Origin of the sequence: Thalassobacillus sp. CUG 92003 (assembly GCF_013618635.1) — a bacterium.
Lineage (GTDB): Bacteria > Bacillota > Bacilli > Bacillales > Halobacillaceae > CUG-92003.
In genome coordinates this window covers 288,358-346,028 of sequence record NZ_JABLSJ010000004.1, presented here as the reverse complement: position 1 = coordinate 346,028, position 57,671 = coordinate 288,358, and the positions used below count along the sequence as shown (strand labels likewise).

The following is a 57,671-nucleotide window of genomic DNA, read 5'->3' as shown; positions in this document are numbered from 1 at the left end:
ACGATAGTGGAATGAAGTGAACCTGAATCTAACTTGAATTCCGATTCGTCTGATAAAAACGCAAGCAAATCAAGTTGGTGGATGGCATTGGATGCTAAATTCCATCGGCTGCCACTGATGGTATAGGTGATCGTATCTTCAAGGTATGGTGATTGTGCTATTAATGATTTTAAGTTTTTAAAAAAAGGGTAGGTTCTCATCGGGCAGTTTACCCATGCTTGCACGTTTTTGGCTGTCATGTGATCAGATGCGTTTTGGAAGGCATCAGCATGCTGAAACACGACTTTCTCCATAATGAGAGAAGCCGCTGATTTTTCCTGAAGCAGCGTATGCAGGACTGTTTCTCTGACGCGAGAAGTCGTAGCAATAATGACTAAACTTAAGTCCTGAGGGAGTGCGGATAGATCAGAGACGTACTTCACCTCCTGTTTGTAACGGGGCGGAGGACTTTGATCATACAGTTGTTTAGCTAAGTGCAAAGATGCGTCGCTTGTATCCACGACATGCAAACGAATCGGGCGATCGATCAATTTTAAAGCTTGCATATGGCGCCTGCCGATCTGGCCTGCCCCGATGATTGCGATATTATCAACCGCCATGATACCAGCTCCTTTCTTAGATGAATGCATCAATATTATAAGTACCTAATACAGGTGAGAGGTGATCGTTTAACGTCATCGGCTGTAATACCAACCCAGGTGTGCTGATGAGCTTCATAAACAGGCGCTTTGTATTCTGCTGATTGTTTATGAATTGAGGCTGACTTTTTAAGTAATAAATCGGTTTCGGTTTGGAATAGTAATAGACAGGTTTGTTGGATAATAATGCTTCGTAAGCTGCTGCAGATGAATGGGTGATCATGAAGTCACTTAAGGTTATCAACTGTTGGAGAGAGGTACTTCCATGTTGATGAATGCGAGAGTGAATGGAGGATAAGAGAGGTTTATAGGTGCTAGCGTTTTGATCCGGATGAAGTTTGTAATGGATTCTTATGTTAGGTGCATAGGGGCGGACTGCAGTTTCGATATCTCGTATCATTTTTGTGTTGAATGCCTCACCTAAAGGTTGTAGTGCTACGAGGACATGGTAAGGGGCTGAAGTGCTATGTTTATTAGGAGGCGTTGAAATGCGTCGGGATGGAGGAGGGGAGGACTTCTGATGGATGTGACTTTTTGGGAAGTAGGGAGGAACAATTTTGATTTTTTCTTTTGGGGCCCCGTGAAATTCCAGGAATTTCTGATGTGATTTTCCCCATACGAGGTTCATATCAGCATTGAGCGGCAGGTGCCCGATATCTCCTAAAATACCGTGCTGAAAGTTTATCGTACAAATGTGCCGGCTTTGGGCGAAGGTGGTGACAAGGACGCCGTGTCGATTGATGGTAGAGCCGTATAACGTTTTAGAAATGGGATATTTCTCAAATAAAGTGTGTAGTTTCCGTATGGACACTAATAACTTCTTTACTGTTTTTCGCATCCATGTACAAAAATATTTTTTTCGGTAGAGTGCAGGTGTTTGCCGGTTCTTGAATATCCGGTTCAATTCCTGCATCACGCGTTTCGCTTCGCTGACAGGCAGTTTTTTTTCTGGCAGGCTCGACAGGTTGTATAATGGACGACACTGTTTGTGACGTAACATTCGTTTGTATTCATTTTTATGATGCGCTAAATAAATATAGGACTGTTTCGAGTTTTTAGTCAGGGGGTAGAGATCGGCTCGAGCTAATATATACCCGCCAGCATTCTGCTTTGGCCGCGATTTCAATAAATATGGCTCACACGCTTTTTGGATTGAGGACTCAGGTTGTCGCTTGATGAAACGCGTGTCGATTTTTGATAAGTTCTTTTCAGTGAATTTTTGAAAATCCCGTAAGAGCAGGAGGGAAATTGGCAGTCTGTCATAATATATATGTGCAAATGTCTGCAAAAATTCAATGGTGAAACACCAGATTGTTTTAGTTTTTAGTTGCACCAGTGTCCCCCCTCCCTTCCTCATCAATAACAGTTAATATACTTATGATGTCGCTTTCTTGCAAAAGCTCCACTTGATCTGAACGAAATTTTGGGGCGGTGTTTCGTTTAAAATGAAGAAACGAATCAACAGAATCCGGAAGAATGACATAAAGTTCAGGATCTTCGACCACGCGCTCGAATTCATGCGCATAAATAAGCTCTTCGTACAGTTTCTCGCCAGCTCTTTTACCAATCTGTTTAACAGAGGGGAGTGATTTTCCTTTATCTTTATAAAAGGTTCGAATCGCTTCAGCGAGCATGAGGATATTCAAAGATTTCATTTTAAATATGAAAGTTTCACCGCCATTGGCATAATAGGCTGATTTCAACGTCAATTCCGCTGCTTCCGTTATCGTCATGATGAATCTGGTCATACTGGATTCAGTTACGGTTAATGACTCACCCGACTGAGCTTGTTTCAAAAATAACGGAATAACAGACCCCCTTGAGTTCAACACGTTGCCGAATCGGACAGAGCAAAACTGAGTCTGGTCATTATTCAATTTAGTATTCGCATTCAAAAATAATTTTTCTGAAAGCAGTTTCGTCGCCCCCATGGTATTTGACGGGTTGACGGCTTTATCCGTACTGATATTGACAACTTTTTTCACCTTATTCAAAATACACGACTTTATGACATTTTCACTGCCCATAACATTGGTTTTAATTGCTTCAAAAGGATGCTCCTCGCACACAGGGACTTGTTTGAGTGCTGCCACGTGAAAGACCATGTCGATGCCTCTCGTTATATACTCCACAGCCTCATACTCACGAATATCCCCTAAATGGAAAAAGACATTAGGATGATGCATATATTTTTGTTTCATTAAATATTGATTGCTGTCGTCTTTACTAAAAATGATCAGTTTCTTCGGTTCATAGTTTAGTAATGACGAAACGATACACTGTCCGATGGAGCCAGTGCCGCCGGTTACTAATATATTTTGATTTTTAAAGTATTTTTTTAAATCGTTGTGATTGACCATCAGACTTACACCTCTATTCTTATGAGAGTTCTAATAGTTAATTTATGACGATAGACAGAGCGTTGAATCAGTAAGCGGCCTATAATACAGGGATTTAACGTAAAAAGGGCATAGGTTTGTGATAAATGTCCAGATGGATGTGGCATTTAACCCATAGTTGATAGGGCAGTAAGTGTTATGCAGTAAACGACCTTCACGATACAACCGACGGATGACGTCTTGTATCGTGAAGGTCGTTTGTCCTTCTCTTCTTCACTGCATCCATGGGATGGGGCAAGAAAGGCTTTCTAGATAGAAAACCTATTCTATTACATGCATTATCCAGCTCCCGTGTTTTAGCGGCTAGGATATTTCCCTCAACCTCCAATTCCCGTCTTCCCACAATCCTCTCCTTATGGCTGAATCACCTGCTTAACGAAAAAAAACGCTGATGCAGCTTCTAAGACGACCAGTGCCTGTCATAGATTATTTATAGTGGATGTTGGCGTACTCCAGGACATTTCATCAGCCACAAGGGAGGACGATTATGATGATCCCTTTGTCAAAACCTGATATAACCTCGCTCGAAAAACAGTATGTGCAGGACGTTCTAGATTCTGGTCAGTTAAGCATGGGGAAGAAGACAGAGCAATTCGAACGTGCCTTCATAGATCGTTTCCACGCTCGTTTTGCTGTTGCGATGAACAGTGGAACCAGTGCATTGCATGTGGCGGTTAAATCGCTCGGGCTTACAGAAGGAGATGAAGTGATCACCACGCCATACAGCTTCATTGCTTCAGGTAATTGCCTCGTTTATGAAGGAGTGAAACCGGTATTCATCGATATTGACCCTCTGACACTCAATTTAGATCCTTCTCTGATTGAACGCTCTATCACATCCAAAACGAAAGCCCTATTAGTCGTACATATTTTTGGTCAGCCATGCAACATGGATGCCATTATGGCCATTGCTAAACAGCATCATTTAGTTGTGATCGAAGATGCTTGCGAAGCAATAGGAGCAGAATGGAAAGGAACCCCAGCTGGCTTGATTGGTGACGTGGGCGTTTATGCATTTTATCCAAATAAACAAATAACAACCGGAGAAGGCGGCGTGCTTGTAACCAACCGGGAGGATATTTATGAAATAGCTTCCGCCTTGCGTAATCAAGGGAGAAACGCCAGCAGTGCATGGCTTGAACATGACCATATCGGTTATAACTACCGGATGTCCGAATTACAGGCTGCAGTCGGAGTCGGCCAGATGGAACGGCTTGACAGTATTTTGCAAAGAAGAGAACGCGTGGCCCAGCATTATTTCACACTCCTCTCCCGATATAAGCTCGCTGTTACCACGCCACTGATTGATTCGAATTGTAAAATCAGTTGGTTTGTGTTCATTGTCATTCTGCCTGAATCGAAATCGAGGCAGGCAGTTATTCAGTATCTTTCTGACCATGATGTGCAAGCAAAGCCCTATTTTCCATCTATTCATCTGCAGCCAAGTTTTCAAAAAAAGTTCGGCTACCCGAAAGGCAGTTTTCCTCACAGTGAGGCCATGTCAGAACGGACATTAGCGATTCCATTCTATACGAATTTAACGCAGACAGACCAAGCGAAGGTTATTGACACATTAAGTCGCGCCCTTAAAACGTAGGCTTTAGTGATGGCGCATATATAACTAAGGAGGCAGAAAGGGGTGTACATCACTAATTCTTCATAAAAGGAGCTTAGGCATGACTTTTCAAATAGCAGATAACACAATCAGTGAGCATCACCCGGTTTTTATAATTGCAGAAATAGGGATTAATCATAATGGTTCGGTGTCCCTTGCCAAGCAACTGATAAAGCGGGCGAAAGACGCGGGTGCAAATGCCGTTAAATTCCAAACATATCAGGCAGAGAGTCTCGTGACAGCTGAGGGGGATGTTGCCGATTATCAAAAAGAAGCAGGTTTCACGAGTCAAAAGGAGATGCTCGAACACTATCAATTGACTGCTGCCCAGTTTGTTGAAGTGAAAGCTTATTGTGATAAGGTTGGGCTTATTTTTCTATCAACGCCGTTCGATATTGAGAGTGCGCAACGACTTGAGCAACTCGGGGTACCAGCCTACAAAGTAGGAAGTGGTGATTTGACGCATTACCCCTTGATCAAGCATCTTGCTTCCTATAAAAAGCCTCTCATCCTGTCAACGGGGATGGCCACTCTGGAGGAAATCAAAGCCATGGTTTCCATCCTCCCGACTGACACACCATTCGCTTTGCTTCATTGTACCTCAGCTTATCCCGCACCATATAAGGACCTCCATTTGCTAGTGCTCGAGAAATTAAAGAGCACATTCAATTGCATCGTCGGCTACTCGGACCATTCTCTTGGTTGTGACGTTCCTTTTGCTGCGACGGCACTTGGGGCCAAAATCATAGAAAAACACCTCACACTTGATCGGAACCTGGATGGTCCGGATCACGCAGCATCGTTGATTCCGGAAGAATTCACCCGAATGGTGAAAGGGATCAGGCGAATTGAAACCGCACTCGGAAGCGGGGTTAAACATGTCACGCCTTCCGAAATGAATACGAAAGCGGCTGTACGACGTGGCATTTATGCAGCTGCCGACTTGCCGGTCAATCATAGACTTACTGAAAAAGACGTCATGTACCTCCGCCCGAATAAAGGAATCGAAACAAGTGATTACCAAGCTGTACTCGGCTCTGCACTAAAGCGGAGCAAAGCACAGGGTGAACCGGTGTACTGGGAAGATCTTCACAGAAAGGATGACTGATGACAGCTAAACACATCATATGTTTTACGGGGACACGGGCTGATTATGGCATATACCGGCCGCTGTTATTAAAGTTGCAACAGGAGGAGAACATTCGATTACAGCTTGTTGTAACAGGGATGCATGTTTTGAAAGAATACGGATCTACTGTGGAGGGGATAAGAAAAGATGGCTTTGAAATCATTGCTAGCCCCTCGATATTATACAAAGGAGATTCAACGTGTGCCATGTCACAGTCGGTAGGTACGGCCCTATTGTACTTCTCCTCTATTCTGGAGCAGTTTACGCCGGATGGCATATTAGTGCTCGGTGACAGAGGAGAAATGCTTGCTGCGGCCATCTCTGCTCATTATCAAAACATCATGACCTTCCACCTGCACGGCGGGGAACAATCTGGATCGGCCGATGATGCGATTCGACATGCCATTTCGAAATTATCCCATGTTCATTTTGTAAGTACCCATCAATCAAAGCAACGCCTGATCGCCATGGGTATCGAAGGATCGTGTATTGTAACAACAGGCTCGTTACGAAAACACGATATCGTTAATGTCACCAGTGCAACGGCTGAAAAAATAAAGGGCTGGAAGCAAGCGTTTAAGATAGCTGAAGATAAACAAAGGGTTTTAGTCGTGATGCATCCAGATTCGAAAGAGTCGCTTCCCTTTGAAGAGCAGATTAATCATGTCCTGCAGGCGCTCATCCCATTCGATGGTCTCCAGTTATTCATTTTAGGAAGCAATAGTGACGCAGGCGGAGAGACGTTCACGTCGTGTATTCATGAAATGCTGTCGTATTATAAGGATGTAACGTATGTGGAGACACTATCTCCTGATGATTACTTGTTTTTATTGGCTAATGTTGATGTGCTGATCGGCAATAGCAGCAGTGGCATAATAGAAGCGCCGTTTTTCAATCTACCCTTCATCAATGTAGGGAACAGGCAGAAAAGCCGTGAACGAGGCACTCACGTCTGGGACGTTGATTATGACAAACGGCACATCCATCAGACATTAAAAATAGTCTTAAGCCAGTCTCCTGTTCAGTTTGCAAACCCGTATGATGTACTCGACTCTCCCCGTGACGTAATCGTCCAGGAAATAAAATCAAGGCTCTTTGGATAGGACGTTCACCAAGAAAGGTGCCTTCTAGACTAGATAAAGCATGATACAAAAAAATAGGCTTATCGAGAAAGTCTCGATAAGCCTGGATCATTCTGGCGTATTACATCTCATCTCTGTTTAGTCTCCAGTGCCGTTATTCGGGAAAAGGACCGGGCATTGTGGCGGCATAGTAGGAGTCGGACAAGCAGGAGTAGGAAGGATATCTCTTGGTTGACAGAAATCCGCTACTAATTCAAGTGTTACAGGGAACGTAGACTGAATGCTTTGGCACAATCGAACTGTAACTAGGGCGTCGAACGTGTCGTCAACTTCATCACAGTCAAACGTACAGATAAAGCAATCTAGATCCGTGTAAGAGACTTCAATCTCAGTACCTGTTGGCGCACACAAGATGAATTGTTCACAGCGGGAGAAGTCAAGAGGAAGCTCAACGACGCCATCTGCAGTTGGGAAAGAAAACGTAACGGTGAAGTTTTTACGGACTGTTACAAGTTGCAGTGTGATTTCGGCTCCATCAATAACGAATGGGCGATCTTCACGACTCAATACGTCGATTGGGTTATCTGGATCCGTTGGTGCTACTTCACATGTAACGGGCCCGATGATATCGTCACATGTTATGGTTTCCTCATCAACGGTTGGCAGATCTTCATCAACTAGCGTCAAATCAAATGACGCCTCGTTAAGAATCCAATCATAAACTTTAGATGTGTTAATACACAGGAGTTCTTGACCCCCGTTTAAATTGTTTGCTTGCATGTTTGCAAACACCTCCTAATTAGGGTTGATTTCTTACACTTGTAGCATATGATTAGAATGAATTATGGGTATAGTGAATCCGCATAATTTTTGAAATATTATGCTGTAAGAAATGCAACTGAATGTAAAATATGAGAAAGTTCTAAAATGACCAGAATCAAAAATTTTGAGTCATTTTCTTTATGTATATTTCAACAGGAGGGAAAGTGTACCTGTATCATGAAAAGCTAATTATCAAGCAGCTTGACTGCCAGGCTATAAAGTATGTTTTAAATATGGGCTACCTTTGAGGGGAGTGTTGTCATGTAAGCGAAGTGTTTTGACGGAGCGGTCATTGGACACCCCCCTAAAACACAAAAAATCCGAACGATTTCAGCGAAATGTTCGGATTTTTTGTGTTTTATTTAGGTTGGACCCAACCTCATTGATTGCTGTTGTAAATGAACAACGAGAGTTAACTTGACTCGTTTATTATTTCCATCCCTCAGGGAAGTTAGTTAATTCAATTCCCCACACAAGCGGCATTAAAAAGTATATAAAGAGTGCCAACACAATAATGGCTGTGAAATTCAACCATATTCCAACCTTAGCCATGTCCGGCATGCGTAAATAACCCGACCCGAAGACTACTGCGTTAGGCGGAGTGGCTACCGGAAGCATAAATGCACAGGATGCTGCAACCCCAGCCCCAATCATGACACTATAAGGATGCACATTGATCGCTGTTGCAAGCGACGCCATAATCGGGAAGATCATCGAGGCTGTTGCCGTATTGGAAGTGATTTCTGTCAGGAATATCACCAGACCTATAACCGCGAGTAAAATTATGAAGAAATTAACATTTTCCAGCACTGTTAATTGTTCACCGGCCCATTTTGCCAGTCCGGATTCCTCGAACCCTGCTGCAATCGCAAGGCCGCCGCCAAACAAGAGAAGAATGCCCCACGGCAGTCCCTTAGCTGTATCCCAATTCATGATCGCATCCCCTTTATATCGTTGAGAAGGTATGGCAAACAAGGTGATAGCAGCCGTAATAGCAATGACGGCATCATCGATTCCTTCATTAATCTCAGCTAAGAAAAACGAACGCGTAATCCAGGCAATAGACGTCAATGTGAAAATAGTGAGAACAACTTTTTCTTCAGGTGCCATTTTCCCAAGAGATTGTTTTTCTTCTTCTATTACCTTCTTTCCTCCAGGCAATTCTTTGACTTGCATCGTAAATGCGATTTTCACTAAGTAGAACCAGGCTATGGCTATAAATACGATCGCAATAGGAACACCGAACAACATCCATCTAGCAAATGAGATGTCGATATTGTAGATTTCGTCAACGGCGCCTGCGAAGAGTGTATTAGGAGGGGTCCCGATTAAGGTTCCCAATCCTCCAATGGAAGCGGAATAAGCGATACCTAGCATCAAAGCTTTGCCAAAGGGGAAATTTTCCGGTGAAGTGTCGATATGTTCATCGTTCTTTAAGCCTTCGGAAACTTGATAAATAATGGCGAGGCCGATGGGTACCATCATCATGGAGGTTGCGGTATTTGAAATCCACATGGATAGGAAGCCTGTTGCGACCATGAAACCTAAGACAATGCGTTCAGTACTTGTACCGATCCATGTGATGATGGTCAATGCGATACGTTTATGCAAATTCCAACGTTCCATGGCCAGGGCGATGATAAAGCCCCCCATAAATAAAAAGATGATGTCATTTCCATATGCCGAAGACGTCGGGCCGATTTCAAGTGCTCCCGTCAACGGAAACAAGACGATGGGTAATAATGAGGTTGCCGGAATCGGGATGGCCTCACTTATCCACCACGTGGCAATCCATAGCGTGGATGCTAATACGGCTTGCCCTTCCGGTGATAAATTTTCGGGCTGAAAAAAAAGTAACGCAAGTATAAATAATAGCGGTCCGAGTATGAGCCCGATCAATTGGCGCCTTCCATAGTGACGCGGTGTTTTTTGTCCCTCATCCTGTTGAACTGAAGTGTTCCGGTTCGCATCATCCTTCCAATTAGTGTTACCGTTTGCAAAAAAACGTAAGAGATCCAGTGCCTTATCATGCATCTCCCATAATGTGTTCCAAATCGACAATACGGATTGTTTCACGAATGTGCCTCCTCATCTAATAGGTTATAGTGACCGTTTTCCTTTTATTCAGCTCGTTAAACTCACCAAAAACTTCGTACTGCAAAGACTTCAGGAGGGAGACTCATGATTCAGCAGTGTGGGTTAGTGTGGGTTACACGTGGAAAGTCGGGCGTTCGTTCGCAGAGAACGTGTGGTAGTCACCTGCCCGTGCGCACAAAAAAAAATGTAGAGGAACACGAGGGTTCTCTACAAGCTTAAACCTTCCATAATGAGGGAGGTTTTTTTGTTTGCTATTCGTATCATTAAACGCTGATTAATAGCGCCAACATTTAATGGCCGATAGATCGCATGACGATTTCAAACAAAAACATCATCGCGATCAGCATCAAGGGAAGAGATACTTCCCGCTTTCTCCCCATCGCCGTTTTGACAATCGGATAGGCGATAAAACCAAACGCCATGCCATCCGCAATCGAATAAGTGAATGGAATCATTACGATGATAAGAAAGGCAGGCATAGATTCTGAAAGTTGTTCCATAGGGATTTCTTTAATCGATTGCACCATCAAAGCCCCCACAATAATTAATATCGGACTTATCGCTGATGCAGGAACCATAGAAATCCATGGAATAACAAATAAAGTCAACAGAAATAAACCAGCCATAACAAGTGCTGAACGCCCCGTTTTCCCGCCTGAAGCAATAACAGCAGCACTTTCTGCTGATGAAACAGTCGGAGAAGTGCCGAAGAAACCACTTGCAAGAGCTGAGAACGCAGTACTTTGGTAAGAACGCTTAAATTTATTTTCTTGATCAAGCATCGCTAGCTGGCCTTGGAGCAAGCCCATGTTTTCAAAAATCAGGACGAGCGCCAAAGGAAACATAGCCATCCAAAACGCAAAATCGCCTACTGCTGTGAAGGAAGGGAGCCATAACCATTGCTGGTTTGCCAGTGATATAGGAGCGCCTTTATCACCCAGCAACCCGAAGAATGATGCGATAACTGTTCCGCTTATCATGGTAAGCAAAAAGTTTCCGGGTACATTCCGGGTAAAGAGGAAGATCCCGATTGCTAGCGTCATGAGACTGGTGATGACTAAGCTTGATGATGGATCTCCTAAAGCAATCAGAGAATGCTCCCCTCTGACGACTATGCCGCCTTTTTCTAAGCCGATCAACGTTAAAAACAACCCTAAACCGACCGTGATGGCGTGTTTAAGCGAACTGGGGATGGCATTTTTTAACCATTCCCCTAATCGGGTGAAGGCAGTCACGAGGAAAATCATGGCTGAGATAAACACGACAGCCAATCCTTCTTGGTAGCTTAACGATGAGCCATTGACAATCGAATAAGCAAATAAAGCGTTGACGCCCATTCCTGGAATCAGAACCATCGGCGCTTTTGCGAACAAACCCAAAAGCAGGCAACCGATAGCACTGGCCATGATGGTTGCAACCATGCCGCTTTGCACAGGCATACCCGCATCATGAAGGATAGAACTGTTAACGGCAATGATATAGACTGTTGTAAAATAGCCAATAAGGCCGGCTAGCAGTTCTTTTTTCCATAATGGAGATATGGCTGATTGTTCCTTAAGCTTGTTCATGCCAAACTCCTTTATTAAATTGCATCCCTCTCCCACCCGATTACACGACGTAACCCACAACTCATTATTATAACGGCCCTAGAGTGCCTCCGCAAGATAAAACATCAAGTGAAAAGAACGGACACGTGCTACTTGTTATCGTAAGCGGTTTCTCGGTAGAATAGAAGTGTTGAGGAGGAGATACATATGAAGTTTCGATCTGTTTTTGACATTATCGGCCCTGTTATGATCGGGCCATCCAGTTCACATACAGCAGGTGCTGCTAGAATCGGCCGGGCTGCCCGTGATTTATTCGGCAGGGAACCAAAGTATGCTAACATCCATTTGTACGGCTCTTTTGCCAAAACATATAAAGGTCATGGAACCGATGTTGCGATTGTCGGTGGCATACTCGATTACGATACGTATGACCAACGTATCGGAAAATCATTGGAAACAGCTAAACAAAAAGGAATCCGGGTCCGGTTTCATGAAGAGGATGCCCATACAGACCACCCTAATACCGCACGTATCAAAATGGGTGACGATCAGGGAAGTATTGAATTGGTGGGCATATCGATCGGAGGCGGAAAAGCAGAAATAACAGAATTGAACGGGTTCGAACTACGCCTTTCAGGTAGTCACCCTGCCATTTTGTTGATCCATAATGACCGATACGGCGCCATTGCTTCCGTCACCTCCATTCTGGCGAAGCGCCAAATAAACATAGGACATATGGAGGTTTCCCGTAAAGAAGAGGGGCAAGAAGCGCTAATGGTAATCGAAGTCGATCAAAATGTTGACGATGACGTACTTGATGAATTGGAAAAAGCCGAACACATTGTCCAAGTTGCAAAAATATCTGAATAAAAAAGGGGATATCAATTATGTTTCGAAACGTAGCAGAACTGGTGGAATTAGCAGAAAGTGAAGGCATTTCTATATCGGAAGTCATGATCCGGCAAGAAATGGAAGTGAAAGAAAAATCGTATGAAGATGTCTTTGGGGAAATGGAACGCAACTTAGACGTCATGGAAAAAGCTATAGAGGACGGGCTCAAAGGTGTTGAGTCTCATAGTGGCATGACGGGGGGAGATGCGGTCTTGATACAGAAATATATGCAGGAAAAAGAACCGCTGTCCGGCCACCTCCTAATGGATGCCGTCAGTAAAGCAGTAGCAACGAATGAAGTCAATGCTTCTATGGGAACGATTTGCGCAACGCCAACGGCGGGAAGCGCTGGCTGCGTTCCCGGAACGCTATTTGCAGTAAAAAATAAATTGAATCCGACGCGCGAACAAATGGTTCGTTATTTATTCACCTCTGGCGCGCTGGGGTTTGTAGTAGCCAATAATGCTTCCATTTCAGGTGCTGCAGGTGGCTGTCAGGCTGAAGTAGGTTCTGCTGCCGGGATGGCGGCCGGAGCAATAGTCGAAATGGCTGGGGGTACACCGGCTCAGTCTGCGGAAGCTATGGCCATTACCATTAAAAATATGCTCGGTTTAGTCTGTGATCCGGTTGCCGGATTAGTAGAAGTGCCGTGTGTCAAACGTAATGCCATGGGAGCATCTAATGCAGTAGTTGCTGCAGACATGGCACTCGCAGGCGTTACAAGCAGGATTCCATGTGATGAAGTGATTGATGCGATGTACAAAATTGGTCAAACGATGCCGTCAGCTCTTCGTGAAACAGCTCAAGGCGGCCTTGCAGCTACACCTACTGGCCGCGAGCTCGAAGCTAAAGTATACGGTATTTCCTTGAAAAAAGAGTGAAAAACGTGCTGCATTCATCAGTCGATCACGTAAATGGTGTCGGGGATAAAATGGCAGAAACATTGCAAGAGATGGGGATTCATAGCATAGAGGATCTACTATTCTACTTTCCGTTTCGCCATGACTCTTATGAAGTGAAACCTATCACCGAAATTGAGCATGAGGAGAAGGCTACAATTGAAGGCATAGTCGTCGGAGAACCTTCTCTTTCCTACTATGGGAAGAAGAAATCTCGACTGACATTCACATTGCAAGTTGAGCAGTTTGCTATAAAAGCCGTCATGTTCAATCGGGCATTTGCAAAAAAACAGCTGCGGGATGGTGATGTTGTCACTGTTACAGGCAAGTGGGATCAACATCGATTACAAATCACGGTCACTCAATACAAAAAAGGAGAGGCTAAGAGTCAGGAACCGATTCAGCCTGTCTACTCATTAAAAGAAGACCTTAACTTGGCAAAAATGAGAAAAGTCGTGAAGCAAGCATTAGAAGATTTCGGTGAACATGTGCCTGAAATCCTGACTAAAGACATGCTGTTACAGTATAAACTGCCTAATCGGCTCAACGCCCTTTGGCAAATGCACTACCCTGACAGCCGGGAGTTACTGAAACACGCAAAACGGCGCTTTATTTACGAAGAGTTTTTAATCTTTCAGCTCAAGATGCAGCTGCTCAGAAAACTGAAAAGGGAAGCTACAGAAGGAAATGCTCAACAGTATGATAAAAACCGGTTGACTTCTTTTATCCAGTCATTTCCGTTCGAATTTACATCAGCTCAAAAAACGGCGTTAAACGAAATATTAATTGATTTGAAGTCTCCGTATCGGATGAATCGTTTGTTGCAGGGGGATGTCGGGTCCGGTAAGACAGCAGTAGCTGCGGTTGCGTTGTATGCTTCCATTACAGCGAATAAACAAGGCGCATTAATGGTTCCGACAGAAATATTGGCGGAACAACATTATGAATCATTCATCGATATGTTCGGTGATGCCATTCGTATAACCTTGCTAACAGGTTCCGTTAAAGGGAAAAAACGGGAAGCCATTCTTGAAAAAGTCCGCAACCACGAAACTGATCTCCTTATTGGCACCCATGCTTTGATCCAGGATGAAGTCGATTTCAATGATTTAGGTTTTGTGATTGTTGACGAACAGCATCGGTTTGGGGTTAAACAGCGTAGAACGTTGCGTGACAAAGGGTTGAACCCGGATGTACTGTTCATGACAGCCACGCCCATCCCCCGCACACTTGCTATAACTGCCTTCGGTGACATGGATGTGTCTGTCATTGATGAAATGCCCGCAGGCAGAAAAGCAGTCGAAACGCACTGGGCGAAAGGGAACATGATGGAGCGGGTGCTGCAATTTGTAAAAAAAGAAATTGAGCAAGGGTATCAAGCCTATGTTATCTGTCCTTTGATTGAAGAGTCGGATAAACTGGATATCCAAAACGCGGTAGATGTCCATAACCAACTGGCTGCTTTTTATGAACCCGACATCCAGGTCGGCTTGATGCACGGCCGCTTGCATAATGATGAGAAAGAAGAGGTCATGCAAGCGTTCGTCCGAAACGATTTCCAAATTCTCGTTTCAACTACTGTGGTGGAAGTTGGCGTAAACGTCCCTAATGCTACAGTTATGGTCATCTATGATGCGGAGCGATTCGGCCTCTCCCAGCTCCATCAGCTGAGAGGACGGGTGGGGAGAGGTCATGCGCAAAGCTATTGCATTTTACTGGCTGACCCGAAAGGCGACGTGGGAAAAGAAAGAATGCGCATCATGACAGAAACGACAGATGGATTCGAGTTATCAGAGCAAGACTTGAAATTAAGAGGACCGGGGGATTTTTTCGGAAAGAAACAAAGCGGTGTACCTGAATTCAAGGTAGGAGATATGGTACATGATTATCGAGCATTAGAAACGGCACGAAAAGATGCCCAAACATTGATCGCTTCTCGTCAATTGCAGGAGGATGACGAGCTCCGTCCGTTAAAAGACATCATCGCAAACGACATCCATCTGCAGGGAGAGGTGCTCGATTAAGATCGCAGTATGATCTCTCACGGCTGCTCATACGTAATATAGTGGGCACCCCGCCTTTCTTTTAATGCGTGTCAAAACGGAGGTTTTCACATGAACTACTATGTAACAATCGATATGGAAGGCATTACCGGCATTCCGGATGATACATTCGTCGATTCCAGCCAGCGTAATTATCCGCGTGGGCAGAAATTGATGACAGCAGAAGCCAACGCTGTGGTTGAACAGATTGTCCAGTCAGGTCATGAAGAGGTTGTAGTCAATGACAGCCACTCTAAAATGAACAACATCTTAATAGAAGATTTGCATCCAGAAGCTCGTTTGATTACAGGAGACGTCAAACCGTATTCGATGATGCAAGGACTCGAAGCATCCTACAGCGGAGCATTTTTCTTGGGCTACCACGCCCGTGCTGGCCAACCGGGGGTGTTGTCGCACTCAATGGTATCTGCTGTGAGAAACTTTTACCTTAACGATCATATCGTAGGAGAGCTGGGTTTAAATGCTTATCTGGCGGGTTATTATCGCGTTCCAGTGCTAATGGTATCAGGCGATGACCAGACGGCTCAGGAAGCTTTAAGCTTGATTCCGAATATTACGACAGCCGTTGTCAAAGAGAGTATGTCTCGGTCTTCCGTCAAAACGCTTCATCCAAAGCGGGCGGCCCAGTTATTATCAGAAAAAACACGACAAGCATTGGCCAATAAAGAAAGGGTCAAACCGCTAGTCCCGCCTGAAAAGCCGGAGTTGAAAATTGAGTTCTGTCATTATGGTCAAGCGGAATGGGCAATGTTAATGCCTGGAGCTGTCATCACCCCGGGTACGACTACTGTAGCGTTTCAAGCTTCGGATATGTTAGAAGCGTATCAAGCCATGCTTGTGATGACCGAATTGGCTTCTCGCGCATCGTTCAGTTGAATACGTTGTGATGACTGAAGGAGGAGTAAAGATGATCCTGCCAAAGAAACTGAACGCCGGAGATACGATCGGGGTGATAGCACCAGCCAGTCCCCCAAATATGGAACAAACGTATCGTGCCACTCAATTTTTCGAACAATTAGGCTTACACGTACGGTTAGGTAAGCATATATCCCGTGTTAAAGGCTATTTAGCCGGGTCGAAAAAACATAGATTACGAGATTTTCATGAGATGGTTGCTGATCCTGCTATCAAAGGTATATTTTGTGCGGGCGGAGGGTACGGCAGCGGTCAGTTAGTAGATGAGATAGATTATAGGTTAGTGCGGCAAAACCCAAAAATAATCTGGGGATACAGTGATATTACATTTTTACTTACCGCGTTGCGACTAAAAAGTGAGCTCGTCACATTTCACGGACCGATGCTCGGTTCGGATATCGGCAAGCGTGATTTTCACGATTTATCCAAACAATCGTTCAACCAACTTTTTTCCCCTCAAGTCCTACATTACGACAATACCATTTCCGATCTCTGGGTGCTTTCAAAAGGGGAGGCTACCGGAAAGTTGGTGGGCGGCAATCTCTCCTTAATTGTGCAAACACTTGGGACCGACTATGAGATTGATTGCCATAATGCGCTATTGCTCATTGAAGATATTGATGAAGAGCCTTACCGCATAGACGGCATGCTCAATCAGTTGCGCTTGGCCGGGAAATTAGCTGATGCAGCTGGTGTAGTCGTCGGCGATTTCAAAAATCCTTTTCCCACAAATGAGAAGCCATCGCTTACGTTACAAGAGGTCTTATATGAATACTTAGCTCATCTTCATAAACCCGTAATGGGCGGATTTCTGATCGGCCATTGCCAGCCTCATTTTTCAGTGCCATTAGGTATTCAAGCCGAGCTTTCAACAGTGAAGCAGTCTTTGAGGATACAGCCGGGTGTTCGAAACAATTGACACACGCTGCCTATAGCTGTGAGGCACTTATTTCAAGAGCTCCTCATGATGAAATCCGGGCGATCCGTTCGAGGGAGGAAAAACAGCTTCTCAATCACCTATGAGTGGAATAGGATGGTATAAACGAAGTTTTGCCGAGGAGAGAGGGTTGGATATGCACATTCATGTCGTGTCGCCTGGGGAGACGTTGTGGGGCATTTCACAAATGTATCAGTCTAATGTGGAGCAGATCGGCTTGCTCAATCACCTGGCCGATGAAAATGTCCTTGTAGTCGGGCAGGCCCTCGTCATTCCAGATCTTCAACGTGAGTACGTGGTTCAGCCAGGGGATGATATTTGGAGCATTGCCCGAAGATATGAGGTGTCTGTTGCCCAACTCGTCGAAATGAATGATATTGCTAATCCATCGCTTGTTTTTGCGGGCGATTTTCTCATGCTTCCTTATTCATATCATATGGTACAGCCAGGCGAGTCGACCTGGGGGATTGCCCAGCGTTATGGGGTGTCTATTAATCAAATTGTGCAAGCCAATTCGTTATCGAATCCCGCGTTGATCTACACAGGCCAACGGTTAAGGATCCCTGCTCAATCTCAGCCTATTATTGATGTTAACGCGTATACGACACGTGAAGGGGAAGCTGCACAACAGGAAGTCAACGTCTTGGGCAGGTATTTTACGTTCCTCGCTCCCTTTATGTATGCGGTCACGGAAGATGGAGGAATAACCACGATGCAGGAACAGGCCTTGCTCGAGACTGCGCGCGCCAATAACCTGGCGCCCCTGCTTGTGTTGACCAATTTTGCAGATGGCAGTTTCAGCTCTGATTTAGCTGCTGCTATTCTACGGAACCCTGACCGTCAAGACCGTCTTCTCACAGCTGTCCTGGAGGAAATCAATACCAAAGGTTACACAGGGTTAAACCTGGATTTTGAGTACGTTTATCCTGAAGATCGGGAACGTTACAATGCGTTTTTAAGAAAAGCTGTCGCTCGGTTGCGCCCCTTGGGATTAAGCGTGTCCACGGCGCTTGCCCCAAAGATATCGGGAGATCAACAAGGTTTGCTTTATGAAGCCCATGATTATTCTGCCCATGGGGAGATCGTAGACTTCGTGGTTCTCATGACGTACGAGTGGGGCTGGGCAGGTGGGAGACCGTGGGCAATCGCTCCGATAAATAACGTTCGCGACGTGTTAGATTATGCCGTGACTGTCATACCTGCCGACAAAATCCTGATGGGGGTTCCGCTCTACGGCAGGGATTGGAATGTGCCTTGGGTAGAAGGCACGATTGCTGCGACAGTCAGCCCACAACAAGCCATACAATTGGCCGTTCAGTACGGAGCGGACATCCAGTATGATGAAACGTACCAATCCCCTTTTTTCCGTTACGTAGATGAGCGTGGGCAGCAGCATGAAGTATGGTTTGAAGATGCGAGAAGTGTTCAAGTCAAATATGATACCGTTAACGAATACGGGTTGAAAGGCGTCAGTTTCTGGGTGCTAGGCAACCCGTTCCCGCAAAACTGGCCCGTTCTCCAAACGAATTTCAATGTTAGAAAGCGTTGATGCCGTTCACGGGATTTGTGGTAACCCGCTCTTGGGAAAATCTTAAGCGAGACCATAAGAAGCGTCCTTTTAGAAGCTTTTATCGGAACGTACACTAAAACCAACTTTGTGATGGAACAGAGCATTTGCATGAGGCTTTGATTGCCCGATCAAAGTCTTATTTCCTGTTGCGTAAATTCATCTGGTATTATATATTACTATTAGTACCTAGTCATAAAAATGAATGGTGGAACGGTATGAAACAAACTAAACAAACGCGGCAAATGGAATTGAAAGACACAATTATTGCCACTCCATTTATAACAGACGAAGACCTGGCTGAACGGTTTGGCGTCAGTATACAAACCATTCGACTTGACCGTATGGAGTTGAATATTCCTGAATTACGCGAACGGATAAAATCTGTCGCGCATCAAGAGTGGGATGAAACGGTTAGAGCACTCCCTATTGAAGAAGTAATCGGGGAAATGGTTGATTTAGAATTGGATAGTCGCGCGATTTCCATACTTGATATCAAGCCCGATCACGTGTTTTCCCGAAATCATATAGCAAGAGGCCATCATATTTTTGCGCAAGCGAACTCTCTCGCAGTGGCCGTTATTAATGATGAATTGGCGCTGACAACAAAGTCAGAGATAAGGTTTAACCGACAGGTCAACCTGGGAGAAAGGGTAGTAGCAAAAGCTCGAGTATTAGACAGCGAATATAAGGGGAGAACAACTGTAGAAGTGACAAGTTATGTCGAGAACGAGGAAGTTTTTTCAGGCATTTTTACAATGTTTCGATCCCCGGAACAGAAGGAGCAGGATTAACGATGAATATTGCGATTGATGCTATGGGCGGCGACAATGCGCCTCAGGAAATTGTCAAAGGCGCACGTGATGCAGTCCGTCACTTCGATAATCTGAGCATCACCTTAATAGGAGATGAAGGACAGATAGCTCCGCTGGTGGAAAACGATCCTTCATTAGAAGTCATTCACACGAAAGAAGTCATAACGAGTGAGGATGAACCTGTTCGGGCTGTGAGACGAAAGAAAAATGCTTCACTCGTCTTAATGGCGAATGAAGTCAAGGAAGGGCTTGCCGATGCTTGCATATCAGCTGGAAATACTGGCGCATTGATGAGCGCCGGTTTGTTCATCATCGGGAGGATTAAAGGGATCGACCGTCCAGCCTTGAGTCCGACACTTCCAACATTGGATGAAAGCGGCTTTCTTTTTCTCGATGTTGGGGCTAACGTCGATGCAAAACCCAATCATCTGCTTCAATATGCCATCATGGGATCTACATATGTCAAAAATGTAAGAGGGGTCGACAATCCGAGAGTCGGTCTATTGAATATCGGTACTGAAGAAGGTAAAGGCAACGAACTGACAAAGAAATCATACGAATTAATTCGTGATAGTGAGCTCAATTTTGTAGGTAATGTGGAATCGCGTGATCTTTTGAATGGATTAGCCGATGTGGTGGTTACAGATGGTTTCACAGGGAATATCGCTCTTAAGACGGTGGAAGGAACAGCTATGAATATGTTTTCTATGCTGAAACAGACATTGACGGCTACAATGAAAACAAAATTCGCAGCTTCGCTCGTAAAGGATGATCTTAAACGTTTAAAAGGCCGGCTGGATTACTCCGAGTACGGCGGTGCCGGCTTGTTCGGACTATCTGCTCCAGTGATTAAGGCGCATGGCTCTTCCGACGCCCGTGCTGTTTATAATGCGATAAAACAGGCCGTTCACATGGTGGAGGAAGATGTAACGAACAGAATTGCAGATAAGATATCAGAAGTTGATGTGAAGGAGGAGCAATCATGAAACGGATCGCCTATATATTTCCAGGTCAAGGCTCGCAAGAAGTAGGGATGGGACAGGCTGCTTTCGAAGCCTATGACGCCGTTCAGGATTTATTTGAGCAAGCCGATCGCACCCTGGGTTATTCATTAAGCTCGTTAATGTTCAACGGACCTGAGGAGACGTTGACAAAGACCGAAAACGCCCAACCTGCGCTGTTGCTGAATAGTGTCGCGCTCGTCAACATGCTTCATCAAGAAGGTGTTCGCCCTGTCATGACGGCAGGCCACAGTCTTGGCGAGTATAGTGCTTTAGTAGCGTCGGGCGCTTTGCAGCCGTTAGAAGCGCTAAAGCTCGTCCATGCTAGAGGCCAATTAATGGAGGAAGCTTATCCGGCTGGTATGGGGGCTATGTCAGCTGTGTTAGGCTTATCGAAAGAAGCGATCGAGGAGGTCATATCTGATTTCCCTGAGAATGAAGCAGTCGATCTCGCCAATATTAATTGCCCTGGTCAAATTGTCATTTCCGGAACGAGACAAGGTGTTGAAAAAGCAGGGGAGCGTCTTAAAGAGGCAGGAGCAAAACGTGTCATTCCTCTGAATGTAAGCGGACCTTTCCACTCGCGTCTTATGGAGCCGGCTAGCCAGGATCTGGCTAGCCACCTCAAAGCCGCTAACATTGAAGATGCGGAGCCTCCGGTATATGTTAATGCGACGGCTGAACCAGTTGTCGATAAAAATGAAGTAGAACATTCGCTCGTAAAACAGCTTTATTCCCCCGTTAAATTTCAAGCTATTCTAGAAGCGTTTTCTGAAGCAGAGTTAGATGCGATTGTGGAAGTGGGCCACGGCAAAGTTCTGACCGGGCTTGTTAAAAAAGTGAATCGCCGGATGAAAACGTTCAACGTTCAAGACCCGGAATCATTGCAGTCATTTTTAAGCTGGTATAAGGAGGAATCTTAAGTGTTAAGTAATCAGGTAGCCCTCGTAACAGGTGGATCTCGAGGTATCGGCCGATCCATCGCGTTGGAATTAGCTGACAAAGGAGCCACAGTCGCTGTTAATTACTCAGGGAGTGTCGACAAGGCGGAAGCGGTCGTGAACGAAATCCGGGAAGCCGGCGGCGAAGCTATTAAAATTCAGGCCAACGTAACGAACGAAGAAGACGTTAAACAGATGATCAAGCAGGTGGTTGAACAATATGGCCGTTTAGACATTCTCGTCAACAATGCAGGGATCACAAAGGATAACCTTCTGATGAGGATGAAAGAAGAGGAATTCGATGACGTGATCGATACTAACTTAAAAGGTGTCTTCCTTTGTTCTAAAGCTGTGACACGACAGATGATGAAACAAAAATATGGCCGTATTATCAACATCGCTTCAATTGTCGGGGTCACCGGTAATGCTGGACAAGCCAATTATGTCGCAGCTAAGGCCGGAGTAATCGGTTTAACCAAATCGACAGCTAAAGAACTAGCAGCTAAAAATATTTTAGTCAATGCAGTTGCGCCTGGCTTTATTACAACGGACATGACGGATCAGCTCACAGAGGATCAGCGTGAGAAAATGCTGGCAATGATTCCACTTGACCGGCTTGGCGAAGGGAAAGACGTTGCGCGCGTGGTCCGCTTTCTTGCCAGTGAGGATGCGGCCTATATGACAGGGCAGACTCTTCATGTAGATGGCGGAATGGCAATGTAGGATATCCGCTGGTCTTTCGGCATAATATCTACTATAATAACTGAAGGGAGGTGAGGTTCCTATGGCAGATACGCTTGATCGTGTCAAACAAATTATTGTAGACCGTTTAGACGCGGATGAATCTAAAGTAACAATGGAAGCTTCCTTCAAGGAAGATCTAGAAGCAGACTCTCTTGATGTTGTAGAGCTTGTAATGGAGCTCGAGGATGAGTTTGATATGGAAATTTCTGATGAAGAAGCTGAAAAAATCAATACAGTTGGTGACGCTGTTAACTACATAAACAGCCAGTCATAATTGAGGGGTGCTGTCCGAAGATTGGACAGCCCTTTCCTGTATTATTTTTATTATCAGTGCAAAGGAATAGGTGAACATGGAGGATTTTTCCACTTTACAACGAAAACTTGGCATTACGTTTAATCGGATAGAATTGCTAAGACAGGCTTTCACCCATTCATCTTATGTGAATGAGCATCGTAAAACGGATCAGGAAGATAATGAACGACTGGAGTTTCTCGGAGATGCTGTGCTGGAGTTAGGTGTTTCACAATATCTGTATCGGGAGTTCCCTGACATGGCAGAAGGGGAGCTGACGAAGTTCAGAGCATCGATCGTCTGTGAAATTTCACTCGTCCGGTTTGCTAACGAACTTCATTTCTCTGATTTGATTCTTCTCGGGAAAGGCGAAGAGATGACCGGGGGAAGGAACAGGCCGGCTTTATTAGCGGATGTATTTGAGGCATTTATTGGGGCCCTTTATCTTGATCAAGGCTTTGAAGTCGTGGTTCGGTTTCTGCAAGAGCACGTATACCCGAAGATTAATCAGGGTGCTTTTTCTCATGCGATGGATTATAAAAGTCAATTACAAGAATTTATCCAGCGGGATAAAAACAATCGAATTGATTATGAAATAGTCGAAGAACAAGGGCCTGCTCATAATCGCCAGTTTGTGGCCCATGTCCGCATCCAAGATGAAACGAGTGGAATCGGTTATGGCCGCACGAAGAAAGAAGCTGAACAAAAAGCTGCTGAAGAAGCCCTTATACGTAAGGGTGCCAAGTAACTGTTATATAGTGTTGTTAAGCAAAAAGGTGATTAAAACTAGTGCGCGATGAAAAATGACTCGAATAGAAAGAGGCAGGGATATAAGTGAATGAGAGGTTTCAAAAAGCGAACATTGAAATGGACAAAATTCAACGATGTTCATGAGCATAGTCAAAACACGTAGACGCATGCCCCGTGGAAGCGGCGTTTTTTGACGGAGCGGTCATTAAATTCCTCCTAAAACACAAAAATTCCGAACATTTCGCTGAAATGTTCGGAATTTTTGTGTTTTATTTCGTTTTGTCATAACCTATTTTGCCTATGCTTTGCGATATTGGCCCAGTTCCTGAATGAATGCCTGTGTTTCTGGAACGCTGAGCTGTCCTTTCATCAAAACCATATCATACAATGATTTAATTTCATTATAATGAGCAAGGTCATAGTCTTTTGCATCCATTATTGAGCGATTGACCACAGCTAGCTTGGTGGCCAGTTCATCAATGATGAATGCGAGGTTTTCTTCTGTCGCTTCGTTTAAGTCCATTGTTTAGTCCTCCTTAACACCGATATAGTGGCATCTTCTTCTATCGACCTTATCTTTATGATAAAATATATGAGTTGAATTGCAATACCTAGTTTATAAAGATTGCTAGATAATAGGAGGATGTATATGTTCCTCAAACGTTTAAATACAGTTGGTTTTAAGTCGTTCGCTGAACGCGTGAACGTTGATTTTGTTCCCGGCGTTACATCAGTCGTCGGACCGAATGGCAGTGGTAAAAGCAATATTACGGATGCAATCCGCTGGGTCCTCGGTGAACAATCAGCTCGGTCGCTTCGAGGCACGAAGATGGAAGATATCATTTTTTCGGGAAGTGATTCGAGACATGCACAAAATAAAGCGGAAGTGACATTGACGCTGGATAACCATGATCATACCCTCGACCTGGATTTTGAAGAGGTGAGTGTCACACGGCGTGTTTTTCGTTCAGGCGAAAGTGAATTTTTCATCAATAATCAGGCGTGCCGTTTAAAAGATATTGTCGACCTCTTTATGGATTCTGGCTTAGGACGCGAGGCTTTTTCGATCATAAGCCAGGGCAAGGTAGAAGAAATCTTGAGTTCCAAGCCTGAAGATCGCCGCAGCATTTTTGAAGAGGCAGCTGGCGTATTGAAATATAAACAACGAAAAAAGAAAGCGGAATATAAGCTTTCAGAGACTCAGGAAAACCTCAACCGAGTGGAAGATATTATCCATGAAATCGATGGCCAGCTGGAACCATTGAAGGAACAAGCATCGATCGCCAGAGATTACTTAGATAAAAAGGAAGAATTGAAACTGGTCGAAGTATCGCTATTAGTTGCTCAAATTGAGTCGCTTCATGAAGAATGGCAAACGATGCTCAATGACTTGGATCAAGTTAAACAGAACGAGCAGGCATTGCGTGCTGATATTGAACAAAAAGAAACAGCGTTGGAAAAAGAACGTGAGCAATTGACAGACATTGACAGTCGAATCGAATCATTGCAGGAAAAGCTGCTTGCCCAGACACAAGAACTGGAAAATCTCGAGGGGAAGCGGGAACTGGTCAAAGAAAAACAAAAGCATTATGAGGAAAACAGGGCGAAACTGGAAACAGAATACGAGGAATTGCAGCAAAAGCGCGACGACTTGCAGAAGAACGTGGAGTCGGAAACAAAGGTGCTAGAAGATTTAACTCGCTCTAAATCAGACTTGAATCACGCTTTACAGGAAACGGAACGCTCATTGGAATATGGGAACCGTGATATCGAATCTGAAATCGAAGAGTTAAAAGGCGAATACATCGATTTATTGAATGAACAAGCTGCCAAACGTAACGAAAAGCAAACGACCGAATCTCAGTTAGCACAGCTGAGCTCAAAAAAAGATAGCCAGCAAGACAAATTTAAAGAACTGAGATCAGAAAGAGAACAACTGCAAGAGCAAGTGGCAGAACATCAGAATCGCTTGAACACCCTTTCTAAAGAACGCCAGGAAACAGAGAAACAATTATCCCAGACGCAACAAAAGCTCAAAAGTGACGAAAGCCAATACGAAGAACTGCAAACAAAGCTCCACCAGGGGTATCAGTATTTAGAGAAGCTGAAATCCAAAAAAGAAATGCTTGAGGAAATGAAGGAAGATTTTCAAGGTTATTTTCAAGGTGTTAAAGAAGTATTGAAAGCAAGGGACGCAGGCACGCTGCAGAAAATTGAAGGGGCCGTTCTTGAGGTGCTTGATATACCTACTGACTATTTAACTGCCATTGAAACGGCATTAGGAGCACAAGCCCAACACGTCATTGTTGAAGATGATCAAGCTGCCCGTCAAGCCATTAAATGGTTAAAACAACAGAACAAAGGGCGCGCAACGTTCCTTCCTTTGCCTTCGATCCAGCCCAGGTTCATCCCGCATCATCTCAAACAAGAGGCAAGCCGTCATGAGGGGTGGAAAGGTACGGCCGCTGAATTAGTCCATTACGAAGGCAAATATGAACGTGTCGTAGAGCATTTGCTTGGCCATGTGGTGATTGCTGAAAGCTTATCTCACGCCAATGAACTGGCGACTACATTACAACGTAAATTCAGGATTGTAACGCTTGAAGGCGATGTGGTGAACCCGGGAGGCTCTATGTCAGGCGGGGCGAAGAAACAGTCTAACCAATCGTTATTTACGCGTGAAAAAGAACTGCAGTCCATTACGGAGAAACTCACCTCCTTTGAACAAAAGACACTATCGGTCGAAGCTCAAGTCAAACACTTGAAAGAATCGATTGCAGCTGATCGTCAACATCTTGATGAGAAGCAGCAAGAGGTCAATGAGCAGAAAGAAGAGGAAAATGCACAGACTTCCGAGATAAACGCGCTTCAGTCAAAATTCGAGCAAGTGAATAACCAATTGCAATTATACGATCAGGACCAGGAACAGTATGAGCAAGATAGGCACCGCTTTAAGCAGCAATTAACGAACGTGAATAATGACTTAGAGAGCTTGAGCACGAAGCTCAATACGATCCAGACAGAAATTGATGATTTGACCCAAGCCAAGGACGAGCAGCAGGAAAACAAAGATAATCTGCGTGATCAACGGAACAATCTCCAAATTCAATTAGCCGAACAAGAATCGCAGGCTAAAAACCAAAGAGAAAAAACGGAACGCTATCAGAACGAATTGCAACAGGTTGAGCGTGAATTAAAGGAAAACCGGCACGCCTATCAACAATTGATGGATATCGTCAATAATAAGAAGACTGAAGAAGAGATCTCCCAAGAAATCACAACTGTTAAAGAACAGAAAACAGATTCAAACAAAAGCTTACAAGAGCACAGGCAGCAGCGTACGAGCCATAGCCATGCGATCCACGATCAGGAACAAGCCTTGAAAGAGGCGAAGCGCATTCAGCAAAACTATCAACAGGATATCCAAAGTAAAGAAGTCAAGACCAATCGTATGGATGTTGAGCTCGAGAACCTTTTAGACTACTTACAAAAAGAATACATGACGACGTTTGAAAGAGCTAAACAGGATTACCCTCCTGTAGAAGATATCAACGAAGCACAAACGCGAGTTAAGTTAATCAAACGCGCTATCGATGAACTCGGGTCTGTCAATTTAGGTTCCATTGAAGAATACGATCGCATTAAAGAACGTTACGAATTTTTAACTTCCCAACAATCGGATCTTCAAGAAGCGAAATCGACTTTGTTCAACGTCATCTCTGAAATGGACCGAGAGATGCACCGCTTATTTGAAGACACGTTCACTCGGATACGGGAAGAGTTTCAAGGCGTTTTCCGCGAGTTATTCGGGGGCGGACGTGCTGATTTGGAGTTAACGCAGCCTGAGCTGTTATTAGAAACAGGGGTTGAGATTGTGGCTCAGCCTCCAGGTAAGAAACTGCAAAATTTAGGTCTTCTCTCAGGCGGAGAACGAGCGTTGACAGCTATAGCGTTGTTATTCGCTATTCTACGCGTGCGGCCAGTACCATTTTGCGTGCTGGATGAAGTAGAAGCGGCATTGGACGAGGCGAATGTGGACCGTTTTGCTAAATACTTGAAAATGTTCAGCCAGGATACACAATTTATTGTGATTACCCACCGCAAAGGGACGATGGAGGAATCTGACGTGTTATATGGCGTCACCATGCAGGAGTCGGGGGTCTCACAATTAGTCTCGGTCAAACTCGAAGAAACGCCTGAATTAATGAAGGCTTAGAAAGGACGATACGATGAGTTTTTTTAAAAAACTAAAAGATAAGTTCGTAAAAGAACACGATGAACATGAGCAGGCGACAGATGATACAACTACCCAGGAAGACAACGAAGAGCAGACGTTGGCGAATGAAACTCAGGAAACGGAGTCGACCTCCTCTTCGTTCGATGTGGAGGAGCCAGATGGAGAGGTTCATGAGGAGCTGTCCGAAGCCGAAGAAGCAGCGGAACAAGAAGGCATTGCACTGAAATTCAGAAAAGGACTTGAAAAAACACGTTCCTCTTTTTCTGGTAAAATCAATGATCTTGTAGCAAAGTACCGTACTGTCGATGAAGATTTCTTCGAGGATTTAGAAGAAGTTCTAATTTCAGCAGATGTTGGTGTCAACACGGTCATGGACATGATTGATGAATTGAAAATGGAAGTGAAACGTCGCAACATTAAAGACACAGAAATGGTGAAAGAAGTGATCTCTGAAAAATTGGTCGACATCTATTATGGTGACGATCAAAGCGGGGAGACAGAGGAACTGACGTTGAATCCAGACGGTTTAAGTATCATTCTTGTGGTCGGCGTGAATGGTGTCGGGAAAACGACCACAATTGGTAAAATGGCTCATAAACTTAAACAAGAAGGAAAGAAAGTGACCTTAGCTGCTGGTGATACGTTCCGGGCAGGTGCTATTGAACAACTGGACGTGTGGGGAGAACGCGTTGGCGTCAATGTCGTTAAGCATGCTGCCGGCAGTGACCCAGCCGCGGTCATTTATGATGGCATTCGTTCTGCGCAATCCAAAAATGCGGACGTCCTCTTGTGTGATACAGCGGGCAGGCTGCAAAACAAGGTCAATTTGATGAATGAACTTGCAAAGGTGAAACGGGTCATCGAACGTGAAGTCCCGGGCGCCCCTCATGAAGTGTTACTCGTATTGGATGCTACCACTGGCCAGAACGCCATGAGTCAAGCTAAAACGTTCAGCGAAGCCACTAACGTGTCCGGAATCGTCCTCACGAAGCTGGATGGCACAGCAAAAGGCGGGATCGTACTCGCCATTCGTAATGAAATGGAGATTCCCGTGAAAATGGTGGGTCTCGGTGAAAAAGTTTCCGATTTGGAAATGTTTGATCCTCATGCATTTGTCTACGGACTATTCGCTGACATGGTGGAAGAATATGAAGAGGAAAAATAAAAGCCTAGTGCTTGACACAAGCAGACTTTATTCTGTAATATCTTTATATGTAAAGGCATTTCACTTAACAAGGAGTGGTTGCCGTGCTGGAAAAGACAACACGTGTCAATTACCTGTTTGATTTCTATCAAACATTGCTCACCTCGAAACAGCGTAACTATATGGAATTATACTATTTGGAAGACTATTCGCTCGGAGAGATCTCTGAAACGTATGATGTGTCGAGACAAGCGGTTTACGATAATATTCGCCGTACAGAAGCTATGTTGGAAGAATATGAACAAAAGTTGAATCTGTATGAGAAGTTTCAAGAGCGTCAGAGTCTGCTTGATAAGATGCACCATGAGCTTTCCAAAGCTCAAGTCGATCATCCGATGATGCACTATCTCAAACAATTACAAGACTTAGAATAGGAGGGCTCCTTCTATGGCATTTGAAGGTTTGTCTGACCGTTTGCAAGGGACGATCCAAAAGATCAAAGGCAAAGGGAAAGTGACCGAACAAGATGTAAAGGAAATGACCCGGGAAGTCCGTCTTGCCCTCCTTGAGGCAGACGTCAACTTTAAAGTAGTGAAAGATTTTGTAAAGCGCGTCCGTGAGCGCGCTGTTGGCCAGGAAGTCATGGAGAGCTTAACGCCGGGCCAGCAGGTCATCAAAGTAGTTAAGGAAGAACTGACTGATTTAATGGGAGGCGATGAAAGTAAAATCGCTGTCGCTTCCAAACCTCCAACCGTTATTATGATGGTCGGCCTTCAAGGTGCAGGTAAGACGACTACGACGGGTAAATTAGCGAATCACTTGCGAAAGAAGCAAAATCGCAGTCCTTTGCTGGTAGCGGCAGACGTGTACCGCCCTGCAGCAGTCGATCAGTTGAAAACAGTCGGAACAGAACTGGACCTGCCCGTTTTTGAAAAAGGAACAGATGCGAATCCGGTTGATATTGCCAGGGAAGGGATCGCCCAGGCAAAAGAGGACCATCAGGACTATGTCATCATTGATACAGCAGGACGTTTGCATGTAGACCATGAGTTGATGGATGAACTGCAACAAATTAAGCAGTTGACCACGCCTGATGAAATTTTCCTTGTCGTTGACTCGATGACCGGACAGGATGCGGTAAATGTTGCAGAGAGCTTTAACGAGCAGCTCGACATTTCCGGTGTCATCTTGACCAAGTTGGACGGTGATACCCGGGGCGGAGCGGCTTTATCCATTAAAGCAGTCACGGATAAACCGATCAAATTCGCAGGGATGGGGGAAAAACTGGATGAATTGGAACCCTTCCACCCTGAGCGGATGGCCTCCCGCATTTTAGGAATGGGCGACATGCTCACCTTAATCGAAAAAGCGCAAGATCAAGTCGATGAGAAACGGGCAAAAGAACTCGAATCGAAAATGCGCTCTGCTTCCTTTACGTTTGATGATTTCTTAGAGCAGATGGATCAAGTGAAAAATATGGGCCCGCTTGATGAATTGGTCGGTATGATACCTGGCGCGAACAAAATGAAGGGGTTGAAAAATGTTTCGCTTGATGATAAACAGCTGGTGCATGTTGAAGCGATCATTAAATCCATGACGAAGCACGAACGGCAGGATCCATCCTTGATGAATGCCAGCCGAAAAAAAAGAATTGCTAAAGGATCAGGTACGTCGGTATCCGAAGTGAACCGCTTATTAAAACAGTTTGAAGAAATGAAGAAAATGATGAAACAGATGAATGGGATGCAAAAAGGGAAAAAAGGCAAGGGAATGAACCTTCCTTTTATGTAATGTAAAAATCCTTTACACATAATTAATCATCTGCTAAAATTTAAACTTGTGTAATGCATTTATGAAAATTAACGGAGGTGCTAAATATGGCAGTAAAAATTCGCCTAAAACGTATGGGAGCAAAGCGTAACCCGTACTATCGTGTAGTAGTAGCAGATTCACGTTCTCCACGTGATGGACGTTTCATTGAGCAAATCGGGACATACAACCCAGTCGCTAACCCTGTGGAAGTGGATATAGACGCAGATAAAGCAATGAACTGGATGTCTGACGGTGCTCAGCCAAGCGATACAGTACGTAATCTATTCACAAAAGAAGGCATCATGAAGCAATTTCACGACAAAAAAACTTCTAAGTAAAGTAGTGTGATATCATGAAAGCCTTAATCGAAACGATTGTCACGCCTCTTGTAGATCATCCCGATGATGTGGAAGTGGCGGTCAAGGAAGAAAACCATAAACAGGTTTATCACTTGACGGTTAACGAGGATGATGTCGGTAAGGTGATCGGGAAAAACGGGAGAATTGCCAAAGCGATTCGTACCGTTGTTTATGCGGCAGCATCCGATTCTGAAAAACGCGTTTATTTGGATATTATGTAATGCAAGGGAGAGGGCGACCTTTCCCTTTTTTACCATGGTTAATAAATGTGATCGTAGCAGAGAGGCAGGAAGGTTCATGCAAATTGTTAGACGCATTCCTGTTAAGCAAGTGTTAACCCCGGATAGCAGAACTAAGCTACAGCAAAAATTTCAGGAACGGAATACCCGTTACGAGAATGAATGCCGCCAATTGGCATTTGAGCAAAAGAAACTGGAGCGGAAACCCGGGGTATCGAGAGAAGAAGTGAGAAAGAGATTTTCGCGTGAGCTCAGTAAGCGGAAAGATCAAATGAGGTGGCTGGACTATCAGCTGAAACAGTTGAACGAGCTTCCTGACGGCAGTGAACTTGAGACGGATGAAGTAGAGGTTATTGTTGAGGTAGTTGAAGGTGACCTGTGGCAAGATGTTATGGATGATCAAGCGATTGTCGTGAAAGATGGCATCGTGATTCGAGCGAGGTAATGAGGCATATGACGGATAGGCAAACCATGTATAATGTAGGGAAAATTATCAATACTCACGGCGTTAAGGGCGAAGTGAAAGTACACCGGATCACTGATTTTGACGAACGCTTTCAGCCGGGGCAGCTGTTGTATTTGATGAAGGATGGACATGAACCAGCAGCTTTGACGATTTCCAATCATAGATTTCATAAAGGGTTTGATTTGCTCACCTTTGAAGATCATCATTCCATCAATGATGTTGAAGCGTATAAAGATGGCATGCTAAAGGTATCCGAAAATCAACTTCAAGAGTTGCAAGAAGATGAATTTTACTTTCATGAAATCATAGGTTGCGACGTCTACCATGTGAATGGCGAAAAAATAGGGGTCATCAAGGAGATTTTGACACCGGGAGCAAACGATGTATGGGTTGTGGAAAGAGAAGGCAGCCACGAGCTCTTACTACCCTTCATCGAGGATGTCGTGAAAGATATCGATACAAAGGCTCAAGTCATTACCATTGATCCAATAGAGGGGCTGTTGGACTAATGCATATTGATGTACTTACGTTGTTTCCGGAGATGTTTGAAGGCGTTTTGCAATCATCCATTTTGAAACGGGCACAGGAGCAAAGCGCCTTCAGTTACCAGTATGTCAATTTTCGAGATTATACGGAAAACAAACATAACAAAGTGGATGACTACCCTTATGGAGGCGGAGCCGGACTTGTGTTGACACCACAGCCGATATTTGATGCAGTCGAACACGTACAACAGCAAAGAGCGTCCAAACCGCGGGTCATTCTGCTGTCTCCTCAAGGCAGCACGTTCACACAACAGAAGGCGGAAGAATTGGCTGAGGAAGACCACTTGATTTTCATTTGCGGTCATTACGAAGGGTATGACGAACGCATCAGGCAACACCTCGTGACGGATGAACTTTCGATTGGGGATTACGTTTTAACCGGCGGAGAACTTGGCGCGATGGTGATGATGGATGCTGTCATTCGCCTGCTGCCTGGCGTGCTGGGCAATGATCAGTCAGCTTCCCTGGACTCTTTTTCAAATGGGCTGTTAGAACACCCGCATTATACCCGGCCGGCTGATTTCAGAGGGTGGACTGTGCCCGATGTTTTGCGATCAGGGAACCATGCTAAAATCGATGAATGGCGGCACTATCAATCTGTTAAACGAACGTTCGAGCGGCGAAGCGATCTTTTGCTTAACCGATCGCTGACGGAACAAGAAAACGAGTGGCTTCAAAAGTTGGAAAATCACAAGCATGACCTTGATGATGGATAAAGTTTATGGTATATTATAATTCGTGCTTAAGCATTCGGTTTAAGCTAGAAAACGATGTTCCGCTGTCTCTTAGCAGGCAAGAGCATTAGTTTGGAAGGAGTGAAATGACATGCAACAGTTGATTAATGACATCACAAAGGAACAGTTGCGCACGGACCACCCTCAATTTCGTCCTGGTGATACAGTCAAAGTCCACGTGAAGGTTGTTGAAGGCAGCCGTGAGCGTATCCAGGTATTTGAAGGTGTGGTTATCAAACGCCAAAATGGTGGAATCAGCGAAACATTCACCGTTCGTAAAATTTCTTACGGTGTTGGTATTGAGCGTACGTTCCCATTGCATTCACCGCGTATCGCGAAGATTGAACGTGCCCGTCGCGGTAAAGTCCGTCAAGCCAAGTTGTACTATCTACGTAACTTGCGCGGAAAAGCTGCACGTATTAAAGAAATCATTTAAGTCAAAGTCGAAAGGAGCTTGCTATAGTCAAGCTCCTTTTTTGCTAGCATAGAAATAGAAAGGACGGGGCGGTGTGGGAAATAAATGGATTGATTGGCTGAAGGCATTATTCATCGCTATTCTTCTGGCCGTGGTTGTACGCATCTTATTATTCGCTCCCGTAGTCGTTGAGGGTCCTTCCATGCTTCCGACCCTTCATAACGGTGATCACCTCATCGTTAACAAAGTCAATTATATGATCGGAGAGCCGGATCGTTTTGATATTGTGGTATTCCATGCGACTGCCGACAAAGATTATATCAAACGGGTGATCGGTTTGCCTGGTGAACATGTATCTGTTTCCAACGATCAATTATTCATTGATGGCGAACCAGTAGATGAACCTTTTCTCGAAGAGCGTAAAAATGGTCTTTCTAATGGCAACGTCCTGACCAGGGATTTTACGTTAGAGGGATTGCCGGGTACAACGGAAGACACGATTCCGGAGGGATATGTGCTCGTATTAGGAGATAACCGCAACAATTCCACAGATAGCAGGATGCTCGGTCTTATACCTTATGAACAGATTGTGGGAGAAGCTCAATTCGTTTATTTTCCTTTCAACCGCATCCGCTATTTGAACTAGGGTGATTATGATGACCATACAATGGTTTCCTGGCCATATGGCTAAGGCAAAACGAGAAGTGTCAGATAAACTGAAGCAGGTGGATTTTGTAATTGAACTGGTAGATGCCAGAGCACCCGAATCGACACAAAACCCGATGCTCCAAGATATGTTACAATCTAAGCCGAAATTAATGGTTTTAATGAAGCGGGATTTAGCCGATAGCCATGTTACATCTGAATGGATTGAACATTATCACACGCATAATTGCGAAGCGGTGGCGATCAATGTTCAGGATAAGAAGGATTTACAAAACGTCATAGCGTCGGCTCGGCATCTCGGTCAGGAAAAGTTGGACAAGTTAAGAGCGAAAGGTGTTCGGCCCCGACCAGCGCGGGCGGTCATATTAGGTATCCCCAATGTCGGCAAATCCACTTTAATCAATCGACTGGCTAACAGAAATATGGCTGAAACAGGGGATAAACCAGGTGTAACAAAGAAACAGCAATGGATCAAAGTTAAAAATCAATTTGATTTATTGGATACACCTGGCATTTTATGGCCCAAGTTTGAAGACGAAGAAGTCGGCTACAGACTTGCCGCGATAGGTACCATCAAAGAGCAAATTGTACCGGTTGAGGATGTGGCTGCTTATGTATTGAATAAGCTAAATAGCCGTTATCCCGATGCGCTAAAGCAGCGTTACGGCCTAGCCGATGTTGACGATATTGAATTGGCGTTTGAAAGCATCGGATCAAAACGCGGTTGTCTTGAGAGCGGTGGCCGTGTCAATCTTGAAAAAACGGCCCAAGTCATTTTACAAGACCTTCGAACGGGTAAACTCGGCGGCATCAGCTTTGAAGAGCCAGAAGGTAGTATAAGTTATTGAAGTGCAGGTCGGCGCCACGATCTGCACTTTTTTGGTTTTGTTAAGTGGTGGTACTATGGGGATGTGCGGTATCAGCGGGGGAAAGACGCGCTTTCCTGCGGGGGCACGCCGATATCCTTCTCTTTTGGGAGCCTCGTCATGATTGATCCAAATCATTTTATTTCATTGTGGAAAGCTTATGCAATTTGAGAGGCTTTTTTCATAGGCATCTTAAACAGTCAGGAAATAATCCGATATATATAAAGGAGGCGTGAAACAAGATGAGCGGCGATATGTCCATTCGTGAAATCAAATATTACTTAGAACATGATATGTTCGATGAAGCTACATATATACAATTGACTACCGATCACCGGAAAGGCGTCCAAACGCTTGTCCGCCAACATGAAAAAAGGAAACAGCAAGCTGAGCACTTGAAACAACTCTACCAAGACATGATGATGTTTGAACAAGGTCTGCATGAAGAAGGGAAGCTGCGTGTAGCAGGGATTGATGAGGCAGGACGGGGGCCGTTGGCTGGCCCTGTAGTGGCTGCAAGCGTGATACTGCCTTCCGACTATTACTTGGCGGGTCTTTATGATTCTAAACAACTATCGCTCGCAGCAAGGGAATTTTATTTTGAAGAGATTACACAGCATGCTGAAGCGTTTGGCATCGGAATTGTCGATAATAGGACCATAGATCGCATTAATATTTATGAGGCGACAAAACGGGCGATGAATGAAGCTATCGAAAATATGGGGAGCGCGCCTGATTGTCTGTTAGTGGATGCCATGCATTTACCTGAGGCGGCCTGTGAACAACATTGCCTGGTTAAAGGGGATCAAAGAAGTGTGTCAATCGCGGCTGCGAGCGTCCTTGCAAAAGTAACGCGGGATCGTATAATGAACGAAGCTGATAAGGAATTCCCTGGCTATCATTTTCACACGAATCAAGGATATGGAACGAAAAAACACTTGGAAGCTCTGCAAAAGCAAGGAGCTTCACCTTATCATCGCAAAAGTTTTTCACCGGTGGCCCTCCTGCTCGGTTAATTTGGAGGTGAGAATGTGCAAGCGTCTGCAGCTGGATTATTCAAATCCCTTCATCATGCTATCGATACAAAAGGGGTTACTAAACTGAAGCCTGGTCAACTTGTTTCTGGTAAAGTTCAGAAACTTTTGCCGAACAACCAGGCGGTAGTCACTATAGCTGGAAATGAAATAAAGGCTGTATTAGAAACCCCGTTAAACAGTGGGAATTCTTATTTTTTCCAGGTGCAATCGACCGCTCAATCCCTCCATTTAAAAGTAGTATCTCAACAAGCATTAACTCAGGATGCGGACGGTTTAGCGCGTCTTCTTACTCAAATGGGAGAAAAAGCGACCACTGAAAATCTTCAGCTATTGCGTCAGCTGCGCGCTCAATCGATATCGTTCCAAAAAAACAATCTGAGTGCAGCATTGCGAATCTTACAAGGCTCGCCGTCACCCCAACAGGCTATTAAGATGATTGTACATATGATGAAAAATCAATGGCCCATCAATAACGCTACCTATCAAGCTGTCCAGGCCAAACAGACGACTCAACTAAGCACCTTGATCAGTCAATTGAGTCATGATTTGGATGGGATGGATTCTTCTTCCAGAAAACCCAATACGTTGCTTCTTAACCGTCTTCATTCGTTGACGGGGGGGAGCCGTTCTGGAGCTTTTACCGAAAATGTGCTAGCTCAGGTCGTCAGTGACACAGCAGCAGGCAAACCATCCAGTTTTCATGTGTTGAAAGCTGCTGGTCTTGTCGACGAACAGCTACGTTTCGCGGACTTCCAACGCACTATGTTGAAATGGACCAATCAACAGGGGGTGAATCGGCATACTGAACACATGGCAAAAGCTGATGTTCTTCAGTATATGAATGGTCACCAAGCCCAGTCCTTTAAGGCATCTCCAATTCTATTGCACGGCCAGAATGCGGAGAGCGCACTGCAATCATTAATGACACAACAGTTACCTATAACGCAAGACGAAATGGACGTATTGCGCCAATTCACACAACAATTAAGCCGATTAGCTAAGCAGACATCCCATGCTGCCATGTCTCAAAAGATGCTGACCAATTTAACTTTTTTAAGCAATCACCACGTGATTAATAAACTAGGTGCCAATCCAGGGGTTGATAGCCTAAGTATTCTCACCACGTTACCGGAGATGGTCAATCATCAACCACTAAATTCTTTACAGACGCAGGATGTGCAGCGTTTGGTTCAGCAGTTGCAGTCGGTATTGACTAAACAGTTATCGGGTGACCAACACAAACAGTTGATTGATTGGTTAAGCAAACTTGGTTCAGAAGCAGGCAGCCATAAAGAGATGGTGTATGTGAGAATGAAAGCTATGCTGGAGTTAACAGGGCTCGATGATGAGTTTCAGTTAAGACAGCACATTAAGCATGACCAAAGCCCTAAGATTGAGTCTTCTATGAAATCATTGCTCTTGCAATTCATGCAGGAGAGCGATTCTGCAGTGCGACCAGAAAGAGTCCAGCAATTGATTCACCTGCTGAATGGGTTACAAATGACAGCAAGTCAAGAATCAAGCCATTCCCTTCATCTCTCCTTGCAGTTTCCGGGAGATTTAATGGATGCTAATCAGGATATTTTTGTCGATATAGAGGGTGGCAAAAATGAACATGGTGAAATTGATCCGGATTTCTGCCACATTCTATTTTATTTACAGTTAAATGCCTTACAAGAGACCGTGATCGATATGAATGTACACAATCGCCGTGTTCACTTGACTGTATTCAATGCCAATACAGAATTGAGTGGTCTGCTAGAGGCACATCAGCAGGCATTACAGGACGGTTTAGACCGGATCGGTTATACATTGGGATCGGTCAAATGGAAAGATTTTAATGAAGCGAGCCGGCATACACCGGCAGGACGTTCATCTATTGCCGCAGCGGAGCACGTTCAAGGGGTGGATTTCAGAATATGAAAAAGACAAGAAGAGAAGCTATCGCACTAGGTTACGAAGAAGAAAAACATTCGGCACCAAACGTAATGGCAAAAGGAGAAGGATATGTAGCCGATCGGATCATTTCCAAAGCCAATGACCATAATGTTCCGATCCAAGAGGATGCATCCTTAGTCGAGTTACTCTCTGAACTGAATATCAACGAGCAAATCCCGGAGGAACTCTATCATGTAGTAGCCGAGGTGTTTGCCTTTATTTACCGAACCGATCAGGATGCACATAAATAAAAGTGATCCATACGGGCATTATATAGTGGGGAAGATGGTGGCTTCATGACCATACGCTCCTTTAATAAAGTCGGTGAGCGGATTGAAGAATCACTTTACATAATCATGTTATTGTATTCTTCATCCTGTTTTTCGACATAACACGAGCTTTGTGTGGACAATAGCTTGTTTTTTTTTATACAATGGACGTGCAGTGAAAAATGATGGGAGGATGGAACATGAATATTCACGAGTATCAAGGTAAACAAATAATGCGTGATTTCGGTGTATCTGTGCCGAATGGCCACGTGGCCTATACCGTAGATGAAGCTGTAGAAGCAGCTGAAAAATTAGGTACAGATGTCATTGTCGTTAAAGCTCAAATCCATGCAGGCGGACGCGGAAACGCCGGTGGGGTTAAAATTGCCAAAAATCTTGACGATGTGCGTACATACGCAAGTGAGCTGCTTGGAAGTACCCTGGTGACGCATCAGACAGGGTCGGAAGGAAAGGAAGTAAAGCGCTTACTGATCGAGGAAGGCTGTGATATTCAAAGCGAATATTACATCGGTCTCGTCATGGACCGCGCTACGAGCCGTGTAACGATGATGGCTTCCGAAGAAGGAGGCACTGAAATCGAAGAAGTGGCGGAAAAGTCACCGGAAAAGATTTTCAAAGAAGTGATCGACCCCGTGACTGGTCTGACTCCTTTCCAAGCGAGACGCCTGGCATTCAACATTAATATCCCGAAAGAGTCCCTTTCCAAAGCAGTTAAATTTATGCTTGGATTGTACGATGTCTTCGTGAAGAAAGACTGCTCGATTGCTGAAATAAACCCATTGGTTACCACGGGAGATAATCAAGTGCTCGCGCTTGATTCCAAGTTAAATTTTGATGATAATGCTTTGTTCCGCCAAAAAGATGTAGCTGAACTCCGCGATCTGGATGAAGAAGATCCTAAAGAAGTCGAAGCTTCGAAATATGACTTAAGCTATATTGCACTTGATGGAAACATCGGGTGTATGGTCAACGGTGCCGGCTTAGCCATGGCTACAATGGATACGATCAAATATTATGGCGGCGAACCGGCTAACTTCCTTGACGTAGGTGGCGGTGCTACCACAGAGAAAGTGACGGAAGCCTTTAAAATAATTCTGTCGGATGAAAGTGTTAAAGGCATTTTTGTTAATATCTTTGGTGGTATTATGAAATGTGACGTCATCGCAGAAGGGGTCGTTGAGGCGACCAAGCAAATCGGATTGACGCTTCCTTTAGTCGTTCGACTTGAAGGCACCAATGTTGCTGATGGCAAAAAGATTCTAGATGAATCTGGCTTGAACATCACCTCTGCAGACTCAATGGCAGATGGCGCACAAAAAATCGTAGACTTTGTAAAGTAAGAAAGGCGGGGAAAAACAGATGAGTGTATATATTGATAAAGATACAAAAGTCATAGTACAGGGGATCACAGGCTCGACAGCCTTATTCCATTCAAAACAGATGATTGAATATGGTACACAAATTGTTGGCGGTGTCACCCCTGGCAAGGGCGGTACAGAAGTAGAAGGCATCCCTGTGTTTAATACGGTCGCTGAGGCTGTAGAACAGACAGGTGCCAATGCTTCCGTTATTTATGTGCCGGCTCCATTTGCAGCAGATGCTATTATGGAGGCTACCGATTCAGAACTGGATCTGGCCATTTGTATTACGGAGCACATTCCAGTATTGGATATGGTGAAAGTCAAGCGTTATATGGAGGATAAAAAAACACGGCTCGTTGGACCGAACTGTCCGGGCGTCATTACACCGGATGAGTGTAAAATCGGTATCATGCCGGGATATATCCATAAAAAAGGACATGTTGGTGTCATATCCCGTTCAGGTACATTAACGTATGAGGCTGTCCATCAGCTATCTGAATCTGGTATCGGTCAATCCACAGCTGTTGGAATTGGCGGGGACCCTGTCAATGGCACGGATTTTATCGATGCCTTGAAGGCCTTCAACGAAGACGATGATACAGAAGCTGTAATTATGATTGGTGAGATAGGCGGTACTGCAGAAGAAGAGGCTGCCCAATGGGTAAAAGCTCATATGAACAAACCCGTTGTCGGCTTCATCGGTGGACGCACAGCCCCTCCAGGGAAACGAATGGGCCATGCCGGTGCTATTATCTCCGGAGGTAAAGGTACGGCTGATGAAAAAATTCGGGTCATGAACGAATCTGGTATAGAAGTAGCTGAAACGCCATCTGTCATGGGAGAAACATTGATCAATGTTTTAAAAGACAATAATCTTTATGAAAAATGTAAAACCCACTAAGGTTTTACTCAGGCCGTTCTCTTGAACAGAGAACGGCCAATTTATATGAATAAGGAAGTGTCCCAATGAATCAAACCAAATGGAATTTGATGCTGCTTCATGCTTCTCCGGGGTTTACCCGCCGGCGCATCAAGGCATTAATTCGAGCCAACCCCACCTTAGACTCCCTGCATTCTTTCACTCCTCAAGCGTTATCCACTCTACTGAAAGTCTCCTTTAATGAAGCTGTTCAATTGCTTTCCCAGTTACACAATCCCCGTCTCTTAAATAAATTAGAAGCTTTTGCGGAAAAATATCACTGCGTAACGTGGTTTGATCAACATTACCCCACTTTATTAAGACACATTCCTGATCCTCCGCTCGTACTTTATATGAACGGTGATCTTACCCTGCTTGATCCACTCTTTTCCTTAAGTGTCGTAGGAACGCGAACCCCGTCACGAGAAGCTTTCGCAAATATGGAAAACGTGTTAGCTCCACTTATCTCAAAGCGCGTCACGCTGATTAGCGGTATGGCTGCTGGCATCGATCAATTTGCACATCGTCTAGCAATAAGCTATCATGGAAAAACAATTGCAGTCTTAGGATCTGGTTTTCAGTATATTTATCCTAAAAATGACATACCTTTGTATCAATGCTTGGCGGACCAGCATTTAGTCATCTCAGAATACGTACCCGATCAACCACCCCGAAAGTATCAATTTCCTGAACGAAATCGTATTATTTCAGGTCTTACGCAGGCTACATTAGTGGTGGAAGCTAAGGTGAAGAGTGGATCATTGATTACTGTGTCTCAAGCTTTGGAACAGGGAAGAGAAGTGTTTGCCATGCCCGGTTCTCTGCAGCATCCCACTAGTGAAGGCTGTCATAAATTGATTCAGGATGGCGCGAAACTCGTATGTACGGCTGATGATATTATAGAAAGTTGGCCCGTTTATAACCGATGTTGATAAGCGTTAAGACCGGAAAACGGTTTCTTGTAAATGGCATGGATATAAGTTGTGGTTTGACAAACCGATTACATCTATTTAATAATAGGGAAGATTTATCTATCCGATACGCATGCAGATTAAAACACCTCTATGGGAGGAGAACACATGGCAGATTACCTTGTTATTGTTGAATCACCTGCAAAAGCAAAAACAATAGAACGCTATTTAGGAAAAAAGTATAAAGTCAAAGCATCGGTCGGTCATATCCGTGACTTACCAAAAAGCCAAATGGGTGTTGATGTTGAAAAAGGATTCGAACCGAAATACATTACGATAAGAGGCAAAGGGCCTGTTTTGAAGGAATTAAAGTCTGCAGCAAAGAAAGCAAAAAAAGTTTTTCTAGCAGCTGACCCTGACAGAGAAGGTGAAGCGATAGCATGGCACCTTGCCCACAGTCTCGATATTGATGAAGATTCAAATTGCCGGGTTGTATTCAATGAAATTACCAAAGATGCAATCAAAGAATCGTTTAAGCATCCGAGAACCATCGATGGTAACCTCGTGAATGCCCAGCAGGCACGTCGGATATTAGACCGTCTCGTTGGTTATAATATTAGCCCGATACTATGGAAGAAAGTTAAAAAAGGGTTGAGTGCTGGTCGTGTACAATCAGTTGCAGTCAAAATCATCATTGACCGGGAAAATGAAATCAATAACTTTGAACCACAAGAATACTGGTCGATTGATGCGGACTTCCTAAAGGATAAAGAAGCGTTTGAGGGCTCTTTCTATGGCATTGATGGAAAAAAGAAAGAGTTGAAAACGAGGGAGGATGTAGATGACGTCCTCAAAAAAATGAAAGGGAAGCAATTTGCGGTTGATAAAGTGAACAAACGGGAACGTCGCAGAAATCCATCGGCTCCGTTTACCACCTCTTCCCTTCAACAAGAAGCAGCCCGTAAATTAAATTTCCGGGCCAGGAAGATCATGATGACTGCCCAACAATTATATGAAGGTATTGATTTAGGCGGCAAACAAGGTACGACGGGTTTGATTACGTATATGCGTACCGATTCGACGCGTATTTCGAATACAGCGGCGAACGAAGCAAAAGATTACATCGTTGAAAATTACGGTGAAACGTTTCTAGGCGGGCAAAAGAAAGGCGGCAAGCAACAAGGAGCTCAAGACGCTCACGAAGCGATCCGTCCAACATCCGCCATGCGTGATCCTAAATCATTGAAAAGTGTTCTGAGCCGTGATCAGTACCGCCTTTACAAGCTGATTTGGGAGCGGTTTTTAGCCAGTCAAATGGCGCCGGCTGTTCTTGATACCATGACCGTTCATTTAACGAATGAGAATGTTGAATTTCGAGCGACAGGTTCGAAAGTTAAGTTCAAAGGGTTTATGAAAGTGTATGTTGAAGGCAGTGATGATAAAAAGAACGAAAAAGATAAAATGCTTCCCGAGTTAGAAGAAGGAATGACCGTCAAAGCGGAAGAGATCAATCCCAACCAACACTTTACTCAACCGCCTCCGCGCTACACCGAGGCACGTCTTGTACGGACGTTGGAGGAATTGGGGATCGGCCGTCCATCGACGTATGCGCCTACGCTTGACACCATTCAACGGCGTGGTTACGTCACACTTGATAATAAACGGTTTGTACCGACTGAACTCGGCAGCATTGTCCTTGACCAATTAAGGCAATACTTCCCCGATATACTGAATGTCGATTTCACAGCAAAAATGGAAGAGGAGCTTGACTCAGTAGAAGAAGGGAAGATGGATTGGGTTAATATTCTCGATGAATTCTATAAGGAATTTGAACCCCATCTCGAAAAAGCAGAAAAAGAAATGGAAGAAATCGAAATAAAAGATGAACCAGCAGGTATCCAGTGTGAGGAATGCGGTCATGAAATGGTTTATAAGATGGGGCGTTATGGCAAGTTTTTAGCTTGTTCCAACTTTCCTGACTGCCGCAATACGAAACCTATTCTGAAAAAGATTGGAGTTACTTGCCCTAAGTGCAAGGAAGGCGACGTGGTGGAACGAAAGAGCAAGAAAAAGCGAACGTTCTATGGCTGTGATCGCTATCCCGAATGTGACTTCATTTCATGGGATAAACCTGTCAGTCGACCATGTCCGAAATGTGAATCCTTGCTTGTTGAGAAAAAGTCTAAAAAAGGTGTGCAAATTCAATGCACGAATTGTGAGTACAAAGAAGATACCCAGTAGCCTTTAGTAGAAGCTTCAACAGGAGATAAGGACAAAACTGAATAAAACACAAAACTTCCGAACAATCTCAACGATCGTGTTCGGAAGTTTTGTGTTTCAAGGAAGACATTCCATAACCGCTCCGTCAAATAACGCCGATTTCAAAGGGCGCGGCCACAGTTTCTTCGAAAAGCAACGAACGCTTTTCTGCGGGATCTTCCGCTCGAGCTGTTCCCGTAGAAGTCTACATGTGTTGACGACAATCATGTTTCTCGGTGATACTAGCATTGGCTTTGTGCATATGCATGAAACGAGCGGGAAGTAAAACGGCAGGCTTGAATTTGACGCTGTTTAGTGTGATTATGAAAGAGCTTTGTCCCTTTCCTTTCAACATACACAACTATCCAGCACTCGTAACGCATTCTAATTGTAACTACCACTTAAATTGACAGTTCATGCGCGCAAGGATATAATACCCGTTTAGCGATAATGTCTCGCTTGACCTTGATTGAATGAGGTTTACTGAGAAGCCTGGACGGGCATTATGATACAGGGGAAAGATAACCTGTGGAAAAGACTGACAACAATTCAGAATTTTGTTACAATTATGTGAAAGACATTGCTATTAATGATTGAATTGTGATAAAATTTAAACGCCTTAACGAGGTGGTCATGACTCATGCAGAATTTACAGGATGCAGCCCAACTATTTAAAGAATACTTGCAAATTGAAAAAAATGCATCACCGTTGACGGTTCAGAGTTACGAGGACGATGTGAATGCATTTTTTATTTTTTTGCGCTCTGAAGATATACATAGTCTTCGTGATATCGATGATGCGCTCATACGTGTATGGTTGACGAAACTTTATGAACATGGTCTGCTCCGTCGCTCCGTCTCTAGAAAACTCTCATGCTTACGTTCTTTTTTTCGTTTTCTGGAACGTGAAGAACTTGTGAAACAGAACCCATTTTTAACCGTCTCTTTGCCAAAAGAGATGGCACATATCCCTGACTTTTTTTATGAAGAAGAATTGCAGCAGTTATTTTCCGTGAATACGTCCTCAGATCCGTTAGACCAGCGGAATCAGGCTATTTTAGAAATATTATATGGAACCGGGATCCGGGTCAGCGAATGTACAGGATTATCAATGAAAGATATTGATTTTTCAATAGGCACGCTCTTGGTTCATGGCAAAGGGCGAAAGGAACGTTACGTGCCGTTCGGCCACTTTGCTGAAGAAGCTCTTGAAACATATATTGAACAAGGTCGGAAGCAGCTAATTGAGAAGACAGAAGAGGCCCCCGTGGCTGTTTTTCTAAACGCCCGCGGGAAGCCGATCAGTGCTAGAGGCATCCGCCTCATTTTAAATAAAATGGTGAAGAAAGCTGCTTTGACAGTAGATATCCACCCCCACAAATTAAGGCATTCATTCGCGACACACATGCTTAACCAAGGGGCTGATTTACGGTCAGTTCAAGAGTTGCTTGGACATGAACATTTATCATCAACTCAGATTTATACGCATGTTACGAAGGACCACTTACGTAATATTTATATGAACAGCCATCCAAGGGCTAAAAAATGAGGTGAACCAATTTGGAGCAATTTCATGCGACAACTATATTTGCCATCCAGCATAAAGGGCAATGTTCCATGAGCGGGGACGGGCAAGTAACGCTGGGCAACCAGGTGGTTATGAAGCATAAAGCTACGAAGGTAAGGCGTTTGTACCACGATCAGGTATTAGCTGGATTTGCGGGATCTGTGGCAGATGCATTTACATTGTTTGAAAAGTTCGAAGCTAAACTGGAATCATACGATGGCAACTTGGCGCGCGCTGCCGTTGAACTTGCTAAAGAATGGCGAAGTGATCGTGTATTGCGCAAGCTTGAGGCGATGCTGATTGTCATGAACAAAAAAGAAATGTTTCTGGTATCTGGTACAGGGGAAGTGATAGAGCCCGATGACGGCATTCTGTCCATAGGCTCCGGCGGTAATTTTGCCTTAAGTGCAGGCAGGGCGCTGCAACGCTACGCTCCAGACCAGTCCGCAGAACAGATTGCCAAAGCTGCTCTGGAAATCGCCGGCGAAATCTGTGTGTTCACCAATGAGCAGATTACGCTTGAAGTGCTTGAATAAAAGGAGGATGATCGCTCATGTCCATGGAATTGACCCCTAAACAAATCGTTAATCAACTGGATCACTATATAATCGGTCAACATGAAGCAAAGAAATCCGTAGCTGTTGCGCTTCGCAATCGGTATCGCCGCATGCAGCTCGACGATAGCATCCGTGATGAGATCGTGCCTAAAAATATTTTAATGATGGGGCCGACCGGTGTCGGTAAGACTGAAATCGCTCGCCGGCTTGCCAAATTAGTAGGCGCTCCTTTTGTCAAAGTTGAAGCAACTAAGTTTACGGAAGTAGGTTACGTAGGGCGAGATGTTGAATCCATGGTGCGGGATTTGACCGAAACAGCGGTCCGCATGGTGAAAGAGGAGAAAATGGAAGCTGTTAAGCAGAAAGCGGAAGATGAAGCTAATAAACGGTTAGTGAAGCTGCTAGTCCCTTCAGCTAAAAAGCAAAACAATCAAATGAAGAATCCATTTGAAATGTTATTTTCTCAAACAAACACCGATCAAGATTCGCAGCAGCAGGAAGAAGATGAAGAAACGGACGTGAAGTCAAAACGGAAACAGCTTGCCCACCAGTTGGCTATGGGTGAATTAGAGGACCATATGGTCACCATCGAAGTAGAAGAACAACAATCTTCTATGTTTGATATGATGCAGGGTTCAGGCATGGAACAGATGGGGATGAACATGCAGGATGCGCTCGGGCAATTTATGCCGAAAAAAAAGAAGAAAAGGCGTTTGCCTGTAAGTGAAGCGAGAAAAGTCCTCACCCAGGAAGAAGCACAGAAGCTAGTGGATATGGATGAAGTTGGTCAGGAGGCTGTGGAAAAGGTTGAACAGTCGGGCATGATCTTTATCGATGAAATTGATAAAGTGGCAGCGAAAGGTGATCAACAAGCCAATGTATCCCGAGAGGGTGTGCAGCGTGACATTTTACCAATCGTTGAAGGTTCGACCGTGGTGACGAAATATGGAGCTGTCAAAACGGACCATGTCTTGTTTATTGCTGCGGGTGCTTTCCATATGGCTAAACCTTCTGATTTAATCCCGGAGCTACAGGGCAGATTCCCAATCAGGGTCGAATTTGAAAAACTGACTGTAGAAGACTTTAAAAATATTTTAACGGAACCATCGAATGCGCTGCTTCGCCAGTATCAGGCTTTAATTGAAACAGAAGGTATAAAGGTTGAATTTTCTGACGATGCTATCAATAAACTAGCAGAAATAGCCTATGAGGTTAACCAGGAAACAGATAACATCGGTGCTCGCCGGCTTCACACGATACTCGAAAAACTATTAGAGGATCTATCCTTCGAAGCGCCTGATGTCAATATGGAAACAATCGAAATCACGACTCAATATGTAGATGGAAAGCTTAGTAATATAGTGAAAAATAAAGATTTGAGCAGATTTATCCTTTAAGTTTTGCTCGTGAGGAGGAAATAATATGAAATTACTAGAAAGAACACGTAGAATTAACGCAATGCTGCAAAAGACGACCGGAAAATCAGTAGACTTCAATGATATGTCTGCTACTTTAAGAGATGTCATTGGTGCTAACACCTTTGTGTTGAGCCGTCGGGGGAAACTGCTAGGTTTCTCAATCAAACAAGAAATCGAAAATGAACGCATGAAAGCTATCCTGAATGAACGGCAATTCCCCCAAGAGTACACTCAAAATCTATTCAATATCCAGGAAACGACACCCAACATTGATATTAATAGTGAGTATACCGCATTTCCGGTTGAAAACCGTGAATTGTTCGCGAATGGCTTAACAACAATCGTGCCGATTATCGGGAGCGGCCAACGACTTGGAACATTGATACTGAGTCGTTTGTCCGAAAGCTTCGAAGATGATGATCTGCTGCTTGGCGAGTATGGGGCAACGGTTGTCGGTATGGAAATTCTTCATGAGAAAACTGAAGAGATTGAACAGGAAGCACGTAACAAAGCCGTTGTGCAAATGGCGATCAGTTCCTTATCGTATAGTGAATTGGAAGCGATCGAGCATATATTTGAAGAATTGGAAGGTAATGAAGGATTGCTGGTGGCAAGTAAGATTGCGGACCGGGTCGGCATTACACGTTCTGTCATCGTTAACGCCCTAAGGAAACTTGAGAGCGCCGGCGTGATTGAATCGCGTTCATTGGGCATGAAAGGGACGTATATAAAAGTATTGAATAACAATTTCTTATTGGAACTTCAAAAACTGAAAGCGAATTAAAAAACAGCCTCCGCGGCTATAAAAACCGCGGAGGCTGTTTTTTGTACAGGAGTCACCATGATTATATCGCATTTCAACTTTGAGATTTAACGGGGTCATTGTAAAACATTCACGTTCTGTCATAGTGTTTACTATATTGTTTTTTTCGACAAAGATGCTCTGATCGTTTTCATTTTTTGCATAAAGGTTAAAAAAATGAATCTAAATTACCATGATTATAGTCCCGTTTTGTAAGGTTTTCGTAAATTTTGGCAAAATTGCATAGACACATGTTGTCTTCTTTTTTACAATATGATTTATAGTTATAAAAAATATGTCGAACGGGGGTGAACGTATTGAACCTTTTCAGTGATACGTTTTCCACACTAGAAAACGCATTAAACTATACAACAGAAAAAAATCGTGTCATTTCCAACAATATAGCAAATGTTGACACACCTGGTTATAAAGCGAAGGAGGTTGCATTCAAGGACGTTTTACATAACGAGCTTCAATCCTCAGGCGGTAATAAACGGACGGATGCACGGCATTACTCCTTTGATGATCAGCCTGGCCAGTCATTTACGACTAGAACAAAACAAGGGACGACATATAATCACAATGGCAACAACGTGGACATAGATAAAGAGATGAATGAGCTTGCGAAGAATCAAATTCAATATCAAGCTCTTGTCGAGCGTTTAAATGGGAAGTTTCAAAGTTTGGAATCTGTTATTAGAGGAGGTCAATAGCAGTGGGCATATTTAATGCAATGAATGCGAGCGGTAGTGCGCTTACGGCGCAACGATTGCGGATGGATACCATTTCGTCGAATATAGCAAATGCTGATTCCACTCGGGCAACGTTGAACGAAGAAGGTGAGTGGGAACCTTACCGAAGAAAGATGACGGTGTTTGAGCCGAGAAGCGGTAGTTTTGATTCCTTTCTTCAACACGCTTCGGGGGCCAAAGGTAATAGTCAGGGCGTAAAGGTGACCGAAATTACGGAAGACGATGAACCGTTTAAACAGGTCTTTAACCCGAATCACCCCGATGCGAATGACGAAGGGTACGTGGAGGTTCCGAATGTCGACCCGACAAAAGAAATGACTGACATGATGAGCGCGACACGCTCCTACGAAGCAAACGTAACCTCATTGAATGCAACGAAAGGCATGCTGATGAAGGCTTTGGAAATAGGAAGATAATACCCGGAAACGAAGGAGTATGGTTCGATGGAGAATTTAGGGAATATTCAACAGCTGCAGTCTGCGGGCAATATGAAATCGCAACTCAATCAAAAGAGTACGCCGGCCGAAACCCATTCCCAGTTTGCTAAAAGTCTGAAAAATGCAATTGATAAAGTGAACGAAAGCCAAATCCAGTCTGATCAAAAGACTAAAGCGTTGGCCAATGGAGAAACAAACGATCTGCACGATGTTATGATCAGTGCGCAAAAAGCGAGTGTGACATTACAAACCACTGTAGAAATGCAGCGGAAAGCAATTGATGCCTATAAAGAAATGATGCGTATGCAAGTTTAAACACACATCACATTTACTTCTTTATTATAAGTATTCTCTTAACTCGTGAGTTTTATGGGGGCAATTATGAAGGAAAAAATTTCGAGATATAAAGAACAGGTTGTTTCGTTCTGGCGAGAACGAAGCAGAGCTCAAAAAGGAATAATGATCGGCTCAGTACTTGCCCTTATCCTTATTCTAGTAACGGCAAGTATTTTTGCTTCCAGTAAAAATATGGTGCCCCTTTATCGTGATCTTTCTCTCCAAGAAGTTGGCCAGATAAAGGAAGAATTGGATACAAGAGGTGTCAAATATGAACTGACGGATGGCGGCTCAACCGTTACGGTTCCCGAAGAAAACGTGGAAGACCTGCTGGTGGATTTAGCAGCTCTGGGCCTGCCTGAGAGCGGAAGCATTGATTACTCATTTTTCAGTGCCAATACATCCTGGGGGATGACTGACAAGGAGTTTGAAGTTATCGAACTCGACGCTATGCAGAGTGAGTTATCCAATTTAATCTCCGGTATTGATGGCATACAAGATGCGAAAGTGATGATCAACCGGCCTGAAGAGCCCGTCTTCATGGGAGATCAAGAGGAAGAAGCATCTGCGTCCATCGTATTGAATACGCAGCCGGGCTATCAGTTTGAGAACAATCAGATTAAGTCATTGTATAATCTTGTAGCCAAATCGATGCCGAACCTTCCTACAGACAATATCGTCTTAATGGATCAAAACTTTGAGTACTATGATTTAGAAAATTCTAATCAGTCTGCGAATGAAGGTACGTATACATATCAACAGAATGTGAAAGAGAATGTCGAACGGGATATTCAACAACGCCTGCAGCAAATGCTGGGCAGAATGATCGGGCGAGACAAAATCGTGGCATCGGTCACAGCCGACATTGATTTTACCCAGGAAAACCGAACCGAAAAATTGGTTGAGCCGGTGGACCCTGATTCAATGGAAGGACTTCCAGTAAGCGTGGAACGGATCGAAGAAGCTTACACCGGGACTCCTCCAGTAGGCGGTGAAACAGGTACAGGTGATGAAGACACACCGAATTACCCAGCCGAGGGTGAAGGGAACAACGGCGATTATGAGATGGAGAAAGAAACCATCAATAACGAATTCGATCGAATCAGACGCGAAATTGTGGAAAGCCCTTATAAAGTCAGGGATCTCGGCGTGCAAATCGCCATAGACAATACAAAAGGCACCGATGAGAATGGTGACGTCGAATATTTATCTGAACAAGAACAGCAAACCGTCCAGGAGAGCGCCGAGTCGATTGTGAATTCTATGATTTCCACTTCGATTAGCGGTGAATATGACGAAGTCGAACCTGAAGAAAAAACCTCAATCGTGTTCCAGGAATTTAACGGGAATCCTGAGTTCGACAACGAATCCCAGCCTCGCGTTCCCTTATGGATGTATATAGCTGGAGGTATTCTCTTGCTATTGATCGGTATTCTGGCTTGGCTGCTTTTCCGAAAACGCAGTAAAGCAACCGACGAGGAAGCGTACGTTGAAGAATACATCGAGCGCCCTGTGGAGGTGGAGACGCCTGAACTTGAAGAAAACGAATCAGAATCCACGGTGCGCAGAAAACAGCTTGAACGTATGGCAAAAGATAAGCCGGAAGAGTTTGCGAAACTACTCAGGTCTTGGATTTCTGAGGAGTAACAAGGAGGGAATCGAGTGGCTGCACACAGGAAAGAGATGACCGGTAAACAGAAGGCAGCTGTTTTATTAATCTCAATGGGACCGGATGTCTCAGCTGAAGTTTATAAACATTTGACAGAAGAAGAGATTGAAAAACTTACACTCGAAATTTCTTCAGTCAAGAAAGTCGAATCCGAAGAAAAAGATAAAATTGTCGAACAATTTCATCAAATTGCACTTGCTCAAGATTATATATCCCAGGGAGGGATCGGCTATGCCAAAACAGTTTTGGAAAAAGCTCTCGGTTCTAATGAAGCTTCCAATATCATTGGCAGACTGACCTCTTCCTTGCAAGTGAGGCCATTCGACTTTGCCAGGAAGGCTGATCCAGCTCAAATATTAAATTTTATTCAAAATGAACACCCGCAGACCATTGCACTCGTGTTATCGTATCTTGATTCCACGCAGGCAGGTCAGGTGTTGTCAGAACTTCCACAAGATTTGCAGACTGATATTGCCCGGCGTATTGCGGTCATGGATTCAACCTCTCCTGATGTTATCAATCAGGTGGAGCAAATCCTTGAGAAGAAATTATCCGCAACCGTCACCCATGATTACACGGATACGGGCGGTATCGAGTCGGTTGTAGATGTGTTGAATAGTGTGGATCGCAGCACAGAACGGACAATTTTGGAATCTTTAGAAGTGCAGGACCCAGAATTGGCAGAAGAAATTAAAAAGCGCATGTTTGTATTCGAAGATATTGTCACCTTGGACAACCGGGCTATCCAGCGTGTCATTAGAGAAGTCGAAAATGAGGATTTGAAGCTATCACTTAAAGTGTCAAGTGAAGAGGTTAAAGAACTAGCCTTTAACAACATGTCGCAACGCATGGCAGATACGTTCCGAGAAGAAATGGACATCATGGGGCCGGTTCGCTTAAGGGATGTAGAAGAAGCCCAAACACGAGTTGTCGGCGTAATCAGGCGGCTTGAAGACGTAGGTGAAATCGTGATAGCCCGAGGTGGAGGAGATGATATCATTGTCTGATTACGATAATGGACAAGCTTCGCAACGCTCACGTGTCATTCAATTGCGTACCATCCCACAAAGCCAGGAGGAATCGGCCGATCGGATGACAGATCCCCAGACACAGTTTGCCCAGGCCGAGCAAAAGAACGAACAGGCGGAAGCAGCGTTAGTAGCTGCAAGGCAAGAAGTAGAAGACATAAAAGCAGCTGGCCGCGAAGAAATACAACAGGAAAAAAAGGACTGGCAGGAAGAAAAGGCGCATTTGATTGAACAAGCCAAGCAGGAAGGATACGCTGAAGGGTTTAAAACAGGGGAAGCGGCAGCTGAAAAACATTATGAAGACACGATTGCACACATCAACGAACGGGCGGAATTGGCTCAGCGGGATTACGATCAGGTTATTGCATCGAGCGAGCACAAAATAATCGATATCGCGCTGCGCGCCTCGGAAAAGATTTTAAATCACAGGTTAACTGATCATCCTGAGGCGTTTGTTGATGTAGTCAAAAAAGTCATTCTAGAAGTCAGGGAACAGCCTGAGATAAGAGTTTATATCCATCCGGATTACTACTATTATATTCTGGCCCAAAAAGAAGAACTGCAAAATATTCTCGATTTCAAGGCTGAGCTACTCATTTACATGAGAAGTGAATTGAAGAAAACAGATTGCATCATAGAATCACCATTCGGTCGGATTGATGGCAGTGTCGACAGTCAATTAATCGAGTTAAGAAACCAATTGTTCGCGTTTGTTAAGGAGTTTGAGGCAGATGAGTAATCCTACATATGCAGACGTCATCGAAGAAGCAGATACCATTCGTCGGTACGGCAAAATTCATAGAGTAGTAGGGTTGATGATTGAATCAAAAGGTCCCGAGGCATCGGTGGGCGATCAATGTTTCATCCATCCACCTGCTTCGTCTCAACCGATTGCTGCAGAGGTAGTCGGGTTCAACAATGAGAATGTTCTGCTCATGCCTTACAAGGAAATCAGAGAAATCAGTCCGGGGAGTCTTGTTGAAGCTACAGGTAAACCCCTGGAAATCAAAGCAGGGAGAGGGTTGATCGGGAAAGTAGTCGATGCCTTAGGTAACCCTTTGGATGAGGAAGCCCTCCCAAAGGGGCTGAAAACTTACCCAAGTGAGCAATCACCACCGAATCCTCTTGCCAGGCCGCCGATCAAGGAACCGATTCAAGTTGGTGTGAGATCTATCGATTCCTTGTTGACAGTAGGTAAAGGACAACGGATTGGCATTTTTGCCGGCAGTGGCGTCGGAAAGAGTACGTTGATGGGCATGATAGCACGAAATTCTTCGGCAGATTTGAACGTCATCGCATTGATTGGGGAACGGGGACGAGAAGTTAGGGAATTCATCGAAAATGATCTCGGTGATGAAGGTTTGAAGAAATCCATCGTGGTAGTGGTGACCTCCGATCAGCCCGCCTTGATGCGGATAAAAGGGGCTCATACAGCGACTGCGATTAGTGAGTACTTCAGAGACCAGGGCTACCATATCAATCTTATGATGGATTCAGTCACCAGATTTGCCATGGCCCAGAGAGAAATCGGTTTAGCTACAGGGGAGCCCCCAACCACGAAAGGGTACACCCCATCCGTTTTTGCCGTGCTCCCTAAACTTTTAGAAAGAACCGGCACGAGTAAATATGGCACGATCACAGCTTTTTATACGGTGCTGGTGGATGGGGATGATTTAAATGAACCCATTTCTGATACGGTGAGAGGGATCTTGGATGGACATCTTGTCCTCGATAGAAAGCTGGCTGAACAAGGGCAATTCCCTGCCATAAACGTTTTGAAATCTATTAGCAGGGTGATGAAGCAAGTGGTTGATGATCACCATCAAGCGGCTGCCGATCGGTTAAGATCCTTACTGGCGACGTATGAGGAAAACAGTGAGCTGATTCAAATTGGTGCATATAAAAAAGGTAGTGATGCACGCATTGATGAAGCCATTAGCCACCATCCATCTATCATCCGTTTTCTAAAACAAGGAATTGAGGAACCATCAGGGTTTAATCATTCTCTTCAGCAACTCGAAGAGCTATTCAATAGGAGTTGATTTAAATGTCAGCGTTATCGACCTACCATAAACTGCTAGATTTGCGTGAACAGGAAAAAAACAGTACATACCATAAATACCAACAAGCGATTCTACACTTTGAAGAGATCGCCACGCAATTATATGAATTGTTAAAGCAGAAGGAAGATACGGAAGAACAATTCCAGCACTTAATGCAGGAAAGCGGCGTTACGGCACAATATTTCTCGATTCACCGCCAATTTATCGATCGGCTGGATCATCGCATCATAGAGATGCAGCCCAAAGTTCAAAGGGCTCGCTCGCAAATGGAACAACTTCAGGAAGATGTCACCTCTGCATACATAGAAGTAAAGAAATTTGAAAAGCTGATCGAAAATAAAGTCCGCAATCATCAGAAGCAAGTTCAACTAGAAGAAGGAAAACTGATGGATGAAATGTCGATGAGGCAGTTTCTGAATTACGAGGTCAGGTGAGCGTATGGCAAAATCTAATCCAGAAGAGAAAAAGTCAGGAAAATTACAGTGGTTTTTGGTGGTCATCCTCATTCCTATTATGTTCCTCGTAACCGTGACCATTGTGGTTTTGACACTGACAGGGGTCAATGTGTTTGAAGAAGCTGAAAAGTACGGCAGTAAAATCCCGGGCGTTTCCACTCTGGTCTCTGAGGATGGTCAAGAAGAAGCGTCAGTTGAAACGGAGCAATTAAAAGCGACGATCGCTAACAACAACGCAGAAATTGAGCAACTCGAAGAACAGGTTTCCAGTAAGGATAACACTATTGAAGATTTGAACCAGCAACTATCTGAGTACGAAGCAAGGCTGGAGAAATCAGAGGAAGCGGGAGAAGGAGACGATACAGAAAATCCTCCCGATAAAGTGAGTGAGCTTGCTTCTTCATTTAAGGATATGGACGCTGAACAAGCCGCACAAATAATCGAAAATTTGGATGAAGTCATTGCAGTCCAGGTGCTTGAGAACGTGCCTAGTACAGAACGCGGAGAAATCCTGGGCGCGATGGATCCGGAATTGGCAGCAAGTTTAACGAATGCCTTTTTAGGAGCAGGAAATTAACGAGGCCGCACGTTTGAAAGGGGGTGAAAAAAGATGAATTCAGCGATGATGAATGTCGTGTTTGGTGCATCGGGAAGCAAGACAGCCCAGCAAACGTTATCCGGTAAGACTAGCTCTAATGATAAACTCGAACTTTTTAAGCACATGCTGATGGCTAACAACCAAAAAACAGGGGACATGGCAAAAAGCCAAAAAACTGAAGCTGATATAAATCCGGATATGTTGAGGGACTTGATCAAACAACTCGATGAACTCATAACCGGTATATCAGAAGCGAGCGCGTCGCTGTCTGAGGAAGAAGCGAGCATCCTGTCCTCCCTTAAAGATCTTAAGGATAAACTTGCAAATGGCATGATTAATGAGGCAACACAGTTAATGAAATCAATAAACGCCATCGGCAATCAAGTTACCGAAGAAACCTCAGCGATGATTGCAGAAGGCATGGGGGGACTTTTGCAGCTCGCGCGTCAGACTACGGGGAGCCCTCCAGGCGGGGAGAGCGGCAAGCAGTCAACCTTATCTGACTTGATGCCAATTAAGGCTCATGCCGGAGGACAATTAGCACCTGAAATGAGTGGAAAATACGCACAAGTAGAAGCAATGACAGTTCAACAGGCAAACAAGCAATTGCAAGATCTGTGGCAGCAATTTACCAGTATCTTAAATCAGACGTCTAGCAGCAACGGCGGAGAATTGACGAAACAATCAGGCTTGCAGCTGAAACAACTATTCCAGCAATGGACAGCTCTTGCGCAAAAAATATCTCCTCTGTCATCTGACCTTCCTTCTCAGGTTGTTGACCAAGGTACAGCGAAACAACAAAAAATATGGGGAGAACTGCTGGGTGCCTTTCGCAATCGCCATACATTGCAGACGAGCCAAACATACTCACAACAAGCCTCAGTTTCGGGAAAAGATGTGGCCAAGTGGCTGCAGCAGGCTTTAACACGCAATAGCGGGGACGAGACATCTTCAGTGAAGCAACAGCCTTCTCAAGTGAACTGGAATACCATGTCAATGAGTAAAGTGGAACAGTTTGTGTTGCATATGAACCAAAATCAAGATACCTCGATGCAAAAGCAATTGATGCAAGAGTTTGAACGCATTTTGAAGATGAGCAAATTTCAAGTCAATCGCAGCGGTGATATGGAGCTTCAGATGAAACTAAAACCTTCTAATCTCGGAAATATGGTTGTGAAAATGACGCAGGTAAATGGGGAAATGGCAGTCAAAATCATGGTCAGTTCTCAAGCAGCAAAAGATATGATGGATGGCAACTTAAATCAATTACGCCATATGTTTTCCCCGCAGCAAGTGATTATCGAGAAACAAGAGCAACTTGGAAACAATCAGATGTTCATGGAGAATGGAGAACATGATGAGCACTGGCAAGAGGACGGACAGCGCGAACAGGCCTTCGAAGATGAAGAAGATGAGGAAGCAGATGAAAATGCGGTGTTCCATGACATTCTAATGAACGAGAAAGTGTAGGTGAAGGTTATGACGAAAATCGACCCTTCCATGTATTTGCAAAATCAACAAACAAGGGGCTCAACCGGTAATACGCTGGGAAAAGATGACTTCTTAAAAATACTCATGGCCCAAATTCAAAATCAAAACCCGCTCGACCCGATGAAGGATAAGGAATTCATCTCACAAATGACAGAATTCTCTAGTTTGGAACAAACAACAAATATGGCATCTGCCATCCAATCTTTAACGGAATCGCAGCAGTTTTCGCCTGTGGTAGAGCACAGCACGTTGATAGGGAAAGAAGTGACGTATCCGGTTTATGATGAACAAACAGGTGAGGTTGCTGAACAAAAGTCGAGCATTGTCCAAGCGGTGAGTCAAAAAGATCAAAGTGCTCAGCTTGAACTTGAAGACGGCAATACCGTCATGGTGAATGACATTATCAAAGTAAGTAACGTGGCAACTGAAGATTAAGAAAGTAGGGATGGGTTATGGAACCACGGATACACCAACTGCATCAGCCACTCCCGTCACCCAAAACGCAACCTGTTAAGGGAAAAGCCCCTCAGACGGCATTCAAAGACATTTTAGACCAAGCGAAAGAACTTAAAGTGAGTAAGCATGCCAGGCAAAGGTTGGAAGAACGGAACATCACCATTACGCAAGAACAATGGGATGATATTTCAACAAAGCTGACAGAGGCCAGAGAAAAAGGGGTCACCGAATCGTTGGTGGTGCTGAAAGACGCGGCACTTGTGGCGAGTGCTAAAAACCAGACCGTGGTGACGGCATTAAGTAAGGAAGAATCACAATCGCATATCTTTACGAACATCAATGGCACCATTTTAATGAATCACGATACGAAATAACAGGCCGGACCAGAAGGAAGCCTGCATGAGCTGTGAAACGACTGACACAGCAATAGCTTAAAAATAGAAAGGATTGGTAGTAAATGCTACGTTCAATGTATTCAGGTATTGCAGGAATGAAGGGGTTTCAAACCAAGCTTGATACGATCGGAAATAATATTGCAAACGTCAATACGTACGGCTACAAGAAAGGGAGAACGACGTTTCAGGATATGATGAGCCAAACTGTTTCAGGTGCTCAAGGTCCAACTGCAGGAGGAGGCGGCAATTTGCGTGGGGGGGTCAACCCTTCACAGGTCGGATTAGGATCTAAACTTGGTTCGATT

General features: G+C 44.3%; 58 protein-coding genes (2 of these 58 only partly in view). 51 read left to right on the top strand and 7 right to left on the bottom strand.

What is annotated here, in order from left to right:
• The 3 genes in view from HOP45_RS08525 to HOP45_RS08515 are tightly spaced (at most 16 nt apart) and all read right to left on the bottom strand, a layout consistent with a single transcriptional unit that may run on beyond the window.
• Nucleotides 1-599 carry the 5' portion of a Gfo/Idh/MocA family oxidoreductase gene (locus HOP45_RS08525; protein WP_181348840.1) on the bottom strand. The gene continues 397 nt to the left of window position 1, outside the view, so only the first 599 of its 996 coding nucleotides appear in the window; its start codon is at nt 597-599; its stop codon lies beyond the left edge, outside the window.
• A gap of 16 nt (nt 600-615) precedes the next feature.
• Nucleotides 616-1,971, bottom strand: coding sequence for a hypothetical protein (locus HOP45_RS08520; protein WP_181348839.1), 1,356 nt, complete (start codon nt 1,969-1,971; stop codon nt 616-618).
• Nucleotides 1,955-2,998 (bottom strand): polysaccharide biosynthesis protein, encoded by a 1,044-nt coding sequence (locus HOP45_RS08515; RefSeq protein WP_181348838.1) that lies wholly within the window; start codon nt 2,996-2,998, stop codon nt 1,955-1,957. The genes HOP45_RS08520 and HOP45_RS08515 overlap by 17 nt, the downstream gene beginning before the upstream one ends.
• A 526-nt stretch (nt 2,999-3,524) precedes the next feature.
• Between HOP45_RS08515 and HOP45_RS08510 the strand changes: the two genes are divergently transcribed.
• The 3 genes from HOP45_RS08510 to neuC all read left to right on the top strand — a co-directional run bounded on the left by HOP45_RS08510 (nt 3,525) and on the right by neuC (nt 6,884).
• On the top strand, nt 3,525-4,634 hold the full coding sequence (locus tag HOP45_RS08510; protein WP_181348837.1) for a DegT/DnrJ/EryC1/StrS family aminotransferase: 1,110 nt from the start codon (nt 3,525-3,527) through the stop codon (nt 4,632-4,634).
• A gap of 79 nt (nt 4,635-4,713) precedes the next feature.
• Nucleotides 4,714-5,760, top strand: a complete 1,047-nt coding sequence (locus HOP45_RS08505; protein ID WP_181348836.1) for an N-acetylneuraminate synthase family protein — start codon at nt 4,714-4,716, stop codon at nt 5,758-5,760.
• Complete coding sequence (gene neuC, locus HOP45_RS08500) at nt 5,760-6,884, top strand: UDP-N-acetylglucosamine 2-epimerase (RefSeq protein WP_181348835.1); 1,125 nt, start codon at nt 5,760-5,762, stop codon at nt 6,882-6,884. Before HOP45_RS08505 ends, neuC begins: the two co-directional genes overlap by 1 nt.
• 117 nt (nt 6,885-7,001) lie before the next feature.
• Here the strand turns inward: neuC and HOP45_RS08495 are convergent, their stop codons facing one another.
• The 3 genes from HOP45_RS08495 to HOP45_RS08485 form a co-directional block, all read right to left on the bottom strand.
• The gene (locus HOP45_RS08495; protein WP_181348834.1) at nt 7,002-7,643 is read right to left on the bottom strand and encodes a BMQ_0737 family morphogenetic spore coat protein; all 642 of its coding nucleotides are present in this window, start codon (nt 7,641-7,643) and stop codon (nt 7,002-7,004) included.
• 471 nt (nt 7,644-8,114) lie between these two features.
• Nucleotides 8,115-9,719: an SLC13 family permease gene (locus tag HOP45_RS08490; protein ID WP_181348899.1), complete on the bottom strand. Its 1,605-nt coding sequence runs from the start codon at nt 9,717-9,719 to the stop codon at nt 8,115-8,117.
• A 353-nt stretch (nt 9,720-10,072) separates the two neighbouring features.
• Nucleotides 10,073-11,350, bottom strand: a complete 1,278-nt coding sequence (locus HOP45_RS08485) for an NCS2 family permease (protein WP_181348833.1) — start codon at nt 11,348-11,350, stop codon at nt 10,073-10,075.
• A 186-nt stretch (nt 11,351-11,536) separates the two neighbouring features.
• On the opposite strand from HOP45_RS08485, the gene sdaAB reads away from it, so the two are divergent.
• From sdaAB to rnc, 12 genes are all read left to right on the top strand, one after another.
• Complete coding sequence (sdaAB, locus tag HOP45_RS08480) at nt 11,537-12,199, top strand: L-serine ammonia-lyase, iron-sulfur-dependent subunit beta (protein WP_181348832.1); 663 nt, start codon at nt 11,537-11,539, stop codon at nt 12,197-12,199.
• A 17-nt stretch (nt 12,200-12,216) separates the two neighbouring features.
• Complete coding sequence (gene sdaAA, locus HOP45_RS08475) at nt 12,217-13,101, top strand: L-serine ammonia-lyase, iron-sulfur-dependent, subunit alpha (RefSeq protein WP_181348831.1); 885 nt, start codon at nt 12,217-12,219, stop codon at nt 13,099-13,101.
• Nucleotides 13,102-13,106: 5 nt separating this feature from the next.
• Complete coding sequence (gene recG / locus HOP45_RS08470; protein ID WP_181348830.1) at nt 13,107-15,143, top strand: ATP-dependent DNA helicase RecG; 2,037 nt, start codon at nt 13,107-13,109, stop codon at nt 15,141-15,143.
• Between the two features lie 90 nt (nt 15,144-15,233).
• Nucleotides 15,234-16,058, top strand: a complete 825-nt coding sequence (locus tag HOP45_RS08465) for a M55 family metallopeptidase (RefSeq protein ID WP_181348829.1) — start codon at nt 15,234-15,236, stop codon at nt 16,056-16,058.
• Between the two features lie 31 nt (nt 16,059-16,089).
• Nucleotides 16,090-17,016, top strand: a complete 927-nt coding sequence (locus HOP45_RS08460) for a S66 peptidase family protein (RefSeq protein WP_181348828.1) — start codon at nt 16,090-16,092, stop codon at nt 17,014-17,016.
• Nucleotides 17,017-17,170: 154 nt separating this feature from the next.
• Nucleotides 17,171-18,583, top strand: coding sequence for a glycoside hydrolase family 18 protein (locus HOP45_RS08455; RefSeq protein WP_181348898.1), 1,413 nt, complete (start codon nt 17,171-17,173; stop codon nt 18,581-18,583).
• A gap of 236 nt (nt 18,584-18,819) precedes the next feature.
• Nucleotides 18,820-19,395 (top strand): transcription factor FapR, encoded by a 576-nt coding sequence (gene fapR, locus HOP45_RS08450; RefSeq protein ID WP_181348827.1) that lies wholly within the window; start codon nt 18,820-18,822, stop codon nt 19,393-19,395.
• 2 nt (nt 19,396-19,397) lie between these two features.
• Nucleotides 19,398-20,402, top strand: coding sequence for a phosphate acyltransferase PlsX (gene plsX / locus HOP45_RS08445; RefSeq protein WP_181348826.1), 1,005 nt, complete (start codon nt 19,398-19,400; stop codon nt 20,400-20,402).
• On the top strand, nt 20,399-21,340 hold the full coding sequence (fabD, locus tag HOP45_RS08440; protein WP_181348825.1) for an ACP S-malonyltransferase: 942 nt from the start codon (nt 20,399-20,401) through the stop codon (nt 21,338-21,340). Before plsX ends, fabD begins: the two co-directional genes overlap by 4 nt.
• Nucleotides 21,341-22,081: a 3-oxoacyl-[acyl-carrier-protein] reductase gene (gene fabG, locus HOP45_RS08435; protein ID WP_181348824.1), complete on the top strand. Its 741-nt coding sequence runs from the start codon at nt 21,341-21,343 to the stop codon at nt 22,079-22,081.
• A gap of 61 nt (nt 22,082-22,142) precedes the next feature.
• Nucleotides 22,143-22,376 carry an acyl carrier protein gene (gene acpP / locus HOP45_RS08430; protein ID WP_181348823.1) on the top strand — a complete coding sequence of 78 codons (234 nt, stop codon included), beginning with the start codon at nt 22,143-22,145 and terminating at the stop codon, nt 22,374-22,376.
• A 76-nt stretch (nt 22,377-22,452) separates the two neighbouring features.
• Nucleotides 22,453-23,142: a ribonuclease III gene (gene rnc, locus HOP45_RS08425; protein ID WP_181348822.1), complete on the top strand. Its 690-nt coding sequence runs from the start codon at nt 22,453-22,455 to the stop codon at nt 23,140-23,142.
• A gap of 300 nt (nt 23,143-23,442) precedes the next feature.
• Here the strand turns inward: rnc and HOP45_RS08420 are convergent, their stop codons facing one another.
• Nucleotides 23,443-23,667 carry a DUF1128 domain-containing protein gene (locus tag HOP45_RS08420; protein ID WP_181348821.1) on the bottom strand — a complete coding sequence of 75 codons (225 nt, stop codon included), beginning with the start codon at nt 23,665-23,667 and terminating at the stop codon, nt 23,443-23,445.
• A 126-nt stretch (nt 23,668-23,793) separates the two neighbouring features.
• Here HOP45_RS08420 and smc point away from each other — a divergent pair, with 126 nt between their 5' ends.
• The 36 genes from smc to flgG form a co-directional block, all read left to right on the top strand.
• Nucleotides 23,794-27,360 (top strand): chromosome segregation protein SMC, encoded by a 3,567-nt coding sequence (smc, locus tag HOP45_RS08415; RefSeq protein WP_181348820.1) that lies wholly within the window; start codon nt 23,794-23,796, stop codon nt 27,358-27,360.
• 13 nt (nt 27,361-27,373) lie between these two features.
• Nucleotides 27,374-28,546, top strand: a complete 1,173-nt coding sequence (gene ftsY, locus HOP45_RS08410) for a signal recognition particle-docking protein FtsY (protein WP_181348819.1) — start codon at nt 27,374-27,376, stop codon at nt 28,544-28,546.
• Between the two features lie 83 nt (nt 28,547-28,629).
• Nucleotides 28,630-28,959 carry a putative DNA-binding protein gene (locus tag HOP45_RS08405; RefSeq protein ID WP_181348818.1) on the top strand — a complete coding sequence of 110 codons (330 nt, stop codon included), beginning with the start codon at nt 28,630-28,632 and terminating at the stop codon, nt 28,957-28,959.
• A gap of 13 nt (nt 28,960-28,972) precedes the next feature.
• The gene (gene ffh, locus HOP45_RS08400) at nt 28,973-30,316 is read left to right on the top strand and encodes a signal recognition particle protein (protein ID WP_181348817.1); all 1,344 of its coding nucleotides are present in this window, start codon (nt 28,973-28,975) and stop codon (nt 30,314-30,316) included.
• 86 nt (nt 30,317-30,402) lie between these two features.
• A complete protein-coding gene (rpsP, locus tag HOP45_RS08395; RefSeq protein ID WP_181348816.1) occupies nt 30,403-30,675 on the top strand; it encodes a 30S ribosomal protein S16 in 273 nt (90 codons plus the stop codon).
• Nucleotides 30,676-30,689: 14 nt separating this feature from the next.
• Nucleotides 30,690-30,917 (top strand): KH domain-containing protein, encoded by a 228-nt coding sequence (locus HOP45_RS08390; RefSeq protein WP_181348815.1) that lies wholly within the window; start codon nt 30,690-30,692, stop codon nt 30,915-30,917.
• 76 nt (nt 30,918-30,993) lie between these two features.
• Nucleotides 30,994-31,380, top strand: a complete 387-nt coding sequence (locus HOP45_RS08385) for a YlqD family protein (RefSeq protein WP_181348813.1) — start codon at nt 30,994-30,996, stop codon at nt 31,378-31,380.
• Between the two features lie 8 nt (nt 31,381-31,388).
• Nucleotides 31,389-31,910: a ribosome maturation factor RimM gene (gene rimM / locus HOP45_RS08380; protein ID WP_255437549.1), complete on the top strand. Its 522-nt coding sequence runs from the start codon at nt 31,389-31,391 to the stop codon at nt 31,908-31,910.
• Nucleotides 31,910-32,662, top strand: a complete 753-nt coding sequence (gene trmD / locus HOP45_RS08375) for a tRNA (guanosine(37)-N1)-methyltransferase TrmD (RefSeq protein ID WP_181348811.1) — start codon at nt 31,910-31,912, stop codon at nt 32,660-32,662. The genes rimM and trmD overlap by 1 nt, the downstream gene beginning before the upstream one ends.
• Before the next feature lie 109 nt (nt 32,663-32,771).
• Entirely contained in the window at nt 32,772-33,116 is a 345-nt protein-coding gene (gene rplS, locus HOP45_RS08370; RefSeq protein ID WP_181348809.1) for a 50S ribosomal protein L19, read from the top strand.
• A gap of 73 nt (nt 33,117-33,189) precedes the next feature.
• Nucleotides 33,190-33,741, top strand: coding sequence for a signal peptidase I (lepB, locus tag HOP45_RS08365; protein WP_181348807.1), 552 nt, complete (start codon nt 33,190-33,192; stop codon nt 33,739-33,741).
• Between the two features lie 10 nt (nt 33,742-33,751).
• On the top strand, nt 33,752-34,609 hold the full coding sequence (ylqF, locus tag HOP45_RS08360; RefSeq protein ID WP_181348806.1) for a ribosome biogenesis GTPase YlqF: 858 nt from the start codon (nt 33,752-33,754) through the stop codon (nt 34,607-34,609).
• A 260-nt stretch (nt 34,610-34,869) separates the two neighbouring features.
• Nucleotides 34,870-35,643 carry a ribonuclease HII gene (locus HOP45_RS08355; protein WP_255437547.1) on the top strand — a complete coding sequence of 258 codons (774 nt, stop codon included), beginning with the start codon at nt 34,870-34,872 and terminating at the stop codon, nt 35,641-35,643.
• Nucleotides 35,644-35,658: 15 nt separating this feature from the next.
• On the top strand, nt 35,659-37,587 hold the full coding sequence (locus tag HOP45_RS08350; protein ID WP_181348804.1) for a hypothetical protein: 1,929 nt from the start codon (nt 35,659-35,661) through the stop codon (nt 37,585-37,587).
• The gene (locus HOP45_RS08345) at nt 37,584-37,853 is read left to right on the top strand and encodes an EscU/YscU/HrcU family type III secretion system export apparatus switch protein (protein ID WP_181348803.1); all 270 of its coding nucleotides are present in this window, start codon (nt 37,584-37,586) and stop codon (nt 37,851-37,853) included. The genes HOP45_RS08350 and HOP45_RS08345 overlap by 4 nt, the downstream gene beginning before the upstream one ends.
• Nucleotides 37,854-38,071: 218 nt before the next feature.
• The gene (gene sucC / locus HOP45_RS08340) at nt 38,072-39,232 is read left to right on the top strand and encodes an ADP-forming succinate--CoA ligase subunit beta (RefSeq protein ID WP_181348801.1); all 1,161 of its coding nucleotides are present in this window, start codon (nt 38,072-38,074) and stop codon (nt 39,230-39,232) included.
• A 19-nt stretch (nt 39,233-39,251) separates the two neighbouring features.
• Entirely contained in the window at nt 39,252-40,154 is a 903-nt protein-coding gene (sucD, locus tag HOP45_RS08335) for a succinate--CoA ligase subunit alpha (RefSeq protein WP_181348799.1), read from the top strand.
• A 65-nt stretch (nt 40,155-40,219) separates the two neighbouring features.
• On the top strand, nt 40,220-41,104 hold the full coding sequence (gene dprA / locus HOP45_RS08330) for a DNA-processing protein DprA (protein WP_181348797.1): 885 nt from the start codon (nt 40,220-40,222) through the stop codon (nt 41,102-41,104).
• 147 nt (nt 41,105-41,251) lie between these two features.
• Nucleotides 41,252-43,324: a type I DNA topoisomerase gene (topA, locus tag HOP45_RS08325; RefSeq protein WP_181348778.1), complete on the top strand. Its 2,073-nt coding sequence runs from the start codon at nt 41,252-41,254 to the stop codon at nt 43,322-43,324.
• Nucleotides 43,325-43,982: 658 nt separating this feature from the next.
• Entirely contained in the window at nt 43,983-44,891 is a 909-nt protein-coding gene (gene xerC / locus HOP45_RS08320; protein WP_181348776.1) for a tyrosine recombinase XerC, read from the top strand.
• A gap of 11 nt (nt 44,892-44,902) precedes the next feature.
• Nucleotides 44,903-45,445, top strand: coding sequence for an ATP-dependent protease subunit HslV (gene hslV, locus HOP45_RS08315; protein WP_181348774.1), 543 nt, complete (start codon nt 44,903-44,905; stop codon nt 45,443-45,445).
• Nucleotides 45,446-45,462: 17 nt separating this feature from the next.
• Complete coding sequence (gene hslU / locus HOP45_RS08310) at nt 45,463-46,863, top strand: ATP-dependent protease ATPase subunit HslU (protein ID WP_181348772.1); 1,401 nt, start codon at nt 45,463-45,465, stop codon at nt 46,861-46,863.
• A 25-nt stretch (nt 46,864-46,888) separates the two neighbouring features.
• The gene (gene codY / locus HOP45_RS08305) at nt 46,889-47,668 is read left to right on the top strand and encodes a GTP-sensing pleiotropic transcriptional regulator CodY (protein ID WP_181348770.1); all 780 of its coding nucleotides are present in this window, start codon (nt 46,889-46,891) and stop codon (nt 47,666-47,668) included.
• Nucleotides 47,669-48,003: 335 nt separating this feature from the next.
• On the top strand, nt 48,004-48,399 hold the full coding sequence (flgB, locus tag HOP45_RS08300) for a flagellar basal body rod protein FlgB (RefSeq protein WP_181348769.1): 396 nt from the start codon (nt 48,004-48,006) through the stop codon (nt 48,397-48,399).
• A gap of 2 nt (nt 48,400-48,401) precedes the next feature.
• Entirely contained in the window at nt 48,402-48,854 is a 453-nt protein-coding gene (gene flgC, locus HOP45_RS08295) for a flagellar basal body rod protein FlgC (RefSeq protein ID WP_181348767.1), read from the top strand.
• 72 nt (nt 48,855-48,926) lie between these two features.
• Nucleotides 48,927-49,190, top strand: a complete 264-nt coding sequence (gene fliE / locus HOP45_RS08290) for a flagellar hook-basal body complex protein FliE (RefSeq protein ID WP_483316425.1) — start codon at nt 48,927-48,929, stop codon at nt 49,188-49,190.
• Nucleotides 49,191-49,256: 66 nt separating this feature from the next.
• Nucleotides 49,257-50,858: a flagellar basal-body MS-ring/collar protein FliF gene (gene fliF / locus HOP45_RS08285; protein WP_181348764.1), complete on the top strand. Its 1,602-nt coding sequence runs from the start codon at nt 49,257-49,259 to the stop codon at nt 50,856-50,858.
• Nucleotides 50,859-50,894: 36 nt separating this feature from the next.
• Nucleotides 50,895-51,887: a flagellar motor switch protein FliG gene (gene fliG / locus HOP45_RS08280; RefSeq protein WP_181348895.1), complete on the top strand. Its 993-nt coding sequence runs from the start codon at nt 50,895-50,897 to the stop codon at nt 51,885-51,887.
• Nucleotides 51,880-52,647: a flagellar assembly protein FliH gene (gene fliH, locus HOP45_RS08275; RefSeq protein ID WP_181348762.1), complete on the top strand. Its 768-nt coding sequence runs from the start codon at nt 51,880-51,882 to the stop codon at nt 52,645-52,647. Before fliG ends, fliH begins: the two co-directional genes overlap by 8 nt.
• Nucleotides 52,640-53,950: a flagellar protein export ATPase FliI gene (fliI, locus tag HOP45_RS08270; protein ID WP_181348760.1), complete on the top strand. Its 1,311-nt coding sequence runs from the start codon at nt 52,640-52,642 to the stop codon at nt 53,948-53,950. Before fliH ends, fliI begins: the two co-directional genes overlap by 8 nt.
• 5 nt (nt 53,951-53,955) lie before the next feature.
• Complete coding sequence (fliJ, locus tag HOP45_RS08265) at nt 53,956-54,405, top strand: flagellar export protein FliJ (protein WP_181348757.1); 450 nt, start codon at nt 53,956-53,958, stop codon at nt 54,403-54,405.
• 4 nt (nt 54,406-54,409) lie between these two features.
• Entirely contained in the window at nt 54,410-55,003 is a 594-nt protein-coding gene (locus HOP45_RS08260) for a MotE family protein (protein ID WP_181348755.1), read from the top strand.
• A 33-nt stretch (nt 55,004-55,036) separates the two neighbouring features.
• Complete coding sequence (locus HOP45_RS08255) at nt 55,037-56,494, top strand: flagellar hook-length control protein FliK (protein ID WP_181348753.1); 1,458 nt, start codon at nt 55,037-55,039, stop codon at nt 56,492-56,494.
• A gap of 9 nt (nt 56,495-56,503) precedes the next feature.
• Complete coding sequence (flgD, locus tag HOP45_RS08250) at nt 56,504-56,950, top strand: flagellar hook assembly protein FlgD (RefSeq protein WP_181348751.1); 447 nt, start codon at nt 56,504-56,506, stop codon at nt 56,948-56,950.
• Between the two features lie 17 nt (nt 56,951-56,967).
• Nucleotides 56,968-57,345, top strand: a complete 378-nt coding sequence (locus tag HOP45_RS08245) for a TIGR02530 family flagellar biosynthesis protein (protein WP_181348750.1) — start codon at nt 56,968-56,970, stop codon at nt 57,343-57,345.
• Nucleotides 57,346-57,428: 83 nt separating this feature from the next.
• Nucleotides 57,429-57,671 carry the beginning of a flagellar basal body rod protein FlgG gene (gene flgG / locus HOP45_RS08240; RefSeq protein WP_181348747.1) on the top strand. Its footprint extends 651 nt past the window's final position, so 243 of the gene's 894 nt are visible here — the first part of the coding sequence; its start codon is at nt 57,429-57,431; the stop codon falls past the right edge of the window.

Bases quoted from the DNA above. Each gene is read 5' to 3' on its own strand.
- HOP45_RS08515 (WP_181348838.1), bottom strand. From the start codon at position 2,998: ATGGTCAATCACAACGATTTAAAAAAATACTTTAAAAATCAAAATATA.
- HOP45_RS08510 (WP_181348837.1), top strand. From the start codon at position 3,525: ATGATGATCCCTTTGTCAAAACCTGATATAACCTCGCTCGAAAAACAG.
- HOP45_RS08505 (WP_181348836.1), top strand. From the start codon at position 4,714: ATGACTTTTCAAATAGCAGATAACACAATCAGTGAGCATCACCCGGTT.
- neuC (WP_181348835.1), top strand. From the start codon at position 5,760: ATGACAGCTAAACACATCATATGTTTTACGGGGACACGGGCTGATTAT.
- HOP45_RS08495 (WP_181348834.1), bottom strand. From the start codon at position 7,643: ATGCAAGCAAACAATTTAAACGGGGGTCAAGAACTCCTGTGTATTAAC.
- HOP45_RS08490 (WP_181348899.1), bottom strand. From the start codon at position 9,719: ATGCATGATAAGGCACTGGATCTCTTACGTTTTTTTGCAAACGGTAAC.
- HOP45_RS08485 (WP_181348833.1), bottom strand. From the start codon at position 11,350: ATGAACAAGCTTAAGGAACAATCAGCCATATCTCCATTATGGAAAAAA.
- sdaAB (WP_181348832.1), top strand. From the start codon at position 11,537: ATGAAGTTTCGATCTGTTTTTGACATTATCGGCCCTGTTATGATCGGG.
- sdaAA (WP_181348831.1), top strand. From the start codon at position 12,217: ATGTTTCGAAACGTAGCAGAACTGGTGGAATTAGCAGAAAGTGAAGGC.
- HOP45_RS08465 (WP_181348829.1), top strand. From the start codon at position 15,234: ATGAACTACTATGTAACAATCGATATGGAAGGCATTACCGGCATTCCG.
- HOP45_RS08460 (WP_181348828.1), top strand. From the start codon at position 16,090: ATGATCCTGCCAAAGAAACTGAACGCCGGAGATACGATCGGGGTGATA.
- HOP45_RS08455 (WP_181348898.1), top strand. From the start codon at position 17,171: ATGCACATTCATGTCGTGTCGCCTGGGGAGACGTTGTGGGGCATTTCA.
- fapR (WP_181348827.1), top strand. From the start codon at position 18,820: ATGAAACAAACTAAACAAACGCGGCAAATGGAATTGAAAGACACAATT.
- plsX (WP_181348826.1), top strand. From the start codon at position 19,398: ATGAATATTGCGATTGATGCTATGGGCGGCGACAATGCGCCTCAGGAA.
- fabD (WP_181348825.1), top strand. From the start codon at position 20,399: ATGAAACGGATCGCCTATATATTTCCAGGTCAAGGCTCGCAAGAAGTA.
- acpP (WP_181348823.1), top strand. From the start codon at position 22,143: ATGGCAGATACGCTTGATCGTGTCAAACAAATTATTGTAGACCGTTTA.
- rnc (WP_181348822.1), top strand. From the start codon at position 22,453: ATGGAGGATTTTTCCACTTTACAACGAAAACTTGGCATTACGTTTAAT.
- HOP45_RS08420 (WP_181348821.1), bottom strand. From the start codon at position 23,667: ATGGACTTAAACGAAGCGACAGAAGAAAACCTCGCATTCATCATTGAT.
- smc (WP_181348820.1), top strand. From the start codon at position 23,794: ATGTTCCTCAAACGTTTAAATACAGTTGGTTTTAAGTCGTTCGCTGAA.
- ftsY (WP_181348819.1), top strand. From the start codon at position 27,374: ATGAGTTTTTTTAAAAAACTAAAAGATAAGTTCGTAAAAGAACACGAT.
- ffh (WP_181348817.1), top strand. From the start codon at position 28,973: ATGGCATTTGAAGGTTTGTCTGACCGTTTGCAAGGGACGATCCAAAAG.
- rpsP (WP_181348816.1), top strand. From the start codon at position 30,403: ATGGCAGTAAAAATTCGCCTAAAACGTATGGGAGCAAAGCGTAACCCG.
- HOP45_RS08390 (WP_181348815.1), top strand. From the start codon at position 30,690: ATGAAAGCCTTAATCGAAACGATTGTCACGCCTCTTGTAGATCATCCC.
- HOP45_RS08385 (WP_181348813.1), top strand. From the start codon at position 30,994: ATGCAAATTGTTAGACGCATTCCTGTTAAGCAAGTGTTAACCCCGGAT.
- rimM (WP_255437549.1), top strand. From the start codon at position 31,389: ATGACGGATAGGCAAACCATGTATAATGTAGGGAAAATTATCAATACT.
- trmD (WP_181348811.1), top strand. From the start codon at position 31,910: ATGCATATTGATGTACTTACGTTGTTTCCGGAGATGTTTGAAGGCGTT.
- rplS (WP_181348809.1), top strand. From the start codon at position 32,772: ATGCAACAGTTGATTAATGACATCACAAAGGAACAGTTGCGCACGGAC.
- ylqF (WP_181348806.1), top strand. From the start codon at position 33,752: ATGACCATACAATGGTTTCCTGGCCATATGGCTAAGGCAAAACGAGAA.
- HOP45_RS08355 (WP_255437547.1), top strand. From the start codon at position 34,870: ATGAGCGGCGATATGTCCATTCGTGAAATCAAATATTACTTAGAACAT.
- HOP45_RS08345 (WP_181348803.1), top strand. From the start codon at position 37,584: ATGAAAAAGACAAGAAGAGAAGCTATCGCACTAGGTTACGAAGAAGAA.
- sucC (WP_181348801.1), top strand. From the start codon at position 38,072: ATGAATATTCACGAGTATCAAGGTAAACAAATAATGCGTGATTTCGGT.
- sucD (WP_181348799.1), top strand. From the start codon at position 39,252: ATGAGTGTATATATTGATAAAGATACAAAAGTCATAGTACAGGGGATC.
- dprA (WP_181348797.1), top strand. From the start codon at position 40,220: ATGAATCAAACCAAATGGAATTTGATGCTGCTTCATGCTTCTCCGGGG.
- topA (WP_181348778.1), top strand. From the start codon at position 41,252: ATGGCAGATTACCTTGTTATTGTTGAATCACCTGCAAAAGCAAAAACA.
- xerC (WP_181348776.1), top strand. From the start codon at position 43,983: ATGCAGAATTTACAGGATGCAGCCCAACTATTTAAAGAATACTTGCAA.
- hslU (WP_181348772.1), top strand. From the start codon at position 45,463: ATGTCCATGGAATTGACCCCTAAACAAATCGTTAATCAACTGGATCAC.
- codY (WP_181348770.1), top strand. From the start codon at position 46,889: ATGAAATTACTAGAAAGAACACGTAGAATTAACGCAATGCTGCAAAAG.
- fliE (WP_483316425.1), top strand. From the start codon at position 48,927: ATGAAATCGCAACTCAATCAAAAGAGTACGCCGGCCGAAACCCATTCC.
- fliF (WP_181348764.1), top strand. From the start codon at position 49,257: ATGAAGGAAAAAATTTCGAGATATAAAGAACAGGTTGTTTCGTTCTGG.
- fliG (WP_181348895.1), top strand. From the start codon at position 50,895: ATGACCGGTAAACAGAAGGCAGCTGTTTTATTAATCTCAATGGGACCG.
- fliI (WP_181348760.1), top strand. From the start codon at position 52,640: ATGAGTAATCCTACATATGCAGACGTCATCGAAGAAGCAGATACCATT.
- fliJ (WP_181348757.1), top strand. From the start codon at position 53,956: ATGTCAGCGTTATCGACCTACCATAAACTGCTAGATTTGCGTGAACAG.
- HOP45_RS08260 (WP_181348755.1), top strand. From the start codon at position 54,410: ATGGCAAAATCTAATCCAGAAGAGAAAAAGTCAGGAAAATTACAGTGG.
- HOP45_RS08255 (WP_181348753.1), top strand. From the start codon at position 55,037: ATGAATTCAGCGATGATGAATGTCGTGTTTGGTGCATCGGGAAGCAAG.
- flgD (WP_181348751.1), top strand. From the start codon at position 56,504: ATGACGAAAATCGACCCTTCCATGTATTTGCAAAATCAACAAACAAGG.
- HOP45_RS08245 (WP_181348750.1), top strand. From the start codon at position 56,968: ATGGAACCACGGATACACCAACTGCATCAGCCACTCCCGTCACCCAAA.